Raw genomic sequence first — 56245 nt, 5'->3', positions numbered from 1 at the left:
TTGCGCTAATTGGACCTAACGGCTGCGGTAAAACAACGCTGCTGAAGCTGATGTTAGGTCAGCTTCAGGCTGACAGCGGACGCATTCACGTCGGCACGAAGCTGGAAGTGGCGTATTTCGATCAGCACCGCGCCGAACTGGATCCGGATAAAACCGTGATGGACAACCTTGCTGAGGGTAAGCAAGAGGTGCTGGTTAACGGTAAACCTCGCCATGTGCTGGGCTATCTCCAGGATTTCCTGTTCCATCCGAAACGGGCGATGACGCCAGTACGTGCGCTCTCTGGTGGGGAACGCAATCGCCTACTGCTGGCGCGTCTTTTTCTCAAACCCAGTAATCTTTTGATTCTCGATGAACCAACGAACGATCTGGACGTCGAAACGCTGGAACTGCTTGAAGAGCTGATTGATAGCTACCAGGGCACCGTGCTGTTGGTGAGCCACGACCGTCAGTTTGTGGATAATACCGTAACCGAATGCTGGATCTTCGAAGGCGGCGGTAAGATTGGTCGTTATGTCGGCGGTTATCATGATGCGCGCAGCCAGCAATCGCAGTATGTGGCGTTTAAACAGCCAGTTGCGAAAAAAACAGAGGAAACCGTTGCTCCTAAAGCAGAAATTGTCAAACGCAGCACGAGCAAACTAAGCTATAAACTGCAGCGCGAACTGGAGCTGCTCCCCGCGCTGCTTGAAGAACTGGAAGCTAAACTGGAAGCATTACAAGCTCAGGTAGCTGACGCCGCTTTTTTCAGTCAGCCGCATGAGCAAACGCAACAGGTATTAGCTAATCTGAACGAAGCTGAACAAGAACTTGAGCAAGCCTTTGAGCGCTGGGAGTATCTTGAGTCTTTGAAGAACGGCGCATAATTTAAAGGAGCACATATGTGCGAACATCACCATGCCGCGAAGCATATTCTGTGCTCGCAGTGTGACATGCTGGTGGCGTTACCTCGCCTTGAGCATGGTCAGAAAGCGGCATGTCCACGATGTGGCACTACGTTAACGGTTGAGTGGGACGCGCCACGGCAGCGTCCTACCGCCTATGTGTTAGCAGCATTATTTATGCTGCTTTTGTCAAACCTCTTTCCCTTTGTGAATATGAATGTTGCGGGGGTGAGCAGCGAAGTGACGCTGCTGCAAATCCCCAGCGTTCTCTTTTCGGAAGATTACGCCAGCCTCGGTACCTTCTTTATCTTATTCGTTCAGTTGGTTCCCGCTTTTTGCTTGTTGACCATTTTGCTGTTGGTGAATCGGGTTCATATGCCTGAGCGGCTTAAAACATGGCTGGCGCGTATTTTGTTTCAGTTAAAAAGCTGGGGAATGGCAGAAATTTTCCTCGCGGGCGTGCTGGTGAGCTTTGTTAAGCTGATGGCCTACGGCGATATCGGTGTGGGCAGCAGCTTCATCCCGTGGTGCATGTTTTGTATGCTCCAGTTGCGGGCTTTTCAGTGTGTGGATCGCCGTTGGCTGTGGGATGATATTGCCCCTATGCCAGCCATTAAGCAGGAATTAAAGCCTGGTGTGCCCGGCATCCGACAAGGATTGCGTTCCTGTTCCTGCTGCACCGCTATTCTTCCGGCAGACGAGCTGGTATGCCCACGCTGTCAGACGAAAGGTTATGTGCGACGTAAAAACAGTCTGCAATGGACATTGGCATTACTGTTTACGTCGATCATGCTTTATCTTCCTGCCAATATTCTGCCGATCATGATCACCGATCTGCTCGGGTCAAAGCTGCCTTCAACGATACTCGAGGGCGTGGTTTTAATCTGGAGCGAAGGCTCTTACCCGGTGGCTGCGGTTATCTTTATCGCCAGTATTATGGTGCCGACGTTGAAAATGATCGCCATTGCCTGGCTGTGTTGGGATGCCAAAGGGCACGGCAAACGCGACAGTGAACGAATGCATTTAATTTACGAGGTTGTAGAATTTGTCGGTCGCTGGTCAATGATCGACGTTTTTGTAATTGCCGTACTCTCTGCGCTGGTGCGCATGGGAGGGTTAATGAACATTTATCCTGCAATGGGTGCTTTGATGTTTGCTTTAGTCGTCATTATGACAATGTTTTCTGCGATGACATTTGATCCCCGTCTGTCGTGGGACCGTGAACCAGATCATGAGGAGTCCTGACAGCATGGAATCTAAAAGTGGGGAAGCCAAAGTGCAAAAGGTAAAAAACTGGTCGCCCGTGTGGATATTCCCTATAGTCACTGCCCTCATTGGCGCGTGGGTCCTGTTTTATCACTACAGTCATCAGGGGCCACAAGTCACGCTGATTACCACCAATGCCGAAGGTATTGAAGGGGGCAAAACGACGATTAAGAGCCGCAGCGTGGATGTCGGCATCGTCGAGAGCGCAACCCTGACTGATGATTTGACCCATGTGGAAATTAAAGCTCGTCTTAACTCCGGAATGGAAAAGCTGCTGCATAAAGATTCTGTCTTTTGGGTGGTGAAGCCGCAGGTTGGACGTGAAGGTATCAGTGGGCTCGGCACGCTATTGTCCGGGGCTTATATTGAACTGCAGCCTGGCAATAAAGGCAGCAAGCTGGAAAATTACCAACTGCTGGATTCACCGCCGCTGGCGCCGCCAGATGCGAAAGGGATCCGTGTGATTCTGGACAGCAAAAAAGCCGGTCAGCTGAGCCCGGGCGACCCGGTTCTGTTCCGTGGTTATCGTGTAGGTTCGGTTGAAACCAGCACATTTGATGCGCAAAAGCGTACGATTAGCTATCAGCTATTTATCAATGCGCCTAACGATCGTCTGGTGACCAGCAATGTGCGTTTTTGGAAGGACAGTGGGATCGCCGTGGATCTTACTTCGGCAGGTATGCGCGTGGAAATGGGCTCTCTCTCCACGCTGTTTGGCGGTGGCGTAAGTTTTGATGTGCCAGAAGGGCTGGAACAAGGCGAACCGGTCGCACAGCAGTCTGCGTTTAATCTTTATGACGACCAAAAAAGTATTCAGGATTCACTGTATACCGATCATATTGATTACCTGATGTTCTTTAAAGATTCAATTCGTGGCCTGCAGCCCGGCGCGCCACTGGAATTCCGTGGCATCCGTTTGGGTACGGTAAGTAAAGTACCTTTCTTCTCACCGAATATGCGTCAGGTCTTCAACAATGATTACCGCATTCCGGTGCTGGTACGTATCGAACCAGAACGTCTGAAGGCACAGCTGGGAGAAGATACTGATGTTGGCGCTCATCTGGCAGAATTGCTTAAACGCGGCTTACGGGCATCGCTGAAAACCGGGAACCTGGTGACTGGCGCTCTGTATGTCGATCTCGACTTCTACCCGAAAGAACCGCCGATTACCGGTGTGCGCGAATTTAACGGTTATCAAATTATTCCGACCGTGAGCGGTGGTCTGGCGCAGATCCAGCAGCGACTGATGGAAGCGCTGGATAAGATTAACAATCTGCCGTTGAACCCGATGATTGAGCAGGCGACCAATACGTTGTCGGAAAGCCAGCGTACGATGAAGCATCTGCAAACCACGCTGGACAACATGAATAAGATCACGTCCAGTCAGTCGATGCAGGATCTTCCGGCGGATATGCAGAACACGCTGCGCGAACTGAACCGTAGTATGCAGGGCTTCCAGCCGGGGTCTGCCGCATACAACAAGATGGTGGCGGATATGCAGCGTCTTGATCAGGTGCTGCGAGAACTGCAACCGGTACTGAAAACGTTGAACGATAAGAGCAATGCGCTGGTATTTGAAGCGAAGGACAAAAAAGATCCAGAGCCGAAGAGGGCGAAACAATGAAAAAGTGGCTAGTGGCGATGATGGCGGTCTGGCTGACGTCATGCAGCTCCAGCGGAGAAAATAAAAGCTATTACCAGCTTCCTATCGCGCAAGGGGGCGTACAGAGCTCAGCTAACCAGGGTAACCGTCTGCTGTGGGTTGAACAGATTGCGGTCCCGGACTATCTGGCGGGTAATGGGGTGGTTTACCAGACCAGCGATGTGCAATATGTGATAGCGAATAATAATCTCTGGGCCAGCCCATTAGATCAGCAATTGCGCAATACCCTGGTTACGAACCTCAGTATGCAGTTGCCTGGCTGGGTTGTCGCTTCGCAGCCGCTGGGAAGCACTCAGGACACGTTGAACGTTACCGTGACCGGCTTCCACGGTCGGTACGATGGTAAGGTTATCGTGAGCGGTGAATGGCTGCTGAATCACCAGGGGCAGTTGATCAAGCGTCCATTCCACATCGAAGCTGTACAGACTAAAGACGGCTATGATGAGATGGTGAAGGTTCTGGCCAACGCCTGGAGCCAGGAAGCGACGGCAATGGCTCAAGAGCTGAAACGCATCCCTTAAGCTTAAATAATTGTAAATTATGCCGCCCCTGGTTCATTGCCCGGGGCGGTTTTTTTTATTTTTTTAGCCGTGGAGATAGCTGTTCTGACAGACTATTTTTGTACAAATGATTTTGCGGGTAGCTCACAAATATGACACTGGCGTGAATTTTGCGCATTGACGAGCCTGATGTTTAGGGGTATTCGTTTTAGTGTGATTGCACACTTAGTAATCACTGTTTTCTTTTCCACCAGACCCAAAAGATGAGGGAAACGAGGCATGAAGAGACAAAAACGAGATCGCCTGGAACGGGCACATCAACGTGGATATCAGGCCGGCATTGCCGGACGCTCAAAAGAAATGTGTCCCTATCAGACGCTGAATCAGAGGTCATACTGGCTGGGAGGCTGGCGAGAAGCCATGGGGGATAGGGTTTTAATGGCCTGATTCTGTCTCTTTAGATAAAAGAAACCTCCGCAGAGCGGAGGTTTCGCCTTTTTGCCCACCAGACAAGACGAACAAACGTTAATGTCTGGCGGCTACGCTGACCGGGATTAGAACGCGGAAGTGTCCTGGAACAGACCCACTTTCAGATCGTTTGCGGTATAGATTAGACGACCATCAACCAGCACTTCACCATCAGCCAGGCCCATGATCAGGCGACGATTAACGATGCGTTTGAAGTGAATGCGGTAAGTCACTTTCTTCGCAGTCGGCAGAACCTGGCCGGTGAATTTAACTTCGCCTACGCCCAGCGCGCGGCCTTTACCTTCGCCGCCCAGCCAGCCGAGATAGAATCCAACCAGCTGCCACATGGCATCCAGACCCAGGCAGCCCGGCATCACCGGATCGCCGATAAAGTGGCATCCGAAGAACCACAGGTCCGGGTTGATATCCAGTTCAGCTTCAACATAACCTTTGTCAAAGTTGCCGCCGGTTTCGGTCATCTTGATGACACGGTCCATCATCAGCATGCTTGGTGCAGGCAGTTGTGGCCCTTTTGCGCCAAACAGCTCACCGCGACCAGAGGCAAGAAGGTCTTCTTTTGTATAGGATTCGCGTTTATCTACCATGTTCTCTGTAAGCCTTATTTTATTGAAGCACGCAGGATAGCTAACACGTGTACGCTGAACAAGTCCGATCAGTTCGGAATAATCCAGTTCAGCCAACGTAGCGGCCAGGGAAAACGGTGACGACCTTCCTGCTGCGTTGCCGTAGCAATACGCTCCTGGATAGTTTGCATCAGCGTTGTCTGGCCTTCACCATCCCACACCAGATTTAATAACAGTGGCAGCGCATCGGTCACGTCGTCCACCGCCCAGATAGTGAATTTTTCTTCTTCTACGGCCTGTAGCAGAGCGGGCTGCAGGCTCAGGTGTCTGACATTCGCTGAAGGAATGATAACGCCCTGTGTGCCTGTCAGCTCACGCTGCTGACAGATGGCGAAGAAGCCTTCAATTTTCTCGTTCAGACCACCAACAGGTTGTGCCCGACCAAACTGATCGACAGAACCGGTAATGGCGATGCTTTGATTAACAGGAACGTCGGCGAGGGCGCTAATCAATGCGCAAAGTTCTGCCATGGACGCGCTGTCGCCGTCCACTTCGCTGTAGGATTGCTCAAAGGTCAGCGAGGCAGAGAAGGGGATTTGCTGTTCAAGCTGGAGTTCCGACATCAGGAACGCCTGCATAATCATCATACCCTTCGCATGAATATTTCCGCCAAGCTCGGCTTTGCGCTCAATATCCGTAAATTCGCCGTCGCCAATATGAACCACACAGCTGATACGAGAAGGCTCACCAAACGCGCGGGGGTGACCAGGAAATTCAATCACCGACAGGGCGTTGATTTGGCCAATACGCTCGCCTTCCGTCTCGATCAGGATCTGTTCCTGCAGGATCTCATCCTGCATTCGTTCGGCGAGGAAACCTTCCCGCCATTCACGCTGGGTTAGCATCAGGCTGAACTGCTCAGCGTTGCAGGTTTCGCCCTCGCATAACGGGGCCACTTCTTTGAACTGACGGGTGATCCACAGCGGGTTAAGCGGCAATGTATCCTGTTCGCCGGTATAACGAACGGCTTCACGGATCAGCACTTGCCATGCATCAGGGGCCGGGTAGGGCAAATTGTTGCGCGTAGCGGTATGTGTTACCCACTGACACCATTGCGTCATGGTTTCGGCATCCACTATCTGCAGATTATCTTCAAACTCGCTATAAATAGCCTGCTCAGCCAGCTCCGGCTCCATGTCCTGGAAGTCTGCCAGTGATTCACGTTCACCGACTAATACCACTTTGAGTTTAAGCGGCATAGGTGGAACGGAGACGGGCAGCGGGCGAGACTCATCAAAAGCTACCCAGTCAAAACGCTCGTGGCTGACAATGGCTTTCAGGCGCATCCACAGCAGCGGTTGGGCCAGTAGCGTGCGCAACGAAATAACCAGCACACCACCGTTGGCCTGATGCACAAGGCCTGGCTGTAGGGTAATTTCGCCGTTGAACTGACGCAGACAGCCAAACAGTTGTTCGGCTTCAACCCAGTCAGCGCAGACTACCTGGGTTAATGTCGCAAAATTGTCTTCTGCTGTCTCAGCTGCACGATAGCGGATAGTGTGACCGGAGATATCATAATGACCTCCGGTGAGACTTCCGGCATCCGAGTGCAGAGGCCGCGCGGCCTGTGCAATAAGGTTGATGTACTCAAGCTCCTCCGGCGCTTTTACCAGCATGAACGAAGACGTCGTCCAGTGCTGAAGAAGCTGCTCCAGCGCAAATTGTAAACGTGGCTGAGTATCACTAAGTAAGGTATCGGTGTCGTCAGTGACGTGCGGCTGTGCAAATACTTCCTGATAACTATCGGTGTCAGGAACCAGATCACGCCATGCAAGTTTCGTAATGGTCAAAGTTGATGTTTTTTAGTCTGTTGTAAAAAACAAGATTATACCGTAACCATCATCACTGCACACGTGGAAAGCGCTGTGAAACGAATGCGATGACGCGCGACAGTTCACAGGCTGGATATTCTTTTCTTCAGATGCCGAAAAATCTGATATTCTGATAAGAGTTACACGGTAACATTGAGATCGCAATGAAATATCAACAACTTGAAAACCTTGAAAGCGGCTGGAAATGGAAGTATCTGGTGAAGAAGCATCGTGAGGGGGAATCAATCACCCGTTACGTAGAGGCCAGCGCTGCCGAAGAAGCCGTTGATTTGTTGCTAACCCTCGAAAATGAACCGGTTCGGGTCAATACCTGGATTGAAGAACACATGAACTCTGCGTTGCTAAATCGTATGAAACAAACCATACGGGCGAGGCGTAAGCGGCACTTTAACGCGGAGCATCAGCATACGCGAAAGAAATCTATCGATCTGGAATTTATGGTCTGGCAGCGTTTAGCGGGGCTTGCGCAGCGGCGCGGTAAAACGCTTTCTGAAACCATTGTGCAACTGATTGAAGACGCAGAGCATAAAGAGAAGTACGCGAATAAAATGTCGACATTGAAGCAGGATTTACAGGCGCTGCTGGGAAAAGAATAACCACAGAATGGCTAAATGTGTTGTGTACAGGCGTGCTTTGATTGATAAAAAGTGAAAAAAAAACCCCGCAAAGCGGGGTTTTTTCATAAGACGATAACTTAAGCCTGAGGCTGAGTTACAACGTCTTTGATACCTTTAACTTCGATCTCAACACGACGATCCGGAGCCAGGCAGTCGATCAGTGCAGCGCGAGCTTTCACGTTGTCACAGGTGTTGCCAGTAACCGGGTTGGATTCGCCCATGCCACGTGCAGAGATTTTGTCAGAAGGAATACCTTTAGAGATCAGGTAATCAACAACGGACTGAGCACGTTTCTCGGACAGACCCTGGTTGTAAGCGTCAGAACCGATGCGGTCAGTGAAGCCCAGAACCACTACGGAACCGTCTTTCGGATCCAGGTTGCTCAGCTGGCTGTACATCTGATCCAGAGCCTGCTGGCCTTCTGGTTTCAGAGTTGCTTTGTTGAAGTTGAACAGAACGTCAGACTTCAGAGTGAAGTGTTTGGTCTGTACTTCCGGAGCCGGAGCCGGAGCAGCAACTACTGGAGCTGCTTCTTCCTGCTGACCGAAACGGTAGGAAACACCAACGCTCAACAGACCGTTATCCGGACGACCGCCAACGGTGTTCGCGTCACCGATGTTGTTGGTCCACTGGTATTCCAGACGGGTAGCGATTTCAGGAGTAATTGCATACTCTACGCCACCAGCGAATACTGGGGAAACACCAGTGTCGTGGTCTTTGAAGCCTTCGTTGTTTTTAGCGTCTGCACGCCAAACCATACCACCCAGACGGGTATAAACGTCCAGATCGTCAGTGATTGGGTAACCCAGTTTAGCGGTCAGCTGAACGCCCTGAGCTTTGAAAGCGCCGTTTTGATGGGTAGCGTCGGTGTAGCCTTTGTACGGCATACGACCTAACCAGTCGTAACCCATTTCAAAACCAACGTACGGGTTAACCTGATAACCACCGAACGCACCAGCACCCAGTTGGCTTTCGTGGGTAGGACCAGCGTTGTTGATCTGGTTGTTACCAATATCATGGTACTGAGACCAGCCCAGTTTAGCACCAGTGTACCAGGTGTTATCTTTCGGAGCGGCCTGCGCCACGGTAGCGAAACCAGCCAGTGCCACTGCAATTGCGATAGCTGTCTTTTTCATTTTTTGCGCCTCGTTATCATCCAAAATTCGCCATGAATATCTCCGAAGAGAGATAACACGGTTAAATCCTTCACCCGGGGACCAGTTCAATAGTTACTCTACCGATATCTGCGGCTTATGCCGAGCACCCCTGGCGATGTAAAGTCTACAACGTAGTTGAAAACTTACAAGTGTGAAGTCCGTCAGGCATATGAAAAAAAAAGGCTTGTATACACAATATTTAACATTTATAGATGAATAAATGTACTGAAGATTTCCTGAAAACCGCTTCAGACAGGCCTTCAGCCGGAAAACGCGTTACAGCTCAATGGCAAATTAAAACATGAAAAAAAATTCCAGGATAAATCCTAATTTTACTCAATGATACAAATTCGAGTGAATTTTTAGCCCGGAATGCTGTCTCCCCGCAAGTGACTGAGCGCGAACAGGACGCATGATAAATCCCATCGCATTACCTTCATCTGCCGCTTTTACCAGTTCGGCATGTTCATCTTCGGTTAATTCTTCCGTCAACCAGCCGATGACGACGCTGTAGTTACCTGTGCGCAGCGCACGAACCATCGATTCCAGCGTATTACAGGGGGAGAGCTGGCTGATTTGCATGACTTTGGTCAATGGAAGCCCGGCCGACTGCACCCACTCACGGCTTAATTTTTGCTGAGGCGTCAGCCACAGCTGCCAGCGTGATTGTTGCCCTAATTGTTGCAGCAGGGGAAGCAGCAGGAGCTGCGTCATCATGGGCTGGTCCTCGCGATAGACCACTTCACTGATAAGCCCAGCGGTAGCGTTCTCTGCTGAAACGCGCGCAATGCTGCTCGATGCGGAAGAGAACGACGAAGAACGATTTGCATAACCTGAAGTGTACATAATCAATCCAGCCCTGTGAGTTACTGTATGGATGTACAGTAACCCCGCCCTTAATAAAGATCAACCTAATTTTCGGAAACAGGTTCGCAATTTTTAGTCATCATCACGGGAAAAATAAAATTCATCTTGCCCCATACGCATAAGTTGCCTATTTTCGTCATTAACGGATCTGCTACTGCAAATTATTTGCTTACGTTATGATTTAAAAGGATTTTTATGAAAGAAAAGTCTTATGCAAGAATCTATAAATCACAAGAATATCTGGCTTCTCTGGGAACAATTCACTACCGCTCACTGTTTGGCGGCTATAGTCTGACGGTTGGTGATACGGTCTTTGCCATGGTTGCCAGCGGTGAGTTATATCTTCGCGCCTGTGAGCAGAGCGCCCAGTACTGTGTAAAAAATTCTCCTGTCTGGCTAACATTTATCAAGCGCGGACGTCCGGTTGTACTCAATTATTACCAGGTGAACGATACCCTGTGGCAGAACCAGCAGCAGTTAGTATCGCTATCACAATTTTCACTCGATGCAGCCGTTAAGGAAAAACAGAGTCGCTTTGCACAACATCGCCTGCGGGAATTACCGAATATGACGTTTCATTTGGAGACCTTGCTAAATGAAGCAGGAATTAAGGATGAGGGGACATTGCGATCGCTGGGAGCTCAGATGTGCTGGTTGAAACTTCGGCAAAATAACCCTGCCTTAACGGTAAAAATACTCTATGCCCTTGAAGGAGCGGTTGACGGGGTGCATGAAGCCGCGCTCCCAGCGACGCGTCGCCAGGAGCTGGTGGAGTGGGTGAGTTCTCTTACGCCGGAACCGGGGTATTAGATGGCAGCACGGCAATTTGTTGCTGTAATCGCCGAATCTCCGGGAGCAGGGCAATCAGTAACCCAACTTGCTGTACGACCAGCGGCTCTTTACTGTCCGGACGTGGCTCGAGATGCTGAATTCGCTGCTTCAGATCTTCCAGCGCCTGGTATACGCGCTGCTCATCAGCAGGTTGATGGTGAAGCGCATCATCTACATAGCAGACGGCATCATCCAGCAATGCCAGAACGTCAGGATTGGTTAACTGCTCGCGATGTGCGCCGAGGGCGGAAATATAGCTGGTAAACGTATGGTTAAGACACAGCAAGCGGAACGCCGTTTCGCGTGTTTGGGCCGTGACATCCGGTTCACTCGACATGTTCGACACCACCGAAGCAAGTTCCGCATCACGATTGTGCGCGTCACGGCGGGCGATACGGTATGCCAGACGATTATCACGCCCCTGATGATATTGTTCGAGAATAGCATCAAGATAACGACAGTTAGCGTCAGTGGCCCGTTCAATCACCCGCGGCAGATTCCGAAAACGCCAGTCTGGCCAGATAAAGCTGACAGCAGCCCAGGCGATGGCACAGCCGATCAACGTATCGATGACGCGCGGAAGTGCAACTTCAAAACCTTCACCGAGCAGGTTAAAGCACAACAGCACCAGCAGCGTGATAAACATGGTGGCATGCGCGTACTGGACGTTACGAAAGGCAAAAAACAACACGCCGGTGATCACCAGAAGGATCAATTGCCCTTCGAGAGAAGGTACAAACCACAGGATCGGTAACCCAATGGCGATCCCGACTAATGTGCCGATAATCCTTAGTGCCAGACGATGTCGGGTGGCGTTGTAGTTTGGCTGGCAGACAAACAGACTGGTCAACAGGATCCAGTACCCGTGGTTCATTCCGGTTATCTGGATAATGGCATAGCCGACGCAGAGCACCAGCGACATGCGAACAGCATGACGAAACAGGGCGGACTCAGGCGTGAAATTACGGCTCAGACGCAACCAGATATCACTGAACCCATGCGGGCTGTCATCGGCAAGTTGATTTTCAGACTCATTGCGCGAAAGTACCTGAGCCTGTTCGGACTCAATGGTAGCCAACTGGGCATCAATGGCCCGCAGGTTTGACAGCAAAAATCCCAACGTGTTGAGCAGGTCGGCAGGCTCACCACTCGCGCGCATGCGCTCAAGTGCAGCATCAATATGGGTGAAGACGCGCTCAAAGTGCGGATCGTGCTGATAAGGCGTGCGTAATAAAATACAGCGAGACAGTTGCGAACACGCTTGCCCCTGCATCGACATCAGGCGCTGGAAGCGGAACATCACATCGCTGTGGCGGAAATGGTCGCGCAGCGTTTGATACTGAATATGCGAGGAGCTTGCGTGTTCGTGAATATCCTGCGCCACAAAATAGTAATGTAGCGTACGACGTGTTCCTCGCTGTCCGCGGTCGCCGCGCAGGCGGGTCAGCAGTGACACCTTTGTCTGGTTTAGGGTCGCCATCAGTTGCCCATTCGCAAGAGCCAAATCATACAGCGGCGCCTGGCTTTCATCTTCTATGTCGGGATCAAAAAGACGCGATTTCAGTTCCAGATAGTGCGCTAACTGTTCATAGCTACGCGCCAGATTGTCCTGCAACGGGCGAATAGGGAACAGAAGATGTCCGGTCAGGGTTAACAGGTTGTACCAAATGGCGCCCGCGAGCAGCAGGATTGGTTGCTGATACCACTGATCGTAAAGCGAGGTGCCGAGCATCGTGTAAATGGCGATCAGCAACGCGCCAAAGGCGATGGTTGCATAGCGCTGCCCTAATCCCCCCAGCAGTATAAAGCCGCTGGTGGAGAGCGTTAACCCAAGGGCAAACAGCCATGGCCATGGGAAGAGCAGTTCGACCGAGGCCGAGGCAATGAAAAAGCACACCAGCGTGATGATCAAATTGCGCAGGCGACCTGCAAGACGATCGTCCAGGTCAGTAAGCGCGGCTGCGACCATACCCAGCGTGAGCGGGATGGTCAGCTTAACGTCACCCAGCCACCAGGGAAGCGCTGTTGTGCCGCAAAGCGCGATAAAAATCCGCACGTAGTACAGCCAGGTGCTGTTCCAGGTATAGCGTTTGAGCAGAGGACTTAACATAAAGGCCATCGGTCCTGATTATTCGAAGCGACGACGCGCGTTGGCTTCACGCGCTGCGCGAGCAACTTCAACTGACACTACCCGGCGACCCACCGGCCACAGTGCAATCGCCGCGATTTTGAAATTCGCAATGCCAACCGGGATACCAATAATCGTAATGCACTGGGCAATACCGGAGACAATGTGCATCAGGCACAACCACCAGCCGAAGAAAATCAGCCAGAAAATATTGAGCACGGTGCCTCCGGTATTCAACAGGACGTTTTTGCCCGCTGGATTAAGCTCATCGACATGAATCGCTTCGTTACCGTAGGGAAACAGCGAGAGTCGGGTAATTTCCCAGCATGAGCGGGTCAGGGGGAGAGTAAAAATCAGCACAATACTGACCAGCGTAGCCAGTAACCAGGCTAAGGTGGTGGCGAATCCCCCGAGCACAAAATTTAAAATATTCAGAACAGTACGCATAAACCCTCGGTTAACTCTGGTTTTCTGTGAATTCGGCAATTGTAACGTTTTTTTGGGCTGGAGCACGTTTTCTCTGGCGGTTACACTGATAAGCAAACCTCTTCGTGTGGATCCGCTTGAGTCTTATGGAACTGAAAGCAACTTCTCTTGGAAAACGTCTGGCACAACACCCTTACGATCGGGCCGTTATTCTCAATGCCGGGATTAAGGTTTCCGGCGATCGTCACGAGTATCTTATTCCCTTCAATCAGTTACTGGCTATTCATTGTAAACGCGGCCTGGTATGGGGTGAGCTGGAGTTTGTGCTCCCGGATGATAAGGTGGTTCGTCTTCACGGCACTGAATGGGCTGAAACCCAGCGCTTCCATCACCATTTGAATTCGCTCTGGCAGCAGTGGAGTCAGGAAATGAGCGACGTCGCTGCGGGAGTTTTACAGCAGCAGTTGGAGGCGATCGCCACCCGTACCAGTGAGAATAAATGGCTGACGCGCGAACAGACGTCAGGGCTACAGCAGCAGATCCGCCGCGCCTTTGCCGCATTGCCGCTCCCGATTAACCGGCTGGAAGAATTTGAAAATTGCCGTGAGGCGTTACGTCAATGCCAGGCATGGTTGAAGGACATTGAAGCTTGTCGCTTGCAGCACAACCAGGCGTATACCGATGCCATGTTGGAAGAACATGCCGATTTTTTCCAGCAAATTGAGTCCTCGCCGCTGAATCCGGCCCAGGCGCGGGCGGTGGTGAACGGCGAACAATCATTACTGGTTCTTGCGGGGGCCGGAAGCGGCAAAACATCCGTATTGGTCGCCCGTGCGGGCTGGCTACTTGCGCGAGGGGAAGCGGCGGCCGAACAAATCCTGCTGCTGGCGTTTGGACGCAAAGCGGCCCAGGAGATGGACGATCGCATCCGTGAACGTCTGCATACGGAAGAGATCACCGCGAGGACGTTTCATTCACTGGCGTTGCACATTATTTCTCAGGGGAGCAAAAAAGTCCCGACGGTTAGCAAGCTGGAAAATGATGTTGCCGCGCGCAGCAAACTTTTTATCACGACCTGGCGTCAGCAGTGCAGTGAGAAAAAGGCACAGGCCAAAGGCTGGCGGCAATGGTTAGAAGAAGAGATGCAGTGGTCTGTACCCGAAGGTAACTTCTGGGATGACGAAAAATTACAGCGCCGGCTGGCTTCCCGGCTGGATCGTTGGGTTAGCCTGATGCGTATGCATGGCGGAGCGCAGGCGGAGATGATCGCCAATGCTCCGGAGGAGATTCGCGATCTTTTCAGTAAACGCATTAAGCTGATGTCTCCCCTGCTCAAAGCCTGGAAGGGCGCCCTGAAGGATGAGAATGCCGTCGATTTTTCCGGGTTGATTCATCAGGCCATTGTCATTCTGGAAAAAGGCCGGTTTATCAGTCCGTGGAAACACATTCTGGTCGATGAATTTCAGGACATTTCTCCTCAGCGTGCCGCCCTGTTAGCCGCACTGCGCAAGCAAAACTCACACACTACGCTGTTCGCCGTAGGGGATGACTGGCAGGCAATTTACCGGTTCAGCGGAGCACAGCTTTCGTTGACCACCGCATTCCAGCAAAACTTCGGTGAGGGCGACCGTTGTAATCTGGATACGACTTACCGTTTTAATAGCCGCATTGGTGAAGTCGCAAATCAGTTTATCCAGCAAAACCCTCATCAGCTTACGAAACCGCTCAACAGTCTGATGGCAGGCGATAAAAAAGCCGTCACGTTGCTCGATGAAAGCCAGCTGGATCTGCTACTGGATAAGCTGTCGGGATTTGTGAAGGCAGAAGAGAGAATTTTGGTGCTGGCGCGATACCATCACCTGAAACCTGCCAGTCTGGAGAAAGCAGCTACCCGTTGGCCTAAGCTACAGCTGGATTTCATGACTATCCATGCCAGTAAAGGACAGCAGGCAGATTACGTTATTATTGTGGGGCTTCATGATGGGAATGATGGTTTTCCCGCTCCGGCCCGCGAGTCGATTATGGAAGAGGCGTTGCTTCCGGCGGGGGAGGATTTCCCGGATGCTGAAGAGAGACGCTTGCTGTATGTGGCGCTAACGCGTGCACGGCATCGGGTATGGCTGCTGTTTAATAAAGAAACACCGTCGTGCTTTGTGGATGAGCTTAAACAACTGGATGTTCCGGTAGCAAGAAAACCCTGAATAGCAGGCGGCAATTGCCGCCTGCCCGGTGTTTATTTGAGGCGCTCTGCCAGATAGCGGGCGTAATCTGGAATCAAGATGTCCGTTGCATCGTTGAAGTTTGGCGACTGGATAATAAAATCGGCGGTCGACACGTTGGTGGCAACCGGAATGTTCCATACCGTCGCCAGACGCAGCAGGGCTTTGACATCAGGATCGTGAGGTACGGCGTTCAGCGGATCCCAGAAGAAAATCAGCACATCAATTTTCCCTTCTGAAATCAGCGCACCCACCTGCTGGTCACCCCCCATCGGACCGCTCAGCATGGCGTTGACGTCCATTCCCGTTGCGCGTTGGATTAAGTTTCCCGTTGTTCCTGTGGCGTACAGAACGTGCTTTTCCAGCAACGGCTGGTGGCGTTCCACCCAGCTCATCAACATCTTTTTACAGTGATCGTGTGCAACCAGCGCAATATGCTTACGCGCTGGCAATGTGCGAGTTGTTAATTCCATAGTACAGCTCCCAAGTTAACCTGGTTACAGAGTACTGGAAGCTCTTGACGCTGCAAGAGAAAGACAAAAAAAATGCGTATGCGAACATAAATGTCATGAAGGAGGCTGTTTCTGAGCCCATTGCAAAAAGTTACTTCGCGTTTGTGCGTCTGCCTGTTGGTACCAATATTTTAAGCGCTGTTCGGTCAGCGTTTGCGACTGAGGCGGCACGCGATCCAGTTCAGATACCCCGGAAAGCAGCGAGCTGTCATCGGCCATCATCGTAGCAAACTGCGGTAATGACGCATGTTTAGCCGCTTTGTTATAGCGTTCAGTTTCCATTTCATAGTTCACGATTTTCGCTGTGGATGTGATTGACAGAATATCCAGCTTGACGGGGATAGGCATGGAGTCCCCATCCAGCAATTCCACGCGTGGAGCGTCATCAAAATGCGCTGTATCCCGCTCATTGTTCAGACGCGGGAGGTGAAAATTAACCTGGCTGACGAGTTGGGTATCAAAGCTGATGACCAGCGGAGGCGAAATATACAGACGTTCTTCGTGGCTGGACAAGCGAATGGTTTTTTCTACGCGAAATACGAGCTGGTGGCGACCATTTTCCAGCTCGATACTGTCGGCGCCACGCAGTAATGAGCTGGAGACTTTTTTTCCGTCCAGCACCAAAAGGTCAATATCATTAGACAGGCGTAATGAGGTAGCAAAAACGGTTACCGGCAAACACAGGGCAATTAAGGCTGTCACAATGCCGGCTTTCATAGGTTTCTCCTGTCCAGAAAATAGCTGCAAACATGTATCTAAATTTTTCGATAATCACGTTTACTAACATATAGACATATTTTTGAGTTTAGCTCTCATACGCCAGTATGGGATGAATGGTTGCGGGGGCAGGTTTGTCGTACACTTTGTTAAACAGCCTGGAGGAAAACGATGAAAGAGACCGATATTGCTGGCATTTTGACATCTACCCGTACGATTGCACTGGTTGGCGCAAGCGATAAACCCGATCGCCCAAGCTATCGCGTGATGAAGTATTTACTCGATCAGGGCTATCACGTTATTCCCGTTTCACCGAAGGTTGCCGGGAAAATGCTGCTGGGGCAGCAGGGCTATGCAACGCTGGCGGATGTGCCAGAGAAAGTGGATATGGTCGATGTCTTCCGTAATTCTGAAGCGGCGTGGGGCGTCGCTCAGGAGGCTATCGCCATCGGCGCGAAGACGCTATGGATGCAGCTTGGCGTAATTAACGAGCAGGCGGCCGTGCTGGCGCGTGATGCGGGGCTGACGGTGGTGATGGATCGTTGCCCGGCGATTGAGATCCCGCGACTGGGACTGGCGAAGTAAAGTTTGACTGTCGCCGGATGAAACGCACAGGCCCGATAAGCGAAGCGCCATCGGGCCTGTGTTAGTATCAATTACGCAGGCGCGGAGCCTGAAGCTGTTTACGGATTGTGCGCGCCAGTTCATCCATTGACGGTTGCTCCGGATGTTCTTCCTGTAGCTCGCTACTCAGTTGCGCTTCGGCCAGATACGTATGCACTGGCAGACCATTATCGTCTTCCATCACCACGTGATACCAGGGAGCGGTGCGAAGTTCGCTGTTAACCGCCAACTCATCGGCTGACGGCTCATCAAGCGAATATTCCGGGTCGATATCCACGACCACTCCGAGGTAACCTAACAGGGAATGGCGGACCTGCTGGCCGATACCGAATTTGCTGGCAATCATAGTCACCTCCCGGGAAATAGATACCCTCTATGTAAGGGTAATATTCCACTTTTCAAGTTACATGATGCGACAGGCAAACCCTTTCAGATACAGCCCTTCCGGGTAGGTAGCGATCACCGGATGATCGGCGGCCTGACGGAACTGCTCTATAAATTGTACATCACGACCAGCATCTATTGCGGCATCAGCGATGATTTTCTGAAATAAATCGGTCGTCATCAGCCCGGAGCAGGAAAATGTCAGCAGTACGCCGCCTGGGTTCAGCAACTGAATAGCCAGCATATTGATGTCCTTATAACCGCGGCAGGCGCCCATCAACTGGCTTTTGTTTTCGACAAATTTCGGCGGATCCATCACGATGACATCAAATTTCTCACCGCGATCGCGATAGGCGCGCAGCAGTTTGAACACATCATCACGTATGAACTCGGCTTTACTCAGATCCAGCTTGTTCAGTTCCACGTTCTGGCGGGCAATATCGAGTGCTTCCTGAGAGGTGTCGACGCTGACCACCTGACGGCATCCGCCCATTAATGCTGAGACCGCAAAGCCGCCGGTATAGGAGAAGCAGTTCAGGACACGCTGGTTTTCCACATAACGACGCATAGCCAGTCGGCTATCGCGTTGATCGAGGTAGTAGCCGGTTTTGTGACCGTGCTGAATATCAACCAGCAGCTTCATCCCGTGCTCTTCGATAGGCAGCAGAGCAGGCGGCAGTTCGCCCGTGACGGGCCCTTGGGTCAGCGCCATACCTTCTTTTTTACGCACGGCCACATCGCTACGGTCATAAATAGCGCAGTCCGGGAAAACAATTTGCAGAGCACTAATCAGAGCGGCGCGTTGGTATTCAGCCCCCGCGCTGAGCAACTGCAATACCAGGAAGTTGCCGAAGCGGTCAATAGTGACACCCGGCAGGCCGTCGGATTCTCCGGCGATCAGACGGTAGCTGTCCAGACCGTCCTTTTTCGCCAGCCAGTCACGCCATGTCTGCGCCTTCTGCAGACGACGGGTAAAGAAATCAATGTCGATGGATTCAGACTTATCGAAGGTCCAGACGCGCGCACGGATCTGCGACGCCGGAGAGAACGCACCGCGCGCTAACCATTTCCCCTGGTGGTCAACAATATCAACGGTTTCACCGAGGTTGGCTTTACCTTCCATACGTGCGACCGCACCGGAAAATACCCATGGATGGCGGCGAAGTAATGATTTTTCGCGCCCCTTGGCTAACACTAAACGAGGATAATGTGGAATTGTAGATTCAGTCATGCGGAGCAACCTCTCACAAACAGTGACGCGGGTTGGATGAAAGTACCAACCTGAAACCATTAAAATAAAATGGCGCGTAGAGTAGCACAGATGATGAGGTCAATCATCAGCGTCTGGCGCTACTGCATGATGGTATGGCGGGACCTCTGCTTATCGAGCGACGGTTTAATCTCACTGAACAGGTGCGACAACTTATTCAGTTATCCCCTGCTAATCTATGGACAGCTCAGGAGATTGCCGGTCATCTGTCCATCGGTACCTGTTATTTCATTTATGTTGATAAGGAGAACCGCAATGTCGAAAGTTTGCATCATCGCCTGGGTCTATGGCCGGGTTCAGGGGGTAGGATTTCGCTACACCACCCAGCATGAAGCGCAGCGGCTGGGGTTGACCGGTTATGCGAAGAATATGGATGACGGCAGCGTAGAAGTTGTCGCCTGTGGTGAAAGCGAGCGGGTGGAACAACTGATGAAGTGGTTGAAAGCCGGGGGACCGCGCAGCGCCAGGGTTGATCGGGTTCTCAGCGAACCGCACCGTCCTGGCGACGAGCTAAAGGGATTTAGTATCCGCTATTAAATACATTTCACCGGTTTTGGCAGGCCGGCAATTTTAGTTGCCTGCTTAGCTGGGCCTTTCGGAAACAGGCGATAGAGATAACGGCTGTTGCCTTTTTCTTCGCCAAACTTGTTGGCCATCGCTTTTACCAGCATGCGGATAGCGGGGGAGGTATTAAACTCCAGATAAAACTCGCGAACGAAACGCACCACTTCCCAGTGTTCGGGGGAGAGAACGATACCTTCGTTTTCGGCGATTTTCTCCGCCAGCGGCTCGCTCCATTGCGTGGTGTCTTTCAGATAGCCTTCGCTATCGGTCTCAATTTCATGGCCTGCAAAAATGAACATAGTGCTCTGTCGATAAAGTAAAAACCGCCCTTAGTTTAGCAAATAAGGGGCGGCGTGAGAAACCTCGACCTACAGAAGAAGCTGTAGCAGATTGTTGGCATTAAGCTTCTTCAGCGCGTTGCATTTATACGTCGATACCTGTTTTTCGCTAATCTGCGTCATATGCGCAACATGTTTTACCGATTGACCGTTAACCAGCCTGTCGAGAACATTGAACTCCATGCCAGTCAGGCAGCAATTCAGACTGCGTACCCGACGGGGCTCTTTAGCAAGCAGATACGCCGCATCCACGACGGCAATTCTGTCATCAATGATATGTAAGGTCAGCGTGGCAAAACGCTTTCGTAAATGCGTGGCCAGTGCCCAACCTTTTTCATTGCACACCAGATAAACCGTTCCCGCCCAGCGCCTGGCCTCCAGTTGAAGCAGAATGTCGACCAGCGCCAGATGCGTCCTCGCGACGGAAAAGCGGCAACGCACAACGAGGGTGTCGCAGGCTAACAGCGAAGGGCGCCACTGTAACGCGCCGCTCTCAACTTGAGTGTGAGCGTTACGGCGCAGAAGGGCGTAGCGCAACCCTTCGGCATAAAAACGATTATTATCAAGAATGACGTAATTCACGGCGGCCTCTTTATAACGTACTGGGTGTGTAGATGATGCGTAGCGTGCCGGTGTAATCCCCGGCGTTTTTACTGCTGGCTGCAAACGCAGGGGTTTTCAGAACAATAGGGGCAGGTACGCACAGTACGCTCTCACGTCCGCCGGGCAGGACGACCTGACGCAGATGCTGCGGATCGTTGGTGCCTTGCCAGACTAGGGTTTTACCGTTGGCGACGGTTTCGGTTGCGCCCGTGACGGGATTAGTGACGAAGACCTGATAGTCGAGACGATCCCGCGCATCGGTCTGACTTCCGCCGCGTCGCCGGATTGAAAATGCCTCTTCAGCACGGTCCGTTGAGGGGAGTCCGTCGTCTTCAAACCGAAGATAAGTGCGGGTGCTGGTACTGTTTTTGCCGTCGTACAGGCACATATCCAGCGTGTTTTCACCCTGAATTTCACTGCCACCCGGCCGCCCCGGGAAGTTGGTCAGGTTGAGGTTAACGACAGGCGTTGAGTGCGGAAATGCCGGCAGATAAATCTGCTGATTACCCGGATCGACAACCTCAATGCGCATCGTGGCCTGCCAGCTAGCAATGGCGCGATAGCCTGGACATCCGGTATTGGGGTCAGCGAAGTTCCCGCCGCAGTTGCCACTATCCCATTGACGCAGGTTCTGCCTCAGCGTTGCGGTCCAGATACCCGGCAGAGCGAGCTTTTCCAGTTCGCTTTTCACGATATAGAAATCGAAGTAGGGTTCTCTGGTCCAGTTTGCAACAATCTCTGTCCCTCCCGTGATAAAACTGGGATAGGTAAAGACTTTATTATTGAAAAACATGTAGTGGTCGCCATAGACCTTAAGATCCACCGTTTTGCTGGTAAGGGCATGCGTAAAACGTAAATTGATGGCATAAGGTGTCCCCGGGTTCGCCGTGAACCAGGCCGGGGCGGTCATGCAGGCGCCAACTGTGGAGTCGGTACGGGACAGACACGTCAGAGTATTACGTCCCCACTTTTGCGGATCGGCGACATCATAGCCGCTTGGTTCATGAACCCAGATATCAAAGCGCGCGGGGGGGGCCATGCGATCGAAGCTGATATCGACGCTGGTGTTTCTTCCGGCAGGGGCCGCTGCCTGAGTCTGACCCGCCCACAGGCTTAAAAAAAGTAAAATAATTAAGTGCTTGTTCACATCATTTCCCTTTTGTGACGTTGTCTGCATTCATGGCAGTTGGACCCGTTGGTACCGATCGTCCGGCGAGCATCAGCTGTGCCTGTTGCTGGACAGTATCCGGCAGGGCAGAGAAGGTTAATTCCCGGCAAGGGATCGACCCGACGTAACGCACGACGTCGCGCATAGTCTTTACATTCAGCTCGCACTGATAAAACTGCTGCTGACGCACCAGGTAGAGGTTATGCAGCAGAGCGTCGCTTTGAGCGCTAAACCCGCCGTTGCCAAGGTCGCTCCAGCCGTTAACGTTCAGTGGCACGCCGCCGATAAACGGCGAATGTTGCTCGTCAGTTAACTGGCCGAGCCAGGTGTAGCTTGCCGTGGTTTGCACGTCCCGGCGGAGCAGTTTGCCTGGCACCATAAACAACGTTCTGCTGCCTGAACCTTGTGTGATTTCACTGCTGGCACCCCGCGAGACATCCAGCGATTCGTTAATCGTCAACGTAGTCTGCTGATAGCCCGGCACGGCGAAGAGGGCGCGGCTATTGCCTGGAATGTCTGCACTGCCGCCGTTATCCAGCGACACGGCAATGCTCGGATCCTGGGAATCTTCCGGTGTGGCAACGTTAACCGCGATGGCTGAAGCAGGACGTCCGTCGCTCCAGCGGCCCAGCCACAGACCAGAGCGCGACAGCGCAAGCGTGGAGTTGTAATTGCCGCTGCTGCTCAGGGTATGGCGCCGATCCTGACGAGCCCAGGCATCGCTGACTGTCAGGCTCCCGTTGCCATATCGTCCGCCCTGGCGCGTGTAGGCAGAGGTATTGAGTGAATCGCTGTTAATACCTGATGCGCTCAGTCCATACTCATTTTCACCACGTGCGTCGGCATACCAGTTGTGCGCCACGTTATAGCTCAGCTGGTTTTTATCATGCTGCTGGTGCTGCCATGTCGCGCCCAGAGAGGTATAGCTTGTCGCATTGCCCTGACGGTTATGCGCCATTGACAGACTCACGCTCAGGTAGCCGCCTTTATCCCTGCCTTCGCGCGAGTCATCGTTACGCATGAAAAGGTTAATGCTGCTGTTGATGTTCAGACCGCGCGTGCTGAAAGCCGTACTCAAGCCACCCTGCCAGGCCCGCGTGCGTGAGCGGGTCATATAAACCGACTCCCAGGGCAAGCCTGCATCGTGGCGATCGTCACTGTCCGGGAGTTCCCGACGAGAAACGTACCGTCCTTCGTTGCGGTTATCCGAATATCCCAGGCTGGCGTACCAGGTGCCGACAGGGACGGAGAACATCACCGACAGGCTTCGGTAACAGCCATTTACGGCGTCATATCCTGCGCTTCGGGTATTGCAGTTTTCCGCTGATAATGCGTTGCGATAGAAGCTCAGTGAAAAGCCGTCGTTATAGCTGATTTGCTGAATATTTCCGCGTTGTCCTTCGCTGCCGTAAAGGTAGCTAAACCGGGTCGAGAGTACGCCATCGACCGGACCCGCATTGAAACCACGACTCCAGTCGAGTGCATTTTCCAGAAAACGTTGGTTTTTCTTTATCGCTGCGCCACTGGTGAGTGCCAGCGTTGGAGTGACAGGCAGGCGGACACCCGCCTGAGCGACCGCGCTACGTTCATCGTTTTGATTGTTATTGTCTGTTTCGCCCGCCTGCAGGAACCACTCGACGCGGTCAAACGGCGTAATACCGGTGCGGGTAAACGGTATCTGCTCGGTACGTGTCAGCCGGTTATTTTCATAGACGGACAGCGTCACGGTATAGCTCCCATCGGGGAACGATCGCGTGTCCAGGGTCTGAGCCCCGGCATTGAGATAAAAACTGGCCAGCAACTGATTGCCCCGGCGGGCGTCAATACGCGCATCATGGGAAAGCAGCACGGTGATGGGGGTACCCTTTGACTGCTGAACCGGATTAATCCATGCCCTTGTCGAGCCTGTGCGCAGGCCGCGAATTTTGCCCAGCGGCAGTTGGCTGAGGTTGATATTCCCACCAGCATTACTGAACAGATCGCGGGTATCCATCTCGCCTAACTGAATATAGTACTGACGCCAGATATCCTGGCGAAACCAGGCATTGTTGACGGTTATTTCTTGTTGCTGCTGGTGCCTTGAACGCTGCCCCAGCCAGGTCCAGTCGAGATTAAAGTAGCCGTCCTGCGTCATGGCCAGCGCGCCATTGCCCTGAACAGTGGCTGACTGGTAATCCCTGTCGGCAACAAAATTGATATTCTGTTGATGGATCAACGCATTCTCAGTGCCCTGCGTAGGCTGATACCACTGGTTTTCTGTGGCCTGTTTAGGTAGAAATTTCTTGTCCAAAAACAGACTAATGCGCGCGTTATTCTCATCATAGATAATGGCCGCACGATGGGTATCAATGTAATCACATCCCGTTGCGGAGCCATTGCTGCTGCACGCCAGGTTGCCGTGACGGGCAAGTGGAACGGCGAGAGCTGCGGACACGGTGGCAACGAGGGCAGGAGCGTCATTAAACTGACGTTTGATAGCCGCGACCACGGTTTCGGGTGCGACAAAACTTACCGATTCAAGTGTGATATCCGTTTCAAAAAGGCCAAGCGATTCGCCATAGAGGTTAACCTCTATCCACAGACGCTGCGTTTTCGCCAGATCTTCGAAACCTGCCGGGACGGCCATCTCGGCGCAGGCGAGTTGGATGGATGCGGGTAATAAAGCAACTAAGAGGAGAGTATTTCTGTGAAACGCCATGACCAAGCCTCGACATCATCCTGACGTCAGAGGGTGGGCACCCTCTGACGTTATCCCTTATGTACTGTGGTGTTACGCACCGCCTTCCGTGGTCGTCGCCTGCGTCAGCATCAGGCTGACAACGCCGCTGTACTGACCGGTTTTCAGAATGCCTTTGGTGGTCTGAGAAATGGTCAGTGGCAGTACCGCTGAACCGTTTTCAATGCTGCCTGGGAACAGTTCAGTTCCGGTAAATTCGGCATCGGTGGTAGACAGTGTTTTATCACCCAGAATCACCGTCATCGGTACAGTCTCGTCGCCATCCATATTGGTGAGCTTAGCTGCGCTAACGAGGCGCACTTTGACATTGCTGGTGGCGGAGTTCGACCACACCTTGGTGTTCAGGCGGTAGCTTTCCAGCCCACGACCTGGCAGGTACTGCATGTCGATGCTGGCCGGCAGTGGCGTGTTATCGGCCTGAGTCATATCCAACTGTGAGTCAACGCTGGCGTTGACGGTAATATCTTTTTGAATCGCCAGCGCGCTAAAGGACGAGGCCATCGCGGCAACAATCATCAGAGGTTTAATATAGTTACGCATTGATATCTCCATATTTACAAATGAGCACCTTGGCTCTTTAAACAAACTACGTGGGTTTTTACTGTGCCGTCGTGTTATTGCACGACGGGTAAATCAGCTTCTTCAGCGGTTTTATTCACCCAGTTGAAGTAGCGGAACTTATATTTCTGACCCTGTTTCATAGTGAGCGTTTTTAATTTCCGTTCAGTGTCCGGATAAATCGTCGCGTCTTCTTTTATCCATTTACACGATGAAACAGCATCACAAATACCAATCTCTCTGAGCGGCACACGCAATGTGCCGTTGTTTTTTGGTAATGACTCCAACTTATTGATAGTGTTTTATGTTCAGATAATGCCCGATGACTTTGTCATGCAGCTCCACCGATTTTGAGAACGACAGTGACTTCCTGCCCAGCCTTGCCAGATGCTGCCTCAGATTCAGGTTATGCCGCTCAATGCGCTGCGTATATCGCTTGCTGATAACGTGCAGTTCTCCCTTCAGGCGTGATTCATAAAGCGGCCAGCCATCCGTCATCCATACCACGACCTCAAAGGCCGACAGCAGGCCAAGAAGACGCTCCAGCGTGGCCAACGTGCGTTCACCGAATACGTGCGCCACAACCGTCCTCCGTATCCTGTCATACGCGTAAAACAACCAGCGCTGGCGGGATTTAGCGCCGACGTAACCCCACTGTTCGTCCATTTCCGCGCAAACAATGACGTCACTGCCCGGTTGTATACGTGAGTTTACCGACTGCGGCCTGAGTTTTTTAAGTGTCGTAAAATCGTGTTGAGGCCAATGCCCATAATTCGTGCACTGGCGCGGCATCCGACGCCATTCATGGCCATATCAATGATTTTCTGGTGTGTACCGGGCTGAGAGGCGGTGTAAGTGAACTGTAGCTGCCATGTTTTACGGCAGTGAGAGCAGAGATAGCGCTGATGTCCGGCAGTACTTTTACCGTTACGCACTACGCCTTCAGTAGCTGAGCAGGAGGGACAACTGATAGAAACAGAAGCCACTGGAGCACCTCAAAAACACCATCATACACTAAATCAGTAAGTTGGCAGCATCACCTGTTTTTTAACGTTCCCCGGCGAGGGTCAATCGACAGTGAAATTACGTTTTCTTCTGGAGCAATGTGGACCAGTGCGCCCCAGATCACATTGACACCTAATGTCGCCATTGCGGCAGGGGTTTCTGCCTTGCCCGGAATAATGCTGTCAGGTTGTTTTACCCCTTCAAAATAGACACGCCAGGTGGTCTCTTTTTTCGGCGGTATAAGCGATACCAGACGAACAACGCGCATCGCGCCTGCAGCTAGAGCAAATTTCTCGGGCGTAACCACCACGCCACCTTCTTTCCACGAAGCGACGTCAATTTCTTTTTCCTGGGACGTTCCGGGATTAAGAATTTTCTTTTGCCTCACCCGAATGAACTGAATATCATCCGTTTTTGAAGCCACCTTTATTTGCGCCGCACCGGATCTGTCTACATTCAGCTCCATGGGATACACGCTCATATTGGCCATTGTCATTTCTGAGAAAAATGGCAATGACAGCGCGGCGACATAAAAGGCGGTTGTCATGCCCACTCTTTTTTTCTGTTTCACAATCAGTCTGCCTGCTCTGAGTTTAAAGGCGGCGCGTTAACACCAGGACACCGTCTGCTTTCGTATCGCTTCAGGGCAGGGAAACTTTAACCAGAACAGCGGTTTGTGAAAATTTGTATTAGTTAACTCGTTATATACAGTTTTTTATCCTGCTTTTCTGGCTTTAAGGTTGTATAGTTAAGCGAAAATACCGCGGCCAAGGATGGGAGGAAAATTCCTTCTGATGAAAAAATAAGCAGGTCAGGGGGCGGTTTTCATATCGACGTACCAGGGAATAAAAAGCATGCGGTAACAGCCGAGAATAAAAGATGTTTTTTATATGCAATAATTCGTTGTTATTTGATCCTGAAGCACATGCAATAAGTCTTGTTGGACAACCCGAGTCTGTATTAACACTTTCGGCGCCAGCCGTTCGTCTTTTACAGGAATTCATTAAACACCGAGGACGCGACTTAAGCCGGGAGGAATTGATCGCTCGCGTGTGGGAAGAATTTGGCTTTACGCCATCAGGAAATAATCTCAATAAAGCGGTAAGCGAACTGCGTAAAAGCTTCCAGTCTCTGGGAGAGGGGCACGAATTGATCGTCACTGTTCCGCGCTATGGTTTCCGTTTTGATGCTGATGTGATTTTTCAGCCTGGAGAGAAAATTCAAGCCGTTGATCCGCAACCCCCCTCAGCGCAACAAGACGTTCTGCCCCGGCGAGTATCCCTGAAAAAGTGGTTCAGAATAGGGGCATTGATTGCCGTGCCGTTGGGAGCGATCTTTTACGTTAGCCGCCCGCAGGAGATAACTGTTCCGGCGAAATTAAAGCCGGTCCAGGAAAAAATCGCGCGTTGTAGTATCTGGGTTATCGAAGATCATGGACGGCCGTTAGTGCTATCAAAATTAGCAGAGCGACTGGAGGCCAATGACGTGGCTTGCGAGCGCGAGGAGTATGCTATTTATTTTTTCAGCGCCCGTTTTTCGCTTGCAACTGCTGATGAACTGTTTATCGGGGCCTGCCCGGTCAATAAAACACGTCTGTGCAAGACCATTCGCTATAAAAACGGGGCTGGAAAATGAAAATAAGGCTTCTTTTTGGACTGGGCGGAGCCCTGGTCGGCGGCGCGCTGGCGCTATTTTACTATTGCGGCGCGACGGGAAAAAGCGATGTGCTGGCCTGCAGCACTGAATTTAACTTTACGCGCAATGAAGGGAAAGCAAGTGAGGTGAAGGTAAATGCCCTTGCTCAGTTCTATTTTCATCGGGACGGTACAGGGTTGACCACCTATAAAGGTGCGGCAAGAGCTGGCGGGCAAAATTTTATCGTTGACAGGGATGTAGACTTTACGTGGGAGCAGCGGGACGATGACAACGTCATTGTATTGACCTACACCAAAACCTGGCTTCGCCACAATGACAATACGCCGAATGCCCAATGGGGGAGTTTCGCCTATCCGACCTCACGCTACTACCTGACGATCTCTGAACTTTCACCTGCTGTGTGGCTTATTCAGGACCGGCGCTATCCTACCTATATCTGCCGGGGTCAATAAGGTATAAAAAAAGAGAATGCCAATGGCATTCTCTTTTTTCGTATCAGTGATGCTGCTTAATCGCGGCTGGCGAAGCCCAAAATGCTCAGCAGGCTGACGAAGATGTTGTACAGCGAAACGTACAGGCTGACGGTGGCACGGATATAGTTGGTTTCACCGCCACGGATGATATTACTGGTTTCAAACAGGATTGCGCCTGAAGAAATCAGAATAAACACCGCGCTGATCGCCAGATGTAAAGCCGGCAACTGCAGGAAGATATTCGCAACCATACCAATGAGCACCACCACGATCCCTGCCATCAGCATACCGCCGAGGAAGGACATGTCTTTCCGCGTGGTCAGCACGTAGGCTGAGCAGCTGAAGAAGACCAGCGCCGTACCGCCCAAAGCCATGGCGATAACATCACCCATGCCCGCAGACAGGTATGTGTTCAGGATCGGTCCCAGAATGTAGCCCAGGAAGCCGGTGAAAGCGAAAGCTGACAGAATACCAACCGGTTTATCCGCCGTTTTATAGGTCAGGAACATCAGACCATACATACCCACCAGCGTCAGGATAAGCCCCGGAGAAGGCAGCATCAGTACGGTACTGGCAGTCGCAGTGAGCGCCGAAAACGCCAGCGTCAGGCTGAGCAGGAAATAGGTATTGCGCAGCACCTTATGCGTGCTGAGTAGCGATGTACGATCGCGTGAAGAACTAATAATACGATCCATGAGTCACTCTCTTATGACAGATGTAATTAATGATGGAGGATAATGAAATCAAGGGGAATGACACAGCGGTTTTACCCATCTTTACGCATTTTAACCCGCCAGGCTTAAGCATATTATTTCAACAAAAGCTCCCGAATCAGATGTTAGCACTATATGTGTAAAAATGCCTGTTAGATATCTGCCAGGTAACTGAAAAATATTGCGTTATTCCTGTTTCTCTCTGACAGTGACAGCGGTGTCTACATACAACAGAGCAATAAGGTAAAGGGAATGATTCAACATAAATCGAAGATATTGACGTTTACGCTGTTGACTGTCTGTTTGATGTCTATCAACGGCGCGGCGATGGCGGCAAATGTTCCCGCAGGAACAATTCTTGCAGAAAAACAGGAACTGGTCAGAAACAATGGCAGTGAGCCAGCGTCGCTGGATCCGCATAAAGTCGAAAGCAACGTTGAGTTTAATTTAATCAGCGATATGTTCGACGGACTGGTGGCGGTTAAGTCGGATGGGTCTATCGAACCCCGGCTGGCCGCGTCCTGGGAGAACAAAGACAACACCGTCTGGACCTTTCATTTACGTCCGGGCATAACCTGGTCAGATGGGTCTGCCATTACCGCACAGGATGTCGTCTGGAGCTGGCAGCGTCTGGTCTCACCGCAAACAGCTTCACCTTATTCCTCGTATCTGGGCAATATGCACGTAGCAAACGCCCTCGATATTGCCCAAGGGAAAAAAGATCCTGCCGATATCGGGGTCAAAGCCCTGGATGATAGCACGCTGGAAATTACCCTGACGCAGCCAACGGCGGCGTTTCTGGCGATGCTGGCGCACCCGTCACTGGTTCCGCTGGATAAAGTGCTGATCGGCCGCTTTGGTGATAAGTGGACCCGGCCAGAACATTTTGTCTGCAGCGGGGCGTACAAGTTATCGCAGTGGGTAGTCAATGAGCGCATCGTTGCCGTGCGTAACCCGCATTATTGGGACGATCGGCACACCGTCATTGATAAGGTCACTTATTTGCCCATCAGTTCAGAGTCCGCAGACGTTAACCGCTATAAGGCCGGCGAAATCGACATTGTGTATAGCGTCCCGGTCAATCAGTTTGCGCAGTTGAAAAAGACGATGGGCAATGAACTCCATGTCTCACCTCAGCTTTCAACCTATTACTATCAGTTCAATACGACTCGAGCGCCGTTTAATGACCCGCGCGTGCGCCGGGCGCTGAATATGGCGTTAGATAAAGACATCATCGCACAAAAGGTGATGGGGCAGGGGCAACGCGCGGCGTGGGTTATCAGCCAGCCGGAAATAGGGGGAGTGCAACTGCATGCGCCGGAATATGCGGCGTGGCCGCTCGAAAAACGCATTACCGAGGCTAAGAAACTGCTGGCTGAAGCCGGTTATGGCCCTGAGCATCCGCTTAGCCTAAATCTGCTCTATAACACCTTCGAAACGCACCAGCGTATTGCCATTGCCGCATCGTCAATGTGGAAGAAAAACCTCGGCGTAGAGGCGAAGCTGCAAAATCAGGAATGGAAAACCATGCTGGATACCATGCACACCGGTAATTTTGACGTCGTGCGCTACGCATGGATCGCCGATTATGATGATGCCTCAAGTTTCCTCAATATTTTCCGTACCGGCGATAGCGAGAATACCACCAGGTACAGCAATCCCGCTTTTGATGACGCGATGCGCAAGGCGGCGAAAGCAACTTCGCTGGAGGAGCGAGGCAAATACTACCAGCAGGCTGAAGACCTTTTAGGAGAGGATGTGCCAGCGATTCCGGTTTACCACTATGTCCGCACGCATCTTGTGAAGCCGTGGGTGGGAGGATTTGCGCCAGATAACCGGGGAAATTACTACACCAAAGATATGTTCATCAAAAAACATTAAGCGCTGTAGCCAGTATTTGTGCTGAATAAACGGTCAATCTGTTGTTATTTCAGTCGATTAACAATATTTTGGCTGTTTTTCAGGCAAACGAACGCATTGGTGCTTTACAGGTCCGTTCGGGATGTTTATAGTGCGCCTCATTGGAAGCGTGGCCGAGCGGTTGAAGGCACCGGTCTTGAAAACCGGCGACCCGAAAGGGTTCTAGAGTTCGAATCTCTACGCTTCCGCCAAATTTAACAAGGGGTTAGCTAAATGCTAACCCCTTTGTTTTTTGGGCAGAAGAATAAAGAAAGAATATTCAAAAAGAATATCTCTTACCCCCCATTTGCATAAATAATCACTTCTTACCTATTAGCGGGCGATCAAGCGTCGGACTAATTTGTACTTTCCTGTCATAAATAAGCACCTGGCTTTCAGTCTTGTGTCCGCTAAATATCTGCTTATCCCTGCTGCTCCCTTCAAAATCTGATATAGCTTTTGCCTTAATGTCGTGGAATGTGTAATCCAGTTGCCGGTTAAGTTCACTCTGTGCGGCCCGCACGGCCTTTAGCCAGCGATTATTGAATGTCTTGCGGATGAACTGCCCGCGATCGCTGTTATAGAGAACCAATGCGTCAGGTGAAAGCTTCGGGCATGCTGCCTGTGCCGTTTCCAGTGCTTCCCGCAGACGAGGGGTCCAGACCTTTATCTGTTTTTTTCCGGTTTTGCCCTGTTGGATAAAAATCCCTTTATCAGATATTTGCATCCAGCGTAGTTCGAGTACGTCAGCTTGTCGCGCGGCGCATAAGTAAGATATTTCCATTGCAGCTCTGACGACGTGATCAGCATGTTTATAGATTGCCAGATAGTCTTCGTCTGTGATGTATTGCTCACGGGCCTTCAGAGAGAATTTGCTGACGCCGGCACAAGGGTTTCCCTTAACGTATCCGCGCTCATATCCCCAGCGGTAAACGCGAGACATGCTGCTCATTTCCTGGTTGGCCTGGTTCTTACTTTGCAGACCTCGACGATCCATAAACTGGCGCACGTCCTCTGGTTTGATTACGTCAGCTTTAACCTTGCCGAATACAGCAAGTAGTTTTTTCTGATGTTGCAGATAGTCACGCTGGGTTCGTATTGCCAGCTCTGTGTAGTAGGCGCTTTTGAGAAACATTCCCCAGAGTTTTTCGAACGTCATTACATCTGAGTAATTCCGTCGTTCTTCCTCATACCGTTTCCATAAAGCTGACATAGTGAGAGTTATTGGCCCCAGTGTCACGGTCTCCCGTGACGTGGGTTTGTAGTAGTAACGCGTTTTTGTTTTAGATACGCGCGGCGGCAGTTTGTTATCTCCAGGATCCTTTCTTCTGCGCCCCATTTAAATAGCTCCGAAATCAGGTTTTTCTTCTGTGCTGGTCTGTACGGTGATCTGTCCGTTCAATACAGCGTTAATGTGCGTCCAGGTAACCATCGGGCGACCTTCCCGGTCGGGTATGTACGAGACGCCGCCACGGTCGAGAATTTCCCTTTGTTTGGATGCCTTCTGATAACCGGTAAACTCAATCAGTTCTGCGTCTGTTAGCAGATCGTTTTCTCTGGCCATGTTGGTCTTTCCTCATCATCCGGTACACGGCGTCATCAGCATCACTGCATGCGCGTTCGATGTCGGACTGGGTCAGGGTCTTCTTACGTACGCTTGCCGATAACCGGCCAATCTTTATGTCGAAATCTGTGAGCAGAGTAGCTCCGGGTTGCCATCGCAGCATTGCAGCCTCCAGGGTTGGGTGAGGCCACAATGCTAGCGATAGTATGGTTTTATTTCTGATTACGCTTAATCAGGTTTTCGGGTAGGAATGCGCCTTTCTCACGAGTCACTTTAACGCTTTTCGGCAGGTGCATTCCCAACTCGCAACGGCTACGCGCTTCAATAATGCCGTTACTGCCATCTGAAAATACTACGTGAACAGCATCACCACGTTTTAGGGATAGTTTCAGCATAGTTATCGCACCTGTAGTGAGCGTTCGCCGATCTCAAGGTGGGCACCCGGTACCGGATTTAACAATTCTGCTGGTACTTCACCACCATCAGCCGTGATTTGCGCTGCGGCAGCTTCTGCAGCCTCGATCGCTTCTTTGATGGCTTTTTTGTCCGGAGCGACAATCGTCTGAACAGTAACCAACTCATCCGGTAATAGATTTTCGTTGTCGATAACAACGCTGACGCTACCTTTTCGGGCAGTAAAGCTATTCTTAGGAGTTTTGAGCTTGTCCAGATTGGCAGCAAGCAGGCAAGACAGAATATATTTACGCAGCGTTTTATCTTTATTTTCGAAAGACTTTTTACGCTCAGCCAGGCGCTTCATTTCTTCATCGCATGTTTTTGCATGGCCAAGATTATTACGCGCGATGACCATGATGGCATCCAGCTTATCCGCCAGTTCTCCTTCAATTCCTTCCAGTGTATCGGTGATCATCTCCGGAGTTAGTTCATCAGAGCTTTCCAGCAATTGCAGAAGGTTGGTGTAGTCAGCAGCTAACGCGATTGCAGTAGTCATTATGCATTCTCCTGGGATTTGTTCAGTTCAGCGATACGTTCATCTTTGATGGTTGTCAGGCGACGCAGGCGACCACTTAAATAGCGCGCATGTTGCGTGTCACCCTTCGCCTCTGCGTCCTTGCGATGCACTTCTGCTTCACGGGCAATCGAAGAATAAACCTTATTGATCTCGTTCTCTGACACAGCTGATGCAAGGGTGTTTGCGACTTTGGTCAGTTTATCGTCCAGTTCCTGACGTACGCGGGCTGCATCCTCTGCGTTTTCGCTGGCGTTTTTGAGCGCAAATTCAGCTTTATTTTTCTGGCGATATTCCGGGTTGTCGTACAGGCCCATAAAAATATCCGCGCAGAAACCAAGAGCAGACAACGCTTTTTTGGTTGCGTCAGTCAGTGATTTTTTTGTCGCTTCACTGTCACAGAAGGGGCCGAATTTGGTGCTGTAAAGGTAAGGTGTGCAGCCGTAAGCGATCTCTGTACCTCGTTTGCCATTACGGATGTACCAAAGCTTGATTTTGATAACGTGGTTTTTCTCAGTCAGTATGCCGCCGATTCCATCAGGGATAAGTTCCCATGTATTGTTACCGTCAGCTCCCTTTACCGTGCGAGTGATTGGCGCACCATCATCAAAGCGTTCTTCCAGAATATCCACGCCCCAGCCGATACCTTTCGGACCAAATTCACGGGTGGCAATCATGGTCATGTAGGTACCATTGATGGAGGTACCGCCGCCATTCACAGAGAATGCGGAGGTAAAGCGCTCATCTGTTTTGAATACTTCTTTCCACAACTCCAGGTTGTCGCTTTCGCCAACCTGCATTTCATTAATGCTCTTAACCAGTTCTGACGCCTGAGGAGGCTGTTCTTCACGCTTAACTCGATCGACGAGCAGATCCACATCCTGAACAATTTTTTTCACTTTATCGCTCAGATTTTCATTCTGTTTGTCAGTTGTGTCCTGGCTGGTCGCATATACTCCGTAACCCATATTATTTAGCGTTTCACGAGCCTGCTCCGCCTGGTCTTCTGTAACTGTTTCCTGTTCTGCCACTTCCGTTTTTTCACCTTCATTTGAGGCAGTTTCAGGCATAGTTCCATCACGCGAAAGCGTTCCGTCATCGTGGGTTGAATCCTGTGGCTGGGTATCGGTTTTAACCCATTTAGGATCATTTGGGTCGCTGATACCTTCCACATATTCGCCGCGCGCGGCTGCAAGCTGTTTGCCGGTTTTTTCTGCATCAGTTTCAACACATTCGAGCTGACCATGTTCAGCCAGCCATGAATCAATATGGCGTCGCAGTGACTCAGGGAAATGGTATGTATCTTTAGATGGGACATTCTGAATAACCCCAAAGATACTCGGGCGGTCATATTTGAGAATATGCATGGTGGTACGCAATGCCGCTGACCAACGTTTGAAATCTTCCCGGTCATCGGAAATAATTTTTTCCGCATCACGGAGATTTCCTGATAACACAGGTGCATCAGGAGCGATGGGAAGTAGGGCAACGGCAATTTCCTGATCCAGTGTTGCGTAGGTGTGCTTATAACCACGTTGTGGCGCCACAACGACATTGTCATTTTTAACGCAGGTACTGAGTGATGATGTTTTGATTGGCACCATCTCATCACGCTTACCTGGGTTTTCCAGCCAGCGTTTAATAAATTGTGAAATCGCAGCTTTACCCGGTGTTTGATCTTCAAAGTTTGCGTAAATGGCCTGAATGAGATTATTCAGCCCTTCAACATGCATATGTTGCACGGGGTCGTTATTGTGCAGCGCGTGGAGAATATTGAGATTAACCCGATCATCCTCATCAAAGGATTCATCGTTATTTTCAAGATTATCGAGATAATCCAGCACCTGAGAGTAAAGAACTCCATCGATGGGAGAATCGCTGAACATAAGGACGGCCGCGAAGCGTTCCCGGGATGGTATCTTTGCCAGATCGATAATCTCGTTACTGGCTGGAAGGTTTGAAACGTTGGTATCCGGTTCGTTGATGATCCATTTTTCCCCGTCGAATGTGTGTGCCAGGGCAAATTGTTCATCGAACTTACCAACAGCCGGCAGCGGCTGACCTTCAGCATGTTCCCATAACTTGGGTTTGAAATAGTTGTCACCGTTGGCAGGGTAGGCTTCCCAGAGTTTTCCGGTCATGATGCTCTCTGCCACTTTTTTGTTTGGCGCATCAATTGCGATCGCCAGTTGTACGGCCCCGCAATCTTTAACCGCTGATTTTTTTGGCTCAAATAAGCCGTTGTAGATGGTCATTGGTCTTTCCTCTTTGGTTACTGGCGCTGGTCTGGCGCCGGCTGATCAAAATGGGATATCGCTTTCCTGAACAGGTGTGTGATCAATGCACAGTAGTTGCTGAATTTTGTCGTCGACACGGTCAATCTGACGTTGTGCTTCCGCCGCAATCGTCTCTTTCTGGCCGCGCAGCTGGTCGACCTGCAGAGCAATGATGTCGAATGGTTCAGGCTGGTTTATATCGAGGGTAATTTCACGGGTTTCCAACAAAACGTAGGTGTCCGGAAAGTTGCGTGACATGTCACAGGTGGCAACGATGTATTTATCCGAAGAAAACGTTTGTGTGTGGTAGTGAATGTACAGCTTTACAGGGATGGTAAGCGCTTCCATAGCGACTCCTTAGTGATGTATACTCGGAGCCGATCAGCGAATATTGATCAGCTTCCATAGCGTCAGTGTCGTTGGTCTTTCCTCTCCGTAGGGTTGGTCCCCTACGGAATCCGAATGGTTTGGTCGCCGTTCGGGGTAACTGGCCCGCCTTGTGCGGGCCTTTTGCCATCTAAAGGTTGCCCGTCTTTCCGGGCTGTCAGGGCTGGTCATGCCCCATTGGTCTTTCCTCCCGGGCTTTCCCGGCGTCATACTGCTGGTCAGCTCTCACCATTCAGGGAACGCTATCGCAACAGCAAAATAGGGATGTGGCGCCAGATGCTTATCTTCTGGTTGTCTCGATGGACTGCAATTCGCCACAATTCGAATTCTGTGCGGTCTTTCCCGCATGTCAGCGTACTGGCGGCGCCCCGCAGAATTCTTTGCCTGTCTTTCCAGACTGTCAGAACGTTTTTCTGAACAACTGCCGCGTGGTTAGTGCGTCGTTGATATGGTGGATATTAGTTATACGCATATTTGCAGTCAAGATAAAAATAATCGCAACACGAATATTTTTTGTATGTGATTGATAAAAAAGGATAAAAAAATCCCGACGATGCGGGATTACTTTGGATGGGGGATTTACTGTTTTCTTGCGGCTAGTAGCTCTTCAAAAAGTCGATCGAATTCGCTAACTTTATCTTTTAATTCAGATAGATGCCTTTCTTTTTCGCTCTGAGGAAGTCGTTCATAAAGTTCTATCAACTCTGAATCTTCTGGTTTCAGAAGCCGCCAGCCAGCAGCTGAATAATCTTGAACGTGGGCTCCTGATTTCCGGACATAATTCATTAGTTCGGCAAGATCTGGTCTAATGTCCTCAGGTTTTACACCGAGAAGTGCTGAAAATTTTAATGTCGCATCTGTGTTTAATGGAATACTCCCATTCAAATACTGACTGACTGTAGCCTGAGTACTAAAGCCGAGAGCATCCGCCGCCTTTTCCTGAGTAAGACGTAAAGTTACTTTTTTCTCTTTCCATATGTCCCGCAGCCTTTGAGCTGCATCAGCTTCAGCTGCATCAAGCTTTTTCTTTCTCATGGCGCCCATATTATTCGTAAAATTAATTTCCTCCCAATCGTATAGCTATTGACACTATTGTATTCGTGATACTAATATTCATGTGTCACATACATTTTAGGAGGACAAATGGATCTCAAAACCTATTTAAAAACCTCTGGCGTTCGCCAGCAGGATTTCGCTCAAGTGGTTGGTGAAACGCAGGGCTATGTTAGTCGCGTTGCATCTGGAAAATGCCTTCTTGGTGCCGCAACTGCATTGAAATGGGCCGCTGCAACTGGCTATCAAGTTACACCGCATGACTTACTCCCCAATATTTATCGAAAACCAACTGACGGATTGCCGGAACAGAATGCAGCTTAACAAAGGGCGTATTTGAAATCTGATTACGCTTAATCAGGTTTTCAGCGACAGGAGACGCGACGAAGTGGAAAACCTCGACGAACTGAAAAGAGAAATCTTCAACTGGGCTGCTGAGCGTGGGCAGGAACATGTTGCTATTGAGATCACTCGCATGTGGTTTCGAATGGGCGGCAATACCAGCTGCGTAAAACTGCACCCGATGGAAGATTCAAAAGGTAATGCTGACTGGCGGGCGATCAACAACAACCGGCAGCAGATTTTTCGCTGGCTACGTGGTGAAACGAAAGCGGCAAGAATCAAAACTAAAGCGCTGGCCATGGCGATGGAGGCTGCATTGCCTGCGGAACGATATGCACAGCTGGGGATGACCACTCAGCAGTTAATTTGCATCGCGATTCGTGATTTTGCCGCGGCGATTATTGCCTTGTTGCTTGATGCCAGAGATCGACCACAGCGGATAGCACAGGCATTACAAGCCATACAGGAAACACAGCGCCTGACCAGCGTTTAACTTGTATCGAGGAAAGACCAATATGCAGACATCAACTGACCGCATCACCTGGCGGAACGGCTGGCGTTTAAATGGCGAGCCATCCTGTGCGCATGACGTACGGGGTATATTTGAAGAACGCCTGTCCGCTAAAAAATGGGAAATTTATGAGAAACGCAAAGCTGAGATGATCGAGACGTGCGTTTTTCTCACACCAAAAGACTACGAGATAGCCTGTCGTGAACTGGCTGAGCTGCTGGGGATCTGACTATGAGCATGACCCTAATGGCCCGGGCTATGGCAATAAAAACCGGAAACCCAATCCGTAAACTGGTGCTGATAAAACTTGCTGATAACGCCAATGATAATGGTGAATGCTGGCCATCTTATCAGCACATTGCTGATCATTGCGAATGCAGCAGGAGTGCTGTTCGTACGCATATTGACGCGCTTATTGGCATGGGCGTTTTAACAAAAGAAAATCGTATGGGTATTAACAATGGTAAGGGAAATACATCGAATGTGTATTACCTGAATCTTGATAACCCTGTGCCACCAAAAAGCACAGCCCCTGTGCCGTCAAAAATCACAGGTATGCCGTTAGAAAACACACCCCCTATGCCATGTGGTGGCACCAGAACCAGTCACTCTTTTGAACCAGTCAATGAACCTAATGATCCCCCTAACCCCCAGAAGGGGGAGGGCGACGAATGGATCCTAGCTGACGCTAAAAAAGCACTGGAATTCTACAACGAACAAACAGGTACCCGCTGCCGTGATGTTAAGCCGTTCATTCCGATGCTTACGCCGACACAAACACGGGAGGCATACACACTGGCTGAACTGCAGTTAGTTATTCGTTGGGTTCTGGCGACATGGCGCCGCCGTGGTTCTGGTTTACCAAAACCTTCCAATATCTGCCGCGTTAATCGCTTTGATGGTTATCTCGCTGATGCCGAAGCATGGGCCACTACGGAGGCTGATGTTGATCCGGATGCCGTCATGAACGGCTACAACGAGATATTCGCTGACACACTGCCTGCTGCTGAACTTGATGCAGATCGCCGCCGGATGATTATTCGCCTGGCGGCCCATATGAAAAATAAAACTACGGGAGCATTCCTGGGTTACTTCGAAAAATTCCGGGCTGATGCCCCAGATTTTTATTTCGGCTCTAACGGTGGATGGCGCGCCAGCTTTGACTATTTGATGAAACCAGAAACTTTACGTAATACCCGGGAAGGTTCGCTATGACTCCGCAGGAACTGGAAGCGTGTGTGCTGGCAGGGTTGCTGAATGGCGGTGCTACACCTGACGCATTTGACGTGATCGCATCCACGCCAGAGGAATCATTCAGCATTGGTTTTTATCGCCGCGCATTCAGCGAGATAAAAAAACAGGCACTGACTAACGGCATGATTGACATGCTTTTCATCAGTGAGGCGCTGGGCGGTTCAAGCCTGGCTGATTTGTCGGAAATTTCCCGCATACCTGCAACGATTCCTAATCTCAAAGGGTATGCAGGGAAGATGGTTAAGGCATGGCGTAGCCGTGCGCTGGCGAAACTTTTGCAGGATGGCGCCGACGGCATCCGCAATGCAGCCAACCAGGAGCAACGTGATCAGGTTGTGGAAAAGGCTGTGGCGCAGCTGCTGGATATGACCGCTGAAAGCGGCGACGTCCAACCGGTACACATTAACGAGCTGTTGCCTGCCTACATGGACACCGTACAGAAACGCATGGAAGGCGATGAATCCACGCGTAACCTTCTGACTGGGATTGCGGATCTCGATAACGCTACAGGAGGTATTAACCCGCAGGATCTGATTGTTGTTGCTGGTCGACCAGGCATGGGCAAAACAGAATTTGCTCTTACTGTTGTGGAAGGCGTAACCGCTAAAGGCGGAGGCGCGCTAATTTTCAGCATGGAAATGGCCGCTGCTCAGATTGTTGAACGCTCACTGGCTGGTGCCGGAAATCTGTCTGTTTCCCGTCTGCGTAACCCACAGGATATGTACGATGAGGACTGGGCAAGATTAACCGCTGCGATAGGTGAGCTTACGGATCGCGATATCTGGATCGTGGATGCAACCGACCTTACGGTTGAACAGATTCGCGCCATTGCCGAAACACACAAACGGCGTCATCCGCATCTGGCGATGATTATGGTCGACTATCTCGGTCTGATTAAAAAGCCAAAAGCAGAGCGTAACGATCTTGCTGTAGCGCATATTTCCCGAAATCTTAAAACGATGGCTATGCGCCTGCACACGCCAACCTTCGCGCTGAGCCAGCTCTCCCGCGCCGTCGATGCGCGCCCGGCGGCACAGCGCCGTCCGGTAATGTCAGACCTGCGTGATTCAGGATCTATTGAGCAGGATGCTGACAGCATTCTGTTTCTGTACAGGGATGAAGTTTATAACCCCGAAAGTCCGGCTGCTGGTGTCGCTGAGGTCATCCTCGGTAAATGCCGCTTTGCCGCTGCTGGCACCGTAGTTTACCAGGAGTTTAAAAACGGACACTTTCTGCCGATCGATCAGCACATTGGCAAAGAAAAAACACGGATTCAACTGGAGGCTGCAAAACCAAGAAAACAGCACCGTAAATATGCAGAGAAGTACAACACCGACGCATTTTAAAACGCCTGACCAGCGTGAAATACAATGAGGAAAGACCAATGACCGATTTAATTTATCCTAAAGTAGCGACAGATGACGATGCCTGTGACTGGACAAACGTAATCATCTGGCGGATGAACGCAGGCGCCAGGGCTCGCAGCCGTTCGGTTTATGTACCTTGCCCGCGTCCGGTACCTGTTCCGGGATTAACTGCTCGCGTGGCAAAAAAAATTAAAAAACCAAAACCTGTTGAAACCAACCCACGGTGTTTTAGTAAGACGCATACGGGAACCGTTATTTATTCAGGTGGAGAGAAGACAGTAAAACTTCGCGAAACGGCAACTGTATGGACTTCCGGAAGCAAAGAGAATTACGACAAAAAAACGGGCTATAGGGTAGGTATTACCAGCCGCTGTCGTCTGCTTCTGGAAACCATAAAACCCATTGAAAATCCTACTGAATCCCAATTACCCCAAAAATCCAGCGAACTCCCGGCGGAACACCTCGTGGCGATTATGAAGGGCAACACCCTGTCATATCAGGGGATCATGTCTGCGATTAAAAAATATTACCCGGACATCAAAATAAGCCTGGATCAACTTCAGAAACGCGTCTTTGCGCTTTGCATGTCGAACTTTGTAGGCATCGAGCGGCATGACGACATGCCCGTTACACACTTCACGCTAAAAAGCGTTGATCCCCGTTTCTACGTTCACTCAGAGAAAAACATGAGGGCTTAAGGCATGACCGGGCAATCGGATTACCTCCCGCCCGGTCTCCCGCTCAATCGTGCGAAATGGCCACAAGAGTGCCAACTCAAAGAGCACTACGACATGCGCGCCGCTGCGCTCGTTCGTCAGCTCTATGAGCGGAAAGTTACTCGCCAGACGGTTATTCAGCACATTGACGCGACGCCGGAGAGTTATCGGGAGTTTTTCAGACAACGTTTGAATTATTGGCGGCAGCAGCACGAAGGGGGATCAGGTGGATAAACAACTGGAAGATACGGGGGATCTCATGACTGAGTTCACCAAAAAATATACAAATAAAGCCATTGTAATTATTGCTGATTACATCCAGCGAGCCAGCAAAAATGAGCAATTGCAGGAAGCAAAAACACGCCTCGATAAAAAAATAATCCTATTCGTTGATGATGAAAACTGTGACCAGTCAAGGCTAATGAGCGCGTTTGTACCGGCAATGACTAGCCATACCCGGGAAAGATTTTTTGAAGAAATTGCAGTGACGCTTGAGGGGGTGAGACCATGACGTACCAGTTGCATGTGGGGCGTTGTGAGGTGGTGCTTAAGTCAATACCTGACAATTCAGTCGATTCGATTGTTACTGATCCACCTTATGGGCTCTCATTCCAAAATCATAAATGGGATTACGACGTTCCATCCGTTGAGCAGTGGCAGGAATGTTTGCGGGTTTTGAAGCCCGGCGGTCATCTTCTGGCGTTTGGTGGGTCTCGAACCTATCACCGCCTGGTTGTAAATGCCGAGGATGCTGGTTTCGAAATTCGTGACCAAATTCTTTGGATTTACGGTAGTGGTTTCCCGAAGTCACATAATCTAGATGGCCAATGGAACGGCTGGGGGACTGCACTTAAACCAGCACATGAACCAATCTTAATGGCTCGCAAGCCATTTAAATCGACGGTCGCAGAAAACATGGTAGCGCTTGGTACCGGCGCACTTAATATCAACGCCTGCCGCATTCCAACCGGAGAGCAATTATCTGGCGGTGCTGGTTGTTTGCTTTCTCATCAACGCGACGGAACAGAGCCAGCCGCAGACTATGAACAATCTGTGGGAGGCCGTTGGCCAGCGAACATTATCCATGATGGAAGTGATGATGTGATCGCCTGTTTCCCTGCTAATGCCGGTGCTGCTGCGCCGGTAACAGGTAATGAACCCTCTGCGGCCTCTACGGGGCAAGTTCTTGGCATGCGCCAGCGTGTCGCTACCGTTCACCACGGCGACAAAGGGAGTGCCGCCAGATTTTTTTACTGTGCCAAAGTAAAACCGAGCGAACGTGATGAGGGGCTTGAGCGTTTTATAGCGATATCTGCCAGTGATATGACAGGAGGGCGTAAAGAGGGAAGCACAGGTATTAATGATCCGCGCGCTGGAGCTGGTCGTACGAAGGGCGCGAAAAATAATCACCCGACAGTTAAACCAATAGCGCTGATGAAATATCTCTGCAAGCTCATCACTCAGCCTGGCGGAACTGTGCTGGATCCGTGGATGGGTAGCGGAAGCACCGGACGCGCGGCGATTGAAGAGGGGTTCAATTTTGTAGGCATCGACCTTGATCCTGACTATGTAACCATTGCATCTGCGAGGCTGGCTTTCTCGTTAAAAAAATATGCAAAAGAAAAAGCGGAGGCACTATGAACGCTGAGCTACAGGACGCTTTATTGGGTTACGCATATCGCCGAATTGTTGAGTTGGAAAACTTACTTCTTCCTAATATTTCTGAAACAGTTTGGCCAGCGGAAGTGAAAATGGTTTTTTCTCAGATTAAGGGTGCCGAGGGATTGCCAGCACATCACCAGCGTCGCCTGCAACATCACATCAACCGTATGTGGTTGGAGAAAATGCCGGTTCCGGCCATCATCACCGCAGCATGTTCGCTGGCTACCGCTATGGAGAAATACGCGTGAGAGAAATCATCGTTGATAATTTTGCTGGCGGCGGTGGCGCGTCGACAGGTATTGAAATGGCAATCGGTCGCAGCGTTGACATTGCTATTAACCACGACGAGAACGCTGTAGCGATGCACACGACGAACCATCCTGATACGTTGCACTATTGCGAGTCTGTGTATGAGGTTCGCCCAAAGGTTGCTACCGCAGGTCGTCCGGTGGCGCTGGCGTGGTTTTCTCCAGATTGCCGCCACTTTTCTAAAGCCAAAGGCGCTAAACCTGTCGAGAAAGCGATCCGCGGACTGGCTTGGGTAGTGTTGCGCTGGGGGCTGGATGTTGAGCCGCGGGTAATGAAACTGGAGAACGTCGAAGAGTTTAAAACTTGGGGACCGCTACTGGCTGGAGAAATGCGACCAGACCCAGCCCGCGCAGGCGAAACTTTTGAAGCGTTTATTGGCATGCTGACAACTGGCATCCCGGCGAACCATCCGGCGCTGGAGGAATGCTGCGAGTTTTTGAATATTTCGCTTGATAGCGAAGACGCCGCGCGGCTGGTAAAAGGCCTGGGCTATGTCGTTGAGTATCGCGAACTGCGCGCCTGCGACTATGGCGCACCAACAATCAGAAAACGTTTCTTTATGGTCATGCGCCGCGATGGTAAGCCGATTGTGTGGCCGGAACCGACGCACGGAGATCCTAAATCTCCGGCGGTTCAATCGGGCAGGCTGGCACCGTGGCGTACGGCTGCGGAGTGTATCGACTGGACAATTCCTGCTCCGTCAATTTTCGCTCGCAAAAAGCCGCTGGCAGAAAATACCCTGAAGCGCATCGCGCGTGGCATTCAGCGATTTGTTATCGACAGTGCGGCGCCGTTCATCGTGAAGTGCAATCACACCAGCACCAAAACGAGTTACGACTGTTTCCGTGGTCAGGCACTGAGTGAGCCATTGCAGACCATTACCAAAACCCACGGCTACGCGTTAGCCGTTCCACATCTCACAAAGTTCCGCACCGGCGCAACCGGTCAGCCCATTATCGAACCGGTACCGACGGTAACCGCTGGCACATCAAAACGCCCGGGCGGGAATGGGCATGCTCTTGGTTTGGTAGAAGCCGCGCTGACCCCGTTCCTGGCTGGCAACGGCGGCAGTGAATACCAGGCTAAACCGCGCCCGCTGGATAAACCTGCTCATACCATTCTGAAGCAATCCCGCGCCTGTCTTGTTGCGCCGGTAATCGCCCGCCAGTTTGGGGCCAGCGTCGGCCACAGGGTAGACGAACCGAGCGCAACCATCACAGCTGGTGGTGGCGGTAAATCTCAACTGGTGACGCCTACGCTGATTCAGATGGGATATGGCGAACGTCCAGGGCAAGAACCGCGTGTGCTGCGACTGGATAACCCGCTGGGCACCGTTACTGCAGGCGGGAATAAATTCGCGACGGTGAGCGCATTTTTGGCGAAACACTACGGTGGCAACTACTCGGGACCTGGCGTCGGTTTAGATGAGCCTGTTCATTCAGTTACCACGGTCGATCACCACGCAGTTGTCGCTGCGCATTTGATGGTCAATAACACTGGTCATCCGGGCGGTACGCTGGACAATCCGGCTCATACCTTAACGACGGGAAATCATCATGCTGCAATAACCTCTCACCTGGTGAAATTGCGCGGCACATGCCGGGACGGACAACCAACCAGTGAACCAATGCCAACGGTGACGGCGGGCGGGCTGCACATAGGGGAGGTGAAAACCACTCTTGCGGTCAATGAATACGACGAACATCGCGCGCAGCAGACGCTTGAGTTTCTGCGGGAATACTGCGGCGAGGATTGCGACGGTCTGGTGACCGTTGAAGGCATAACTTACCGCATCGTTGATATTGGCATGCGTATGCTGCAACCGCATGAACTTTACCGCGCGCAGGGCTTCCCTGAGTGGTACATCATCGACCAGGACTATCGGGGTAAGAAGTACGCGAAGGACAAGCAGGTAGCACGTTGTGGCAACGCTGTGCCGCCACCGTTTGCAGAGGCACTGGTGAGGGCTAATTTGCCTGAATTATGTGTAAGCAGGGAGGCCGCGTAATGGGAAAATCAGCAGCAGAGCGTAAAGCAGCACAGCGTGCCAGACAGTCTGCCGCTGGTGAGCGGAAACTTGAACTGGTGCTGGATGCGCAGGAACTGGAAATGCTTGTCCGAAACTGCGCAGATCGTCGACCGGGCCGCGCACCCTATGAAATGGGTGAATACATCGCGCTTCTCATTCGCCAGGATGATGCGCGTGTAAAGTGGCATATCAAATCAATCAGCGCTAACCGCTGCGGTAAATGCGGGGATGCGCTGCCAGTTAAATCATGCCCGTGTGCAGGTGATTCTCAGTGCTGGGTTACACGCGGATGGCATGCGGTAAAACTGACAATGTGACATGTCACGACATCCTAAAACCTTAGAGACGAACCGCCAGATAATGGCGGTTTTTCGTTATTAAACAGGTGGGTACAAAATAACCATGCTTGATGTTTTAACGTTTTGTGCCCTTAAAAGTTTGCACTTACTGCCACTTGGGAGTATATATACTGTATGTTTATACAGTGTGCTTGTGAGGGAGGGAACGTGTTCAAAAAGACGGAGGTAGGGGAACATCTCCCCGATAACGGTCGCGTTCTCATAACCTGCAAGAATGGTAAGGTGACAGCACTCAGGAACATCTACGATGATGAGCACGTAGCATCGCTTAAGTCTTTGTTAGAACTGGCAGAACAAGCAGGTTGTGTCGTTGTTCAAAGAGGTAAAACTAAGATATAATTATGGTACCGGACTGAGCACCCGGCATCTGTATTTCTGAGCAATTGCTGCGCTAAAGGGGAAACCAATGGCGCAGTATTCATTTGTAAAATCAGCAGGCGGAGTATTAATTCCGGCGACGCCTGACGCACGGGAATTTATCGAGAAAAAATTCCGTCTTGGTGCTGTTTTATATGCTGACTTTAAACAGGCACGTAATGCGGCATTTCACCGTAAATTTTTTGCACTCCTGAATCTTGGTTTTGATTACTGGCAACCGTCGGGCGGTGCAATATCCCCGGCAGATAAAAAACTGGTTCGTGGGTATGTGCAGCTGGTGGCCCATTATGCTGGTCATGAAGAAACACTCCAGGAGTTGGCCGATCAGTACCTGCGTGAGGAGGCAGAAAAACGCGCCGGCAATATCAGCGCTGTAAAATCCTTTGAAGCATTCCGAGCTTGGGTAACTATTGAGGCGGGTTTTTATACTCAATACGAAATGCCTGACGGTACTACCCGCAACGAACCCAAATCCATATCGTTTGCCAAAATGGACGATCTCGAGTTTTCCCAACTCTATAAATCCGTACTTGATGTGCTATGGAATTATATTTTGTTCCGCACATTTCCCACCCAGCAGGCCGCAGAAAACGCAGCCTCTCAATTATTCAGTTATGCAGCATGAAGAAAATCGATCTCACCAAACAAGCGCGCGGGCGCATATGTACCGTGCGCATTCCTGGTATCTGCAATTTTGATCCAGAAACCAGCGTCCTTGCCCATTATCGTATGAGTGACACCTGCGGGATGGGAATCAAACCACATGACATGCAGGCAGCAATTGCCTGCAACTGTTGCCATGACGTAATCGATGGTCGTGTGAAAACCGATATTGATCAGGACACCCTAAGGCTATATCACGCCGAAGGTGTTTTCCGTACCCAACAAATCTGGAGAGAGGAGGCGTTTATATGATTAACCCATCAACGACAGGAAAGGGTGGTGAAATGCTGCGATTAAACACCCTCGAGTCAGTCTGGATTCAGGGTAAACTTCGTATGTGGGGCCGATGGTCATATATTGGATCTGGTTCAGGTGGTCACATGTTTAATAACCTTCTCGCGTCAAAAAAAATCAGTAAAACTGCTATTCAGCAGGTGTTGAAGCATCTCAAATCATCGGGTCTGGATCACGGTGAACTGATGTCATATTTTCTGGATATGCTTTCCGGAAAAGAAAAAAGCAACCTTGCATTCTGTACCGATGAAGAAGGCCTGTTAATGGATGCTGTGATCGGTGAAATATTGGTTCGTACAGGTCATCAGCGCCTTTTTAAACTGGTAGTTGATCGGTACAAGGATCGTATGAGTAAGAAGGCCATGGCAAGAGAACTGAATACTCGTCACCCGGAATGGTGCCTACGTACCTGCGAAAGTCGAATTGATGTTTGGTTGCAGATGGCAGAAGCCATGCTGTACTTACCAATGTGTGATGTATTCGATAAAAAAGCTGATCGATTCCGGTTGCAAAGTTGCGCGGGGATTGCTTGAATTCAGCTATGCTCGCGAAGCTACACCCGCAGCGACAAATCAAAAAGACCCGCTCACATAAGGCGGGTTTTTTATTGATTTAAATCTTCGACTCAAGCTTTGGTTGTGTTATGTGTTTACTTCCTTGCCTTAAATGGAGTGATGCAATGAGTAATACAGTGTGTAGCAACCAGAGCTGTAAGAAGGAGTTCATCTACTGGGAACATAGTGGAGGATTTCCCGGTGGAAAAGAGAAAGAACCTATTGTCTGTCCTTACTGTGGTCATATAAACGGTTATGAAATGACAAGTGGTTTGATTTCAAGCAAGAAACTAGAAGATCGGTAGCTATCAATTATTCGCATGGGCCTCGGCATACGCCGGGGCTTTTTCATTTAAGGCCGCTGACAGGTCCGTTTAGCGCAACGCCTTTCCCCGTTTCCGCTCCTGGATGTTCGGGGATTTTTTATTCCCTCAATTAGCACCCGCAATATGCGCGAGGTGAGAGATCATGAAAATGCCTCATAACCCCAATACCTGGCCGGACTGGCTGGAATTATTCCAGAGCTGGTGGCGCGGAGATACGCCGCTGGGCGCTGTTCTCATGTCGATATTCATGGCTGGTTTACGCATCGCTTACTTTGGTGGTGGTGGCGGCTGGAAGAAAAAAACACTCGAAATTCTTCTTTGTGGTGCTCTGACTTTGACCTTCTCATCAGCGTTGGAATATTTCGGTTGGCCTAAATCTCTGTCTGTGGCCATCGGTGGCGGCGTCGGGCTGATTGGTGTTGATGCCATCCGAGGATTTGCAATGCGGTTAATTGGCAATCGACTTGGTGTCGGTGGCGACAATAACAAGGTGTGATTATGAATAAGGATCAGCTCCAAAAGGCTGCAAATCTCAGCGGCGACCTTACCTCGCGATGGTTTCAACCATTAAATGCAGCAATGAAAGAGTTTGGTATTGAATCTGCAGACGATCAGGCGATGTTCATTGCTCAGGTCGGGCATGAGTCCGGCGGTTTTACCCGCATTGTCGAGAACCTAAATTATTCTGCTGATGGTTTGAAAGCGACATTCGGGAAATATTTTCCTGGTGATACAGCGCAGCTCTACGGGCGCACTGCTGATCACCCTGCGAACCAGAAAGCTATCGCTAATATTGTTTACGCCCACCGAATGGGAAACATTGAAGAGAACGACGGTTGGAATTATCGCGGGCGTGGCCTGATTCAGATTACCGGTCATGACAATTATCGGGATTGCGGCGCAGGACTGGGGGCCGATTTGATACTGTCCCCACAGTTACTGGAGCAGGACGAATATGCAGCTCGTTCGGCGGCGTGGTTCTTTGCCTCGAAAGGTTGTCTAAAACGTAGCGGTGATATTAAGGCTGTTACGAAAATAATTAACGGTGGCACTAATGGTCTTGATGACCGTAAAGCCCGCTATGAAAAAGCGAAATCGGTGTTGGTATGAGCACACTTTTCGCTGTAATCAAAAAACTCTGGAAGCCATTAGCAGAAATACTGCTGGTGGCTTTTTTGTTATGTGCGGCAGCGTACTGGTGTTATTCACGTGGTTACCAAGAAGCGGATTCATCCTGGAAATTGCAGTGGGCCCAGCGTGACCTTACTGATGCGACCACTACGTTGCAGCGTGAAGTAACCGAAAGAGCTGAAGAGCAGCGCCGCCAGCGCGCCGTAAATGAAGAACGAGAGAAAGCCGATGAAGAACTGGCAAAAGTACAGGCTGATGCTGACGCTGCTAAGCGTGCTAGTGGTGGGTTGCAACAGCAGCTCGCCGAAATACAACGGCAACTCGCAACAAGTGAAACCGGCAGAATTTCCGCAATTGCAGCAGCAAGCCAGGCAAAAGCTGAGACCGGAATATTGCTCGCCCAGTTGCTCGGCGAAGCTGACGATCTGGCGGGAAAATTCGCAAAAGAGGCTGATGAGCGTTATGTCGCAGGAAGTACCTGCGAACGCACCTACGACAAAGTGATACAGCATTAGTTATACCGTCTGAAGTCTCTGGGTTTGGGAGGCAATGAAGGGTGTGAAATTAAAAAATTCGTATCCTGATCAATCTATTAGCTCCTTATCTCTGATATTTTCACCATGCGTACGCAACAAATGGAGAAAATTTAGTGAAAAGTATTGCTGATTTTTTGGAGAATGGTGGTACCGGACCAGCGACAGGAAAGATGTTCAGTCTTTATGGCATGCAAATCGGTAATTTCGTCGGAATGGAAAATGGTACGATGAACTTAACGTTTATTCATCCTGTGAATGGACGCATGGATGTACCTATGCATACTGAAATGCCGATCCCTATCAATATTAAAGGGCAAGAACTTAAAGGGCCCATTATGAACCCGGTATTGAAGGATATTATCCTTGTCGATTAAGTAATGGAGTCAAACCAAACCCGCTTCGGCGGGTTTTTTGTTATCTGGAGAAAATTATGTGGAAACCAACAGTTGACCGAGTGGTCACCGCATATGCCAATGGTAAATTGCAGTGGTCGAGAATTGAGACGAACGGAAAGGATGTTCGGTTAGTGAGTGAATGATTTTGCATTACAGCAGGCATTCCCTGAGTGTCTGCGATAATGCACAATACCAGTCTTGGAAAAGGAGATGGTATGGATAAGCAACTCTGGTTTTTTTCGTGGAATGCTTATGACGCAAAAACGTGGGAACATTTACCTGAGTATTCGTATGGTGAGACTTATGTCAGTGATGCTTCAGTTTCTGCGCAAGAGATTTTTGATGGCCTGATGGAACAAAAATCAAAGTTGCGGGATAACCTCCGGATACACTGCATCGCGTTTAACAAGCTCTAGCAACCAGATATGGTTATATTCGCCACAAAGGCCACTTTCGGGTGGCTTTTTTAATAGCTGTAATTTTAGGGAATCATCATGGCAAAACCGGACTGGGGAGCACTGCAACACCAGTTCCTCGCCGAGCATGCTAAATCCGGTATTTCCCCCAAAGACTGGTGTGAAGCGCAGGGACTGAATTACACATCTGCCCGCCGCTACATAAAAAAACCTACTGCGCAAAATGCGCAACAATCTGCGCAGAAAAAAATGCGCACTGCGCAGGCAAGGAAAAGCGCAGAGAAACTTCTTGATAGTGAACTGACTCCCCAACAGAAACGCTTCGTTGCTGAATATCTCATAGACCAGAACGCGACAGCCGCAGCCGAGCGAGCTGGTTACAGTGACGCAAGCTATGGTAGGCAACTCCTAACATTACCTCACGTTGCGCAGGCAATTGCGCAGCAGCAAAGAGATTCACTTGTGCGCACTTTGGCGAGTGCAGATGAAGTGCTCGAAAAGATGTGGCAGCTCGCTACGTTCGACGCTAACGAAATCTCGCAATATCGCCGGGGATGTTGCCGTTACTGCTGGGGCTTTGGTCATCACTACCAATGGCGTGATGTTATCGAGTTCGAAGAGAGGGAAGCAGAGGCAAAAGCCAAAAAAGGGAAAGAGCCGGACGATGCTGGCGGATATGGCTACAACCACAACCGCGAGCCTAATCCTGATTGCCCTCGCTGCAATGGTGATGGAGTTGGCAGGCCGTATTTTGCTGACACAACCAAATTATCCTCAATAGCCCGCCTGGCATACTCCGGTACCAAGCTGGTGAAAGGGGGAATTGAGATATCGACCATCAGCCGCGAAAAAATGTTTGAAGCGATAATGCGGCGTCTTGGCCTGACTGAATCCGAACTGGCGCAACGGCTGCTGGATCTGGAAATCCGAAAACGCACCGCCGAAGCCGAACGTCTGGAACAGGAAGTTGAGCTTAAGCGTAAAGGCAAGGGCAAAGACGACGAGCCGACAGTGGTCATTAAACTGGTGAATTCCCCTGATGGCGACTGAACATGTTATTGAGTTCCTGCCGTTCCATGCAGGGCAAAAGAAAATCTATCGTTCCCCTGCAAAACGAAAAGTTATCCGTGCCGGGCGTCGTTACGGTAAGACAACGATGCTGGAGCAGGCTGGAGGGAACTGGGCAGCGCGGCAAATGCGCGTAGGCTGGTTTGCGCCGTCTTATAAAATTCTGCTGCCGTCGTTTAAAGCTATACGCGACCTGTTAAAGCCGATCACTATTAGTTCCAGTAAGACCGATGCGATTATCGAAACCATTGGTGGGGGGCAGGTCGAGTTCTGGACGCTGGATAACCCTGACGCTGGTCGATCCCGTAAATATCACAAAGTCATTATTGATGAGGGAAGCCTCGTTAAGAAGGGCATGCGTGATATCTGGGAACAGGCAATAGAGCCAACTCTGCTCGACTTTGATGGTGATGCAGTAATGGCCGGTACGCCAAAAGGCGTTGATGACGAGAATTTTTTCTATCAGGCCTGTAACGATAAATCGATGGGCTGGGAGGAACATCACGCACCGACAGCTGCCAACCCGACTATTAATCCGGCTGCGCTGGCGCGAATTATTGATGGTCGTCCGCCGCTGGTGGTTCAGCAGGAATATAACGCTGAATTTGTGGACTGGCGCGGGCAGAACTTTTTCAAACTCGACTGGATTTTGGAAGATGGCGCGCCTGTCGACTACCCGTTTTCCTGCGATACAGTTTATGGCGTCGTTGACTGTGCGCAGAAGGGGAAACTCCAGAACGATGGCTCCTCCTGCATCTGGTTTGCGCTGGATAACCTGCCATCGCCACACCTCATTATTCTGGACTGGGACATTATCCAGATTGACGGATATTTCCTGAAAGACATTGTTCCTCAGTGGGAAGGAAAGGCCAAACAGCTTAGCGAAATATGCCGCGCGCGTATGGGGACTACAGGCCTGTTTATCGAGGACAAGGCAACCGGCATCACCCTGTTACAGCAGGGCGCTAATGAGGGCTGGAACGTACACCCTATCGACAGTGATTTAACGTCACTTCCCAAAGAATCCCGCGCCATCAACATTTCTGGTTATGTGGCATCCGGGAAAGTACGCATTTCTAAATACGCCTTTGACAAAATCGTTGAGTACAAGCAATCGAAGAAAAATCATCTTCTGACGCAGGTGCTCAAGTTCATCATCGGTGAAGAAGACCAGGACGACGATCTGTTTGACTGCTTTAACTACGGCGTCGCGCTTGGCCTTGGTAACGGAGAGGGGTTCTGATGCAGGACGACGACGATATTTGCATGGGCAGTAATGCTGGCGTCCTCAGTAAGATTCTGGAGGGCGGGAGCATTGAACCCGGCGCGCAGGCAGGGTACGAGCTCTGCAAGCTGATTTATTTGTTTCACCCGCTGGGCGGAAAGATGGTCGATCGCCCGATAAAACTGGCGATGTCAGAACCGCGCACGGTCCATGTTACGCGTGGACCTGAAAGGCGACTGCGTGAAGCTTTCGAGCGCGAGTGGAAAGCGATTAAAGCCGATCGCATCATTGCCAACACTGCGCGCCAGTCCCGCATTTACGGTGTAGGTGCGGTGGTGATGCTCATTGACGGCGAGCCAACGAACGAAGCTGCTGAGTTTGATACGCTATATAAAAAATCCATCACCTTCAACGTGCTGGATCCGATGAATACAGCTGGCTCTGTGGTACTCAATCAGGATCCTAATTCTGCTGATTTCCAGAAGGTGGGAAGTGTGACCGCCGCCGGGCAACCTTACCACCATAGCCGTTGCTGCGTGATGATGAATGAGGATCCTATTTATCTGGCTTACACGCCGTCATCCTTTGGTTTTGCCGGGCGCAGCGTTTATCAGCGTGCGCTCTATCCGCTGAAGTCATTCATTCAGTCGATGCGCGCTGATGACATGGTAACGATTAAAGCCGGACTGCTGGTGGCGTTTATCAAGCAGGCTAGCTCTATCGTTAACAACATGATGCAGAAAATGTCCGGTATTAAGCGCTGGATGTTGAAGCGTGGCGGAAACGGAGATGTGTTACAGGTCGGTGAGAATGACAAAATTGAATCGCTCGATATGCAGAACCTCGAAAAGCCACTGGATACCGCACGTAATCACATTCTGGCGAATATCGCTACGGCGGCAGACATGCCCGCCATTCTGCTTAACAGCGAGACATTCACACGCGGATTTGGTGAAGGTACCGAGGATGCAAAAGCGGTAGCGCAATACATTGATGACGTTCGCAAAGATCTTGAGCCGCTTTACGATTTCTTTGTGCGCATCGTGCAATACCGTGCCTGGTCCCGTGAATTTTTCGAAGCATTGAAAAACGACATGCCAGAGTACGAAAAAATCACCTGGGAGGCAGCATTCAATTCCTGGGTGAACAATTTCGACTACGTCTGGCCGTCAGCGCTGAAAGAGCCCGAAAGCGAAAAAGTCAAAGTTGATGAAACCCGCTTTAAGGCGATTACTGAGATGCTGAACGTGCTGCTGCCTCAGCTCACCAAAGATCCACAAAACAGGGCAACGCTCATCAAATGGGGCTGTGAAAACGCCAACATGAACGAAAACCTGTTTGCTGATCGGCTTGAGCTGGATTACGAACTGCTGGAGCAATGCCCTCCGGACCCACCTCCAACAGGCAACGATAACGAGGATAACTACGATGGCCTCATTCGTGAAAGAGCTGCGTGACGCCATTAAACATTTTCTGGAATACGGTTACAGCAGCGAAGAAAGCCTGATCATGTGGACTGAGCGCCTGCGCAATGCTACGGAAAACAAAGTTGATGGAAATGACCTGTACCGATACGTCAGCCGCCGGCTAACTGCAGCCTATGACCTAGAGATTGGACGGGAAAAAGCGCTGAAACGCCATATAGGTGTGAGTCGCTTCACTCTGAATTACCTTGAGCCGAAACTTCGTGCTGAGTTGGATCGACGGATCATGGCATCCACCGATCTGATAAAACTAAACCGTACGCAGGCCATCGATAAAACAATTCAGCGTTTCAGCGGGTGGGCAACCAGTATCCCGCCGATAAGCGAAATGAGCGCTGGCCTGTCGGCTTCTTCCCGGTCCGGTGTACTTGCTACCAGCCAGCACATAGCAAAATCTGCCCGCCAGATTGATTTTGAGCAGCGTCGGGTGATGGTCGATCAGACGCATAAGCTTATCGCCAACATAGATAACATCATTGCCACTGAGTGTGGGGCAATTGCTGCTGTCTGGCACAGCCACTGGCGACAGCCAAATTATGATTTCCGTGAACCTCATAAGGAACGTGATTTGCTGGTGTACGCCATTCGTGGCAACTGGGCGATAAAAAAGGGATTTATGAAGGTGGGGCCGGCTGGCTATCTCGATGAAATCACTCAACCGGGTGAAGAGGTATTTTGCCGATGCTACCTGACGTACATCTACAACGTCCGAAGCCTCCCTGATGAAATGAAAACCGAAAAATGGCGGAAATTCATTGAAGGCAACAAGTCGGTCGGTCGTCGTTCTGCAAACTTCGAGACCACAAAAAACGGAGGATAAGTGAAAACCTACGCTGCCGGGATCCTGTTTAAGTCTGGCGGGAAAATATTTCTGGTTAAGCGTGGGGATGATGGTTCGTGGGCGGTACCGGGCGGAAAACTCGAAGAGGGGGAGACGCCAGAATCCGCTGCAAGGCGTGAAGTGCTGGAAGAGTGCGGGTTTGATTATTCCGCGCCGCTGACGCCTCATACCCTGATTGATGGCTATGTCACCTACCTTGCTGATGATATTGAGCTATTCGACGCGGTTTTGAACGATGAAAATCAGGCTTGTGGCTGGTTTTCTCCAGATGAACTGCCCGATCAGCTTCATCCAGGTATGGTGTCGATGCTTGATGCCGAACCACTCAATGAAATGGATGTTGCCGGGCTTATTGCCGACGGGCAACTCACATCCCCGCAATTTTTCAGAAATATGTACCTGTGGGCGCTGCGTATCACTGGAACGGGTGTTACATGGCGATCCAAATTCAGGCAATACGCCTACCGCTCCCCTGAAAATTACCTGACGGATGAATTTCTTGCCCGGTGTTCTGGCCTGCCGGTTATCTGGTGGCATCCAGAAAAAAACACGCTGAATAGCGAAGAATTCGCCTCAAGGACGATCGGGACGATTACGTTTGCCTGGATAAAAGGTGATGAGGTGTGGGGAATGGCCCGCATTTACGACACCGACGCCGCCGCGAATCTTTCAACGCGGCAACTCAGTACATCCCCCACGGTGACGGGCGGCGATGACGTTCTGATCGACGTCGATGGCGAACCGCTACTGCTGGAAGGAACTCCTGTTTTACTGGATCACCTGGCTATTTGTGAGCAGGGCGTCTGGGACAAGCTGGGGGAACCGACGGGAGTTAAATCCGACACACTTTTGAACGAGGTCCAGAAAATGGATGAAGAAAAAGTATTAGCACTCATTAACCAGGCGCTGGACGCTCGCGAAGCCCGCGCAAAGGCCGATGCTGAGGAAAAAGCGAAAGCAGATGCCGAAGCAGCAGAAAAGGCTAAAGCTGATGAAGATGCTGCCCGTCTCAAGGAAGAGGAAGAAAGAGCGAAAGCAGATGCTGATGCGAAAGCCAAGGCAGATGCAGAAGCCGAAGAAAAGGCGAAAGCTGACGCTGAATTGGAAAAAATCCGTGCGGACATGGAAGAAATGAAAAGCCGTGTACCTCAGGAACTCAGCGACGAAGAACGTAACGAAATCGCTGATACCCAGTGCAAAGCAGACAGTGTATTTGCTTCTTTCGGGGAGCGTGCACCGCAACCAATGGCGGGTGAACGTGCGATGCCATACCGCCGCCGCATCATGACACGCCTGCAAAAATATTCTCCTGATTATAAAGAAGTGGATTTGCATGCCATTGCAGACAGTCAACTCCTGAGCATTGCGGAGAAAAAAATCTATGCCGATGCGCAGGCATCAGCGGCATCCAG

General features: G+C 50.7%; 63 protein-coding genes, 1 tRNA gene and 1 pseudogene (2 of these 65 running past the window's edge). 40 read left to right on the top strand and 25 right to left on the bottom strand.

Going from position 1 to position 56245, the window contains the following annotated elements; genetic code table 11:
* The 5 genes from HV229_RS16245 to rmf all read left to right on the top strand — a co-directional run.
* Window positions 1-866 carry the end of an ABC transporter ATP-binding protein gene (locus tag HV229_RS16245; protein ID WP_016152476.1) on the top strand. 1042 nt of this gene lie to the left of the window's left edge, so only the last 866 of its 1908 coding nucleotides appear in the window; the start codon falls outside the window, past its left edge; it ends in the stop codon at window positions 864-866.
* A gap of 15 nt (window positions 867-881) precedes the next feature.
* Window positions 882-2129, top strand: coding sequence for a membrane integrity-associated transporter subunit PqiA (gene pqiA / locus HV229_RS16240; protein WP_016152477.1), 1248 nt, complete (start codon window positions 882-884; stop codon window positions 2127-2129).
* Window positions 2130-2133: 4 nt separating this feature from the next.
* Complete coding sequence (gene pqiB / locus HV229_RS16235; RefSeq protein WP_003836843.1) at window positions 2134-3774, top strand: intermembrane transport protein PqiB; 1641 nt, start codon at window positions 2134-2136, stop codon at window positions 3772-3774.
* On the top strand, window positions 3771-4334 hold the full coding sequence (pqiC, locus tag HV229_RS16230) for a membrane integrity-associated transporter subunit PqiC (RefSeq protein ID WP_016152478.1): 564 nt from the start codon (window positions 3771-3773) through the stop codon (window positions 4332-4334). Before pqiB ends, pqiC begins: the two co-directional genes overlap by 4 nt.
* 258 nt (window positions 4335-4592) lie before the next feature.
* Window positions 4593-4760: a ribosome modulation factor gene (gene rmf / locus HV229_RS16225; RefSeq protein ID WP_003035871.1), complete on the top strand. Its 168-nt coding sequence runs from the start codon at window positions 4593-4595 to the stop codon at window positions 4758-4760.
* Window positions 4761-4867: 107 nt separating this feature from the next.
* Here rmf and fabA read toward each other — a convergent pair whose 3' ends face one another.
* Both fabA and HV229_RS16215 read right to left on the bottom strand, forming a co-directional pair.
* Window positions 4868-5386 (bottom strand): bifunctional 3-hydroxydecanoyl-ACP dehydratase/trans-2-decenoyl-ACP isomerase, encoded by a 519-nt coding sequence (fabA, locus tag HV229_RS16220; RefSeq protein WP_003035875.1) that lies wholly within the window; start codon window positions 5384-5386, stop codon window positions 4868-4870.
* A 68-nt stretch (window positions 5387-5454) separates the two neighbouring features.
* Entirely contained in the window at window positions 5455-7215 is a 1761-nt protein-coding gene (locus HV229_RS16215; protein WP_080858512.1) for a Lon protease family protein, read from the bottom strand.
* Window positions 7216-7400: 185 nt separating this feature from the next.
* Between HV229_RS16215 and matP the strand changes: the two genes are divergently transcribed.
* The gene (gene matP / locus HV229_RS16210; protein WP_181545910.1) at window positions 7401-7853 is read left to right on the top strand and encodes a macrodomain Ter protein MatP; all 453 of its coding nucleotides are present in this window, start codon (window positions 7401-7403) and stop codon (window positions 7851-7853) included.
* Between the two features lie 98 nt (window positions 7854-7951).
* Here matP and ompA read toward each other — a convergent pair whose 3' ends face one another.
* Together ompA and sulA are read right to left on the bottom strand one after the other, a co-directional pair.
* Complete coding sequence (gene ompA / locus HV229_RS16205) at window positions 7952-9010, bottom strand: porin OmpA (RefSeq protein WP_046275731.1); 1059 nt, start codon at window positions 9008-9010, stop codon at window positions 7952-7954.
* Window positions 9011-9367: 357 nt separating this feature from the next.
* Entirely contained in the window at window positions 9368-9877 is a 510-nt protein-coding gene (gene sulA, locus HV229_RS16200) for an SOS-induced cell division inhibitor SulA (protein WP_019076414.1), read from the bottom strand.
* A gap of 216 nt (window positions 9878-10093) precedes the next feature.
* Here sulA and HV229_RS16195 point away from each other — a divergent pair, with 216 nt between their 5' ends.
* Window positions 10094-10708, top strand: coding sequence for a TfoX/Sxy family DNA transformation protein (locus HV229_RS16195; protein WP_016152483.1), 615 nt, complete (start codon window positions 10094-10096; stop codon window positions 10706-10708).
* Here HV229_RS16195 and yccS read toward each other — a convergent pair.
* The gene (gene yccS / locus HV229_RS16190; RefSeq protein WP_181545908.1) at window positions 10686-12839 is read right to left on the bottom strand and encodes a YccS family putative transporter; all 2154 of its coding nucleotides are present in this window, start codon (window positions 12837-12839) and stop codon (window positions 10686-10688) included. The genes HV229_RS16195 and yccS overlap by 23 nt on opposite strands.
* A gap of 18 nt (window positions 12840-12857) precedes the next feature.
* Entirely contained in the window at window positions 12858-13304 is a 447-nt protein-coding gene (locus tag HV229_RS16185; protein WP_016152485.1) for a YccF domain-containing protein, read from the bottom strand.
* A 125-nt stretch (window positions 13305-13429) separates the two neighbouring features.
* On the opposite strand from HV229_RS16185, the gene helD reads away from it, so the two are divergent.
* Window positions 13430-15484, top strand: a complete 2055-nt coding sequence (gene helD, locus HV229_RS16180; RefSeq protein ID WP_181545906.1) for a DNA helicase IV — start codon at window positions 13430-13432, stop codon at window positions 15482-15484.
* Between the two features lie 32 nt (window positions 15485-15516).
* On the opposite strand, the gene mgsA is transcribed toward helD, so the two are convergent.
* Entirely contained in the window at window positions 15517-15975 is a 459-nt protein-coding gene (gene mgsA / locus HV229_RS16175; protein WP_016152487.1) for a methylglyoxal synthase, read from the bottom strand.
* 93 nt (window positions 15976-16068) lie between these two features.
* A complete protein-coding gene (locus HV229_RS16170) occupies window positions 16069-16731 on the bottom strand; it encodes a DUF2057 family protein (RefSeq protein ID WP_016152488.1) in 663 nt (220 codons plus the stop codon).
* A gap of 171 nt (window positions 16732-16902) precedes the next feature.
* On the opposite strand from HV229_RS16170, the gene HV229_RS16165 reads away from it, so the two are divergent.
* Complete coding sequence (locus HV229_RS16165; protein ID WP_016152489.1) at window positions 16903-17316, top strand: CoA-binding protein; 414 nt, start codon at window positions 16903-16905, stop codon at window positions 17314-17316.
* Window positions 17317-17383: 67 nt separating this feature from the next.
* On the opposite strand, the gene hspQ is transcribed toward HV229_RS16165, so the two are convergent.
* Both hspQ and rlmI read right to left on the bottom strand, forming a co-directional pair.
* On the bottom strand, window positions 17384-17701 hold the full coding sequence (hspQ, locus tag HV229_RS16160; protein ID WP_169330236.1) for a heat shock protein HspQ: 318 nt from the start codon (window positions 17699-17701) through the stop codon (window positions 17384-17386).
* Between the two features lie 57 nt (window positions 17702-17758).
* Window positions 17759-18970, bottom strand: coding sequence for a 23S rRNA (cytosine(1962)-C(5))-methyltransferase RlmI (rlmI, locus tag HV229_RS16155; protein WP_181545904.1), 1212 nt, complete (start codon window positions 18968-18970; stop codon window positions 17759-17761).
* A 113-nt stretch (window positions 18971-19083) separates the two neighbouring features.
* On the opposite strand from rlmI, the pseudogene HV229_RS16150 reads away from it, so the two are divergent.
* Window positions 19084-19230, top strand: a pseudogene (locus tag HV229_RS16150) (AraC family transcriptional regulator); the annotation flags it as partial.
* Window positions 19231-19264: 34 nt separating this feature from the next.
* On the top strand, window positions 19265-19546 hold the full coding sequence (gene yccX, locus HV229_RS16145) for an acylphosphatase (protein WP_016152492.1): 282 nt from the start codon (window positions 19265-19267) through the stop codon (window positions 19544-19546).
* Here the strand turns inward: yccX and tusE are convergent.
* The 7 genes from tusE to HV229_RS16110 form a co-directional block, all read right to left on the bottom strand.
* A complete protein-coding gene (gene tusE, locus HV229_RS16140; RefSeq protein ID WP_016152493.1) occupies window positions 19543-19872 on the bottom strand; it encodes a sulfurtransferase TusE in 330 nt (109 codons plus the stop codon). The two genes, yccX and tusE, sit on opposite strands and share 4 nt — an antisense overlap.
* Before the next feature lie 69 nt (window positions 19873-19941).
* Window positions 19942-20493 carry a LuxR C-terminal-related transcriptional regulator gene (locus HV229_RS16135; protein WP_103773457.1) on the bottom strand — a complete coding sequence of 184 codons (552 nt, stop codon included), beginning with the start codon at window positions 20491-20493 and terminating at the stop codon, window positions 19942-19944.
* A 10-nt stretch (window positions 20494-20503) separates the two neighbouring features.
* The gene (locus tag HV229_RS16130) at window positions 20504-21661 is read right to left on the bottom strand and encodes a CfaE/CblD family pilus tip adhesin (protein ID WP_181545902.1); all 1158 of its coding nucleotides are present in this window, start codon (window positions 21659-21661) and stop codon (window positions 20504-20506) included.
* 1 nt (window position 21662) lies between these two features.
* The gene (locus HV229_RS16125; RefSeq protein ID WP_181545899.1) at window positions 21663-24380 is read right to left on the bottom strand and encodes a TcfC E-set like domain-containing protein; all 2718 of its coding nucleotides are present in this window, start codon (window positions 24378-24380) and stop codon (window positions 21663-21665) included.
* 72 nt (window positions 24381-24452) lie between these two features.
* Window positions 24453-24959 (bottom strand): CS1 type fimbrial major subunit, encoded by a 507-nt coding sequence (locus HV229_RS16120; RefSeq protein WP_016152497.1) that lies wholly within the window; start codon window positions 24957-24959, stop codon window positions 24453-24455.
* 306 nt (window positions 24960-25265) lie between these two features.
* Window positions 25266-25963 (bottom strand): IS1 family transposase gene (locus tag HV229_RS16115; protein ID WP_249417763.1). Its coding sequence is split into 2 segments (ribosomal slippage): window positions 25266-25714 and window positions 25714-25963, totalling 699 coding nucleotides; the frame shifts between segments, so codons are not numbered across the junction.
* 50 nt (window positions 25964-26013) lie between these two features.
* Window positions 26014-26553: a fimbrial protein gene (locus HV229_RS16110; RefSeq protein ID WP_249417762.1), complete on the bottom strand. Its 540-nt coding sequence runs from the start codon at window positions 26551-26553 to the stop codon at window positions 26014-26016.
* A gap of 308 nt (window positions 26554-26861) precedes the next feature.
* On the opposite strand from HV229_RS16110, the gene HV229_RS16105 reads away from it, so the two are divergent.
* The gene (locus HV229_RS16105; RefSeq protein ID WP_016152499.1) at window positions 26862-27617 is read left to right on the top strand and encodes a winged helix-turn-helix domain-containing protein; all 756 of its coding nucleotides are present in this window, start codon (window positions 26862-26864) and stop codon (window positions 27615-27617) included.
* Window positions 27614-28090: a hypothetical protein gene (locus HV229_RS16100; protein WP_019076424.1), complete on the top strand. Its 477-nt coding sequence runs from the start codon at window positions 27614-27616 to the stop codon at window positions 28088-28090. Before HV229_RS16105 ends, HV229_RS16100 begins: the two co-directional genes overlap by 4 nt.
* 56 nt (window positions 28091-28146) lie before the next feature.
* Here the strand turns inward: HV229_RS16100 and yccA are convergent, their stop codons facing one another.
* Window positions 28147-28806, bottom strand: a complete 660-nt coding sequence (yccA, locus tag HV229_RS16095; RefSeq protein WP_016152501.1) for an FtsH protease modulator YccA — start codon at window positions 28804-28806, stop codon at window positions 28147-28149.
* Between the two features lie 270 nt (window positions 28807-29076).
* On the opposite strand from yccA, the gene HV229_RS16090 reads away from it, so the two are divergent.
* Together HV229_RS16090 and HV229_RS16085 are read left to right on the top strand one after the other, a co-directional pair.
* The gene (locus HV229_RS16090; protein WP_181545897.1) at window positions 29077-30705 is read left to right on the top strand and encodes an ABC transporter substrate-binding protein; all 1629 of its coding nucleotides are present in this window, start codon (window positions 29077-29079) and stop codon (window positions 30703-30705) included.
* Window positions 30706-30847: 142 nt separating this feature from the next.
* Window positions 30848-30935, top strand: a tRNA-Ser gene (locus HV229_RS16085).
* Window positions 30936-31042: 107 nt separating this feature from the next.
* Here the strand turns inward: HV229_RS16085 and HV229_RS16080 are convergent.
* The 7 genes from HV229_RS16080 to HV229_RS16050 form a co-directional block, all read right to left on the bottom strand.
* Window positions 31043-32062, bottom strand: a complete 1020-nt coding sequence (locus tag HV229_RS16080) for a tyrosine-type recombinase/integrase (RefSeq protein ID WP_174331026.1) — start codon at window positions 32060-32062, stop codon at window positions 31043-31045.
* Window positions 32063-32287, bottom strand: a complete 225-nt coding sequence (locus HV229_RS16075; protein ID WP_016152504.1) for a DUF4224 domain-containing protein — start codon at window positions 32285-32287, stop codon at window positions 32063-32065. It abuts the gene before it with no gap.
* Between the two features lie 212 nt (window positions 32288-32499).
* A complete protein-coding gene (locus HV229_RS16070; RefSeq protein ID WP_016152506.1) occupies window positions 32500-32682 on the bottom strand; it encodes a hypothetical protein in 183 nt (60 codons plus the stop codon).
* 2 nt (window positions 32683-32684) lie between these two features.
* Window positions 32685-33239 (bottom strand): siphovirus Gp157 family protein, encoded by a 555-nt coding sequence (locus tag HV229_RS16065; RefSeq protein WP_174331025.1) that lies wholly within the window; start codon window positions 33237-33239, stop codon window positions 32685-32687.
* Window positions 33239-35512: a hypothetical protein gene (locus tag HV229_RS16060; protein ID WP_181545895.1), complete on the bottom strand. Its 2274-nt coding sequence runs from the start codon at window positions 35510-35512 to the stop codon at window positions 33239-33241. Before HV229_RS16060 ends, HV229_RS16065 begins: the two co-directional genes overlap by 1 nt.
* 45 nt (window positions 35513-35557) lie before the next feature.
* Window positions 35558-35881 carry a hypothetical protein gene (locus HV229_RS16055; protein WP_181545893.1) on the bottom strand — a complete coding sequence of 108 codons (324 nt, stop codon included), beginning with the start codon at window positions 35879-35881 and terminating at the stop codon, window positions 35558-35560.
* Between the two features lie 618 nt (window positions 35882-36499).
* Window positions 36500-36955: a helix-turn-helix domain-containing protein gene (locus tag HV229_RS16050; protein WP_181545891.1), complete on the bottom strand. Its 456-nt coding sequence runs from the start codon at window positions 36953-36955 to the stop codon at window positions 36500-36502.
* A gap of 108 nt (window positions 36956-37063) precedes the next feature.
* On the opposite strand from HV229_RS16050, the gene HV229_RS16045 reads away from it, so the two are divergent.
* The 25 genes from HV229_RS16045 to HV229_RS15925 form a co-directional block, all read left to right on the top strand.
* On the top strand, window positions 37064-37297 hold the full coding sequence (locus HV229_RS16045) for a helix-turn-helix transcriptional regulator (protein WP_000364674.1): 234 nt from the start codon (window positions 37064-37066) through the stop codon (window positions 37295-37297).
* 64 nt (window positions 37298-37361) lie between these two features.
* Window positions 37362-37808 (top strand): toxin YdaT family protein, encoded by a 447-nt coding sequence (locus HV229_RS16040; protein WP_016152513.1) that lies wholly within the window; start codon window positions 37362-37364, stop codon window positions 37806-37808.
* A 22-nt stretch (window positions 37809-37830) separates the two neighbouring features.
* Window positions 37831-38055, top strand: a complete 225-nt coding sequence (locus tag HV229_RS16035; RefSeq protein ID WP_001648809.1) for a hypothetical protein — start codon at window positions 37831-37833, stop codon at window positions 38053-38055.
* Between the two features lie 2 nt (window positions 38056-38057).
* On the top strand, window positions 38058-39041 hold the full coding sequence (locus tag HV229_RS16030) for a helix-turn-helix domain-containing protein (RefSeq protein WP_181545888.1): 984 nt from the start codon (window positions 38058-38060) through the stop codon (window positions 39039-39041).
* On the top strand, window positions 39038-40426 hold the full coding sequence (locus HV229_RS16025) for a replicative DNA helicase (protein ID WP_048241301.1): 1389 nt from the start codon (window positions 39038-39040) through the stop codon (window positions 40424-40426). The genes HV229_RS16030 and HV229_RS16025 overlap by 4 nt, the downstream gene beginning before the upstream one ends.
* A gap of 38 nt (window positions 40427-40464) precedes the next feature.
* Window positions 40465-41145, top strand: a complete 681-nt coding sequence (locus tag HV229_RS16020) for a hypothetical protein (protein WP_181545886.1) — start codon at window positions 40465-40467, stop codon at window positions 41143-41145.
* 3 nt (window positions 41146-41148) lie between these two features.
* Window positions 41149-41397 carry a hypothetical protein gene (locus tag HV229_RS16015; protein WP_149911964.1) on the top strand — a complete coding sequence of 83 codons (249 nt, stop codon included), beginning with the start codon at window positions 41149-41151 and terminating at the stop codon, window positions 41395-41397.
* Window positions 41398-41422: 25 nt separating this feature from the next.
* Complete coding sequence (locus tag HV229_RS16010) at window positions 41423-41674, top strand: hypothetical protein (protein WP_181547720.1); 252 nt, start codon at window positions 41423-41425, stop codon at window positions 41672-41674.
* The gene (locus tag HV229_RS16005; protein WP_181545885.1) at window positions 41671-42804 is read left to right on the top strand and encodes a site-specific DNA-methyltransferase; all 1134 of its coding nucleotides are present in this window, start codon (window positions 41671-41673) and stop codon (window positions 42802-42804) included. Before HV229_RS16010 ends, HV229_RS16005 begins: the two co-directional genes overlap by 4 nt.
* Window positions 42801-43073, top strand: a complete 273-nt coding sequence (locus HV229_RS16000) for a hypothetical protein (protein ID WP_181545883.1) — start codon at window positions 42801-42803, stop codon at window positions 43071-43073. The genes HV229_RS16005 and HV229_RS16000 overlap by 4 nt, the downstream gene beginning before the upstream one ends.
* Window positions 43037-45142: a DNA cytosine methyltransferase gene (locus HV229_RS15995; RefSeq protein WP_181545881.1), complete on the top strand. Its 2106-nt coding sequence runs from the start codon at window positions 43037-43039 to the stop codon at window positions 45140-45142. The genes HV229_RS16000 and HV229_RS15995 overlap by 37 nt, the downstream gene beginning before the upstream one ends.
* Window positions 45142-45480, top strand: a complete 339-nt coding sequence (locus HV229_RS15990) for a hypothetical protein (RefSeq protein WP_181545879.1) — start codon at window positions 45142-45144, stop codon at window positions 45478-45480. Before HV229_RS15995 ends, HV229_RS15990 begins: the two co-directional genes overlap by 1 nt.
* A 448-nt stretch (window positions 45481-45928) precedes the next feature.
* Complete coding sequence (locus HV229_RS15985; protein ID WP_045441382.1) at window positions 45929-46525, top strand: DUF1367 family protein; 597 nt, start codon at window positions 45929-45931, stop codon at window positions 46523-46525.
* Window positions 46522-46815, top strand: coding sequence for a DUF1364 domain-containing protein (locus HV229_RS15980; protein WP_139754434.1), 294 nt, complete (start codon window positions 46522-46524; stop codon window positions 46813-46815). Before HV229_RS15985 ends, HV229_RS15980 begins: the two co-directional genes overlap by 4 nt.
* Window positions 46812-47390 carry a DUF1133 family protein gene (locus HV229_RS15975; protein WP_181545877.1) on the top strand — a complete coding sequence of 193 codons (579 nt, stop codon included), beginning with the start codon at window positions 46812-46814 and terminating at the stop codon, window positions 47388-47390. The genes HV229_RS15980 and HV229_RS15975 overlap by 4 nt, the downstream gene beginning before the upstream one ends.
* A 489-nt stretch (window positions 47391-47879) precedes the next feature.
* The gene (locus tag HV229_RS15970; RefSeq protein ID WP_181545875.1) at window positions 47880-48233 is read left to right on the top strand and encodes a phage holin, lambda family; all 354 of its coding nucleotides are present in this window, start codon (window positions 47880-47882) and stop codon (window positions 48231-48233) included.
* Between the two features lie 2 nt (window positions 48234-48235).
* Window positions 48236-48847: a glycoside hydrolase family 19 protein gene (locus tag HV229_RS15965; protein ID WP_173781939.1), complete on the top strand. Its 612-nt coding sequence runs from the start codon at window positions 48236-48238 to the stop codon at window positions 48845-48847.
* The gene (locus HV229_RS15960) at window positions 48844-49383 is read left to right on the top strand and encodes a DUF2514 family protein (protein ID WP_181545873.1); all 540 of its coding nucleotides are present in this window, start codon (window positions 48844-48846) and stop codon (window positions 49381-49383) included. Before HV229_RS15965 ends, HV229_RS15960 begins: the two co-directional genes overlap by 4 nt.
* Window positions 49384-49517: 134 nt before the next feature.
* Entirely contained in the window at window positions 49518-49778 is a 261-nt protein-coding gene (locus HV229_RS15955) for a hypothetical protein (RefSeq protein ID WP_181545871.1), read from the top strand.
* 236 nt (window positions 49779-50014) lie between these two features.
* Complete coding sequence (locus tag HV229_RS15950; RefSeq protein WP_181545869.1) at window positions 50015-50215, top strand: hypothetical protein; 201 nt, start codon at window positions 50015-50017, stop codon at window positions 50213-50215.
* A 78-nt stretch (window positions 50216-50293) separates the two neighbouring features.
* Window positions 50294-51265, top strand: coding sequence for a terminase small subunit (locus tag HV229_RS15945; protein ID WP_045441391.1), 972 nt, complete (start codon window positions 50294-50296; stop codon window positions 51263-51265).
* A complete protein-coding gene (locus HV229_RS15940; RefSeq protein ID WP_181545867.1) occupies window positions 51255-52526 on the top strand; it encodes a hypothetical protein in 1272 nt (423 codons plus the stop codon). The genes HV229_RS15945 and HV229_RS15940 overlap by 11 nt, the downstream gene beginning before the upstream one ends.
* The gene (locus HV229_RS15935) at window positions 52526-53965 is read left to right on the top strand and encodes a phage portal protein (RefSeq protein WP_045441394.1); all 1440 of its coding nucleotides are present in this window, start codon (window positions 52526-52528) and stop codon (window positions 53963-53965) included. Before HV229_RS15940 ends, HV229_RS15935 begins: the two co-directional genes overlap by 1 nt.
* On the top strand, window positions 53937-54812 hold the full coding sequence (locus HV229_RS15930; RefSeq protein ID WP_181545866.1) for a hypothetical protein: 876 nt from the start codon (window positions 53937-53939) through the stop codon (window positions 54810-54812). The genes HV229_RS15935 and HV229_RS15930 overlap by 29 nt, the downstream gene beginning before the upstream one ends.
* Window positions 54813-56245: the 5' portion of an NUDIX domain-containing protein gene (locus HV229_RS15925; RefSeq protein ID WP_181545864.1), read on the top strand. Its footprint extends 142 nt past the window's final position; 1433 of the gene's 1575 nt are visible here — the first part of the coding sequence; the start codon lies at window positions 54813-54815; its stop codon lies off the right edge, out of view.

Source organism: Citrobacter sp. RHBSTW-00524 (genome assembly GCF_013747755.1).
Lineage (GTDB): Bacteria > Pseudomonadota > Gammaproteobacteria > Enterobacterales > Enterobacteriaceae > Citrobacter > Citrobacter braakii.
Note: the sequence above shows the minus strand (reverse complement) of the source record. Positions and strands in the feature narration are given on the sequence as shown.

Coding starts and splice junctions, on each gene's coding strand:
- HV229_RS16060 (WP_181545895.1), bottom strand. CDS start 35,512: ATGACCATCTACAACGGCTTATTTGAGCCAAAAAAATCAGCGGTTAAA.
- yccA (WP_016152501.1), bottom strand. CDS start 28,806: ATGGATCGTATTATTAGTTCTTCACGCGATCGTACATCGCTACTCAGC.
- HV229_RS15930 (WP_181545866.1), top strand. CDS start 53,937: ATGGCCTCATTCGTGAAAGAGCTGCGTGACGCCATTAAACATTTTCTG.
- HV229_RS15945 (WP_045441391.1), top strand. CDS start 50,294: ATGGCAAAACCGGACTGGGGAGCACTGCAACACCAGTTCCTCGCCGAG.
- helD (WP_181545906.1), top strand. CDS start 13,430: ATGGAACTGAAAGCAACTTCTCTTGGAAAACGTCTGGCACAACACCCT.
- HV229_RS15940 (WP_181545867.1), top strand. CDS start 51,255: ATGGCGACTGAACATGTTATTGAGTTCCTGCCGTTCCATGCAGGGCAA.
- HV229_RS15935 (WP_045441394.1), top strand. CDS start 52,526: ATGCAGGACGACGACGATATTTGCATGGGCAGTAATGCTGGCGTCCTC.
- HV229_RS16015 (WP_149911964.1), top strand. CDS start 41,149: ATGACCGGGCAATCGGATTACCTCCCGCCCGGTCTCCCGCTCAATCGT.
- rlmI (WP_181545904.1), bottom strand. CDS start 18,970: ATGACTGAATCTACAATTCCACATTATCCTCGTTTAGTGTTAGCCAAG.
- rmf (WP_003035871.1), top strand. CDS start 4,593: ATGAAGAGACAAAAACGAGATCGCCTGGAACGGGCACATCAACGTGGA.
- HV229_RS15990 (WP_181545879.1), top strand. CDS start 45,142: ATGGGAAAATCAGCAGCAGAGCGTAAAGCAGCACAGCGTGCCAGACAG.
- HV229_RS16010 (WP_181547720.1), top strand. CDS start 41,423: ATGACTGAGTTCACCAAAAAATATACAAATAAAGCCATTGTAATTATT.
- HV229_RS16125 (WP_181545899.1), bottom strand. CDS start 24,380: ATGGCGTTTCACAGAAATACTCTCCTCTTAGTTGCTTTATTACCCGCA.
- yccX (WP_016152492.1), top strand. CDS start 19,265: ATGTCGAAAGTTTGCATCATCGCCTGGGTCTATGGCCGGGTTCAGGGG.
- HV229_RS16035 (WP_001648809.1), top strand. CDS start 37,831: ATGCAGACATCAACTGACCGCATCACCTGGCGGAACGGCTGGCGTTTA.
- hspQ (WP_169330236.1), bottom strand. CDS start 17,701: ATGATTGCCAGCAAATTCGGTATCGGCCAGCAGGTCCGCCATTCCCTG.
- sulA (WP_019076414.1), bottom strand. CDS start 9,877: ATGTACACTTCAGGTTATGCAAATCGTTCTTCGTCGTTCTCTTCCGCA.
- HV229_RS16005 (WP_181545885.1), top strand. CDS start 41,671: ATGACGTACCAGTTGCATGTGGGGCGTTGTGAGGTGGTGCTTAAGTCA.
- pqiA (WP_016152477.1), top strand. CDS start 882: ATGTGCGAACATCACCATGCCGCGAAGCATATTCTGTGCTCGCAGTGT.
- mgsA (WP_016152487.1), bottom strand. CDS start 15,975: ATGGAATTAACAACTCGCACATTGCCAGCGCGTAAGCATATTGCGCTG.
- HV229_RS16000 (WP_181545883.1), top strand. CDS start 42,801: ATGAACGCTGAGCTACAGGACGCTTTATTGGGTTACGCATATCGCCGA.
- HV229_RS15965 (WP_173781939.1), top strand. CDS start 48,236: ATGAATAAGGATCAGCTCCAAAAGGCTGCAAATCTCAGCGGCGACCTT.
- HV229_RS16185 (WP_016152485.1), bottom strand. CDS start 13,304: ATGCGTACTGTTCTGAATATTTTAAATTTTGTGCTCGGGGGATTCGCC.
- ompA (WP_046275731.1), bottom strand. CDS start 9,010: ATGAAAAAGACAGCTATCGCAATTGCAGTGGCACTGGCTGGTTTCGCT.
- HV229_RS15950 (WP_181545869.1), top strand. CDS start 50,015: ATGGATAAGCAACTCTGGTTTTTTTCGTGGAATGCTTATGACGCAAAA.
- HV229_RS16165 (WP_016152489.1), top strand. CDS start 16,903: ATGAAAGAGACCGATATTGCTGGCATTTTGACATCTACCCGTACGATT.
- pqiB (WP_003836843.1), top strand. CDS start 2,134: ATGGAATCTAAAAGTGGGGAAGCCAAAGTGCAAAAGGTAAAAAACTGG.
- HV229_RS16050 (WP_181545891.1), bottom strand. CDS start 36,955: ATGAGAAAGAAAAAGCTTGATGCAGCTGAAGCTGATGCAGCTCAAAGG.
- HV229_RS16065 (WP_174331025.1), bottom strand. CDS start 33,239: ATGACTACTGCAATCGCGTTAGCTGCTGACTACACCAACCTTCTGCAA.
- HV229_RS16070 (WP_016152506.1), bottom strand. CDS start 32,682: ATGCTGAAACTATCCCTAAAACGTGGTGATGCTGTTCACGTAGTATTT.
- matP (WP_181545910.1), top strand. CDS start 7,401: ATGAAATATCAACAACTTGAAAACCTTGAAAGCGGCTGGAAATGGAAG.
- HV229_RS16025 (WP_048241301.1), top strand. CDS start 39,038: ATGACTCCGCAGGAACTGGAAGCGTGTGTGCTGGCAGGGTTGCTGAAT.
- HV229_RS15975 (WP_181545877.1), top strand. CDS start 46,812: ATGATTAACCCATCAACGACAGGAAAGGGTGGTGAAATGCTGCGATTA.
- HV229_RS15980 (WP_139754434.1), top strand. CDS start 46,522: ATGAAGAAAATCGATCTCACCAAACAAGCGCGCGGGCGCATATGTACC.
- fabA (WP_003035875.1), bottom strand. CDS start 5,386: ATGGTAGATAAACGCGAATCCTATACAAAAGAAGACCTTCTTGCCTCT.
- HV229_RS16090 (WP_181545897.1), top strand. CDS start 29,077: ATGATTCAACATAAATCGAAGATATTGACGTTTACGCTGTTGACTGTC.
- HV229_RS16105 (WP_016152499.1), top strand. CDS start 26,862: ATGTTTTTTATATGCAATAATTCGTTGTTATTTGATCCTGAAGCACAT.
- HV229_RS16020 (WP_181545886.1), top strand. CDS start 40,465: ATGACCGATTTAATTTATCCTAAAGTAGCGACAGATGACGATGCCTGT.
- HV229_RS16170 (WP_016152488.1), bottom strand. CDS start 16,731: ATGAAAGCCGGCATTGTGACAGCCTTAATTGCCCTGTGTTTGCCGGTA.
- HV229_RS16055 (WP_181545893.1), bottom strand. CDS start 35,881: ATGGAAGCGCTTACCATCCCTGTAAAGCTGTACATTCACTACCACACA.
- HV229_RS15960 (WP_181545873.1), top strand. CDS start 48,844: ATGAGCACACTTTTCGCTGTAATCAAAAAACTCTGGAAGCCATTAGCA.
- HV229_RS16195 (WP_016152483.1), top strand. CDS start 10,094: ATGAAAGAAAAGTCTTATGCAAGAATCTATAAATCACAAGAATATCTG.
- tusE (WP_016152493.1), bottom strand. CDS start 19,872: ATGTTCATTTTTGCAGGCCATGAAATTGAGACCGATAGCGAAGGCTAT.
- HV229_RS16080 (WP_174331026.1), bottom strand. CDS start 32,062: ATGGGGCGCAGAAGAAAGGATCCTGGAGATAACAAACTGCCGCCGCGC.
- HV229_RS16030 (WP_181545888.1), top strand. CDS start 38,058: ATGAGCATGACCCTAATGGCCCGGGCTATGGCAATAAAAACCGGAAAC.
- HV229_RS15995 (WP_181545881.1), top strand. CDS start 43,037: ATGTTCGCTGGCTACCGCTATGGAGAAATACGCGTGAGAGAAATCATC.
- HV229_RS16100 (WP_019076424.1), top strand. CDS start 27,614: ATGAAAATAAGGCTTCTTTTTGGACTGGGCGGAGCCCTGGTCGGCGGC.
- HV229_RS15970 (WP_181545875.1), top strand. CDS start 47,880: ATGAAAATGCCTCATAACCCCAATACCTGGCCGGACTGGCTGGAATTA.
- HV229_RS16075 (WP_016152504.1), bottom strand. CDS start 32,287: ATGGCCAGAGAAAACGATCTGCTAACAGACGCAGAACTGATTGAGTTT.
- yccS (WP_181545908.1), bottom strand. CDS start 12,839: ATGTTAAGTCCTCTGCTCAAACGCTATACCTGGAACAGCACCTGGCTG.
- HV229_RS16120 (WP_016152497.1), bottom strand. CDS start 24,959: ATGCGTAACTATATTAAACCTCTGATGATTGTTGCCGCGATGGCCTCG.
- pqiC (WP_016152478.1), top strand. CDS start 3,771: ATGAAAAAGTGGCTAGTGGCGATGATGGCGGTCTGGCTGACGTCATGC.
- HV229_RS16045 (WP_000364674.1), top strand. CDS start 37,064: ATGGATCTCAAAACCTATTTAAAAACCTCTGGCGTTCGCCAGCAGGAT.
- HV229_RS15985 (WP_045441382.1), top strand. CDS start 45,929: ATGGCGCAGTATTCATTTGTAAAATCAGCAGGCGGAGTATTAATTCCG.